This is a genomic window from Streptomyces sp. NPDC088910 (assembly GCF_044749865.1).
GTDB lineage: Bacteria > Actinomycetota > Actinomycetes > Streptomycetales > Streptomycetaceae > Actinacidiphila.
Map to the genome: position 1 here is coordinate 461,374 of NZ_JBIVIV010000004.1, position 57,671 is coordinate 519,044.

The 57,671-nt window shown below is 72.2% G+C and carries 45 protein-coding genes and 1 riboswitch; of the genes, 33 read left to right on the forward strand and 12 right to left on the reverse strand.

Annotation, left to right across the window (positions count from 1 at the left end):
* The first annotated feature begins 337 nt into the window (after nucleotides 1–337).
* The gene (locus tag ACIP4Z_RS12880; protein WP_355348830.1) at nucleotides 338–781 is read left to right on the forward strand and encodes a ribonuclease domain-containing protein; all 444 of its coding nucleotides are present in this window, start codon (nucleotides 338–340) and stop codon (nucleotides 779–781) included.
* Nucleotides 778–1,140, forward strand: coding sequence for a barstar family protein (locus tag ACIP4Z_RS12885; protein ID WP_355348833.1), 363 nt, complete (start codon nucleotides 778–780; stop codon nucleotides 1,138–1,140). Before ACIP4Z_RS12880 ends, ACIP4Z_RS12885 begins: the two co-directional genes overlap by 4 nt.
* Nucleotides 1,141–1,266: 126 nt before the next feature.
* Here the strand turns inward: ACIP4Z_RS12885 and ACIP4Z_RS12890 are convergent, their stop codons facing one another.
* Nucleotides 1,267–2,445: a lytic polysaccharide monooxygenase gene (locus tag ACIP4Z_RS12890; protein ID WP_401307306.1), complete on the reverse strand. Its 1,179-nt coding sequence runs from the start codon at nucleotides 2,443–2,445 to the stop codon at nucleotides 1,267–1,269.
* Nucleotides 2,446–2,753: 308 nt separating this feature from the next.
* On the opposite strand from ACIP4Z_RS12890, the gene ACIP4Z_RS12895 reads away from it, so the two are divergent.
* Entirely contained in the window at nucleotides 2,754–3,998 is a 1,245-nt protein-coding gene (locus ACIP4Z_RS12895) for a cellulose-binding domain-containing protein (protein WP_401307175.1), read from the forward strand.
* 94 nt (nucleotides 3,999–4,092) lie between these two features.
* On the opposite strand, the gene ACIP4Z_RS12900 is transcribed toward ACIP4Z_RS12895, so the two are convergent.
* Nucleotides 4,093–7,593: a ricin-type beta-trefoil lectin domain protein gene (locus ACIP4Z_RS12900; RefSeq protein ID WP_401307178.1), complete on the reverse strand. Its 3,501-nt coding sequence runs from the start codon at nucleotides 7,591–7,593 to the stop codon at nucleotides 4,093–4,095.
* A gap of 605 nt (nucleotides 7,594–8,198) precedes the next feature.
* On the opposite strand from ACIP4Z_RS12900, the gene ACIP4Z_RS12905 reads away from it, so the two are divergent.
* Nucleotides 8,199–8,369: a hydrophobic protein gene (locus ACIP4Z_RS12905; protein WP_355348845.1), complete on the forward strand. Its 171-nt coding sequence runs from the start codon at nucleotides 8,199–8,201 to the stop codon at nucleotides 8,367–8,369.
* Nucleotides 8,370–8,745: 376 nt separating this feature from the next.
* Here the strand turns inward: ACIP4Z_RS12905 and ACIP4Z_RS12910 are convergent, their stop codons facing one another.
* From ACIP4Z_RS12910 to ACIP4Z_RS12920, 3 genes are all read right to left on the reverse strand, one after another.
* Nucleotides 8,746–9,651 carry a neutral zinc metallopeptidase gene (locus ACIP4Z_RS12910; RefSeq protein ID WP_401307181.1) on the reverse strand — a complete coding sequence of 302 codons (906 nt, stop codon included), beginning with the start codon at nucleotides 9,649–9,651 and terminating at the stop codon, nucleotides 8,746–8,748.
* A 210-nt stretch (nucleotides 9,652–9,861) separates the two neighbouring features.
* Nucleotides 9,862–11,316, reverse strand: a complete 1,455-nt coding sequence (locus ACIP4Z_RS12915) for a hypothetical protein (protein ID WP_401307184.1) — start codon at nucleotides 11,314–11,316, stop codon at nucleotides 9,862–9,864.
* 255 nt (nucleotides 11,317–11,571) lie between these two features.
* Entirely contained in the window at nucleotides 11,572–12,483 is a 912-nt protein-coding gene (locus ACIP4Z_RS12920) for a MurR/RpiR family transcriptional regulator (protein ID WP_355347049.1), read from the reverse strand.
* A 362-nt stretch (nucleotides 12,484–12,845) separates the two neighbouring features.
* Here ACIP4Z_RS12920 and ACIP4Z_RS12925 point away from each other — a divergent pair, with 362 nt between their 5' ends.
* From ACIP4Z_RS12925 to ACIP4Z_RS12945, 5 genes are all read left to right on the forward strand, one after another.
* Nucleotides 12,846–14,285: a GuaB1 family IMP dehydrogenase-related protein gene (locus tag ACIP4Z_RS12925; protein ID WP_391050593.1), complete on the forward strand. Its 1,440-nt coding sequence runs from the start codon at nucleotides 12,846–12,848 to the stop codon at nucleotides 14,283–14,285.
* 169 nt (nucleotides 14,286–14,454) lie between these two features.
* The gene (locus ACIP4Z_RS12930; RefSeq protein WP_391160759.1) at nucleotides 14,455–14,913 is read left to right on the forward strand and encodes an AsnC family transcriptional regulator; all 459 of its coding nucleotides are present in this window, start codon (nucleotides 14,455–14,457) and stop codon (nucleotides 14,911–14,913) included.
* 132 nt (nucleotides 14,914–15,045) lie between these two features.
* Nucleotides 15,046–16,062 carry a PRC and DUF2382 domain-containing protein gene (locus tag ACIP4Z_RS12935; RefSeq protein WP_355347058.1) on the forward strand — a complete coding sequence of 339 codons (1,017 nt, stop codon included), beginning with the start codon at nucleotides 15,046–15,048 and terminating at the stop codon, nucleotides 16,060–16,062.
* Nucleotides 16,063–16,356: 294 nt separating this feature from the next.
* Nucleotides 16,357–17,157, forward strand: coding sequence for a carbon-nitrogen hydrolase family protein (locus tag ACIP4Z_RS12940; protein WP_401307189.1), 801 nt, complete (start codon nucleotides 16,357–16,359; stop codon nucleotides 17,155–17,157).
* A gap of 79 nt (nucleotides 17,158–17,236) precedes the next feature.
* Entirely contained in the window at nucleotides 17,237–18,949 is a 1,713-nt protein-coding gene (locus tag ACIP4Z_RS12945) for an NAD(P)/FAD-dependent oxidoreductase (RefSeq protein WP_355347064.1), read from the forward strand.
* Nucleotides 18,950–18,965: 16 nt separating this feature from the next.
* Here the strand turns inward: ACIP4Z_RS12945 and ACIP4Z_RS12950 are convergent, their stop codons facing one another.
* Both ACIP4Z_RS12950 and ACIP4Z_RS12955 read right to left on the reverse strand, forming a co-directional pair.
* On the reverse strand, nucleotides 18,966–19,640 hold the full coding sequence (locus ACIP4Z_RS12950; protein ID WP_355347067.1) for a DUF5995 family protein: 675 nt from the start codon (nucleotides 19,638–19,640) through the stop codon (nucleotides 18,966–18,968).
* Between the two features lie 128 nt (nucleotides 19,641–19,768).
* Nucleotides 19,769–20,632, reverse strand: a complete 864-nt coding sequence (locus ACIP4Z_RS12955; protein ID WP_391050601.1) for an NAD-dependent epimerase/dehydratase family protein — start codon at nucleotides 20,630–20,632, stop codon at nucleotides 19,769–19,771.
* Between the two features lie 153 nt (nucleotides 20,633–20,785).
* Between ACIP4Z_RS12955 and ACIP4Z_RS12960 the strand changes: the two genes are divergently transcribed.
* Nucleotides 20,786–21,628, forward strand: coding sequence for a helix-turn-helix transcriptional regulator (locus ACIP4Z_RS12960; RefSeq protein WP_355347073.1), 843 nt, complete (start codon nucleotides 20,786–20,788; stop codon nucleotides 21,626–21,628).
* Between the two features lie 378 nt (nucleotides 21,629–22,006).
* Here the strand turns inward: ACIP4Z_RS12960 and ACIP4Z_RS12965 are convergent, their stop codons facing one another.
* On the reverse strand, nucleotides 22,007–23,236 hold the full coding sequence (locus ACIP4Z_RS12965; RefSeq protein WP_391050604.1) for an MFS transporter: 1,230 nt from the start codon (nucleotides 23,234–23,236) through the stop codon (nucleotides 22,007–22,009).
* A gap of 184 nt (nucleotides 23,237–23,420) precedes the next feature.
* Here ACIP4Z_RS12965 and ACIP4Z_RS12970 point away from each other — a divergent pair, with 184 nt between their 5' ends.
* From ACIP4Z_RS12970 to ACIP4Z_RS13020, 11 genes are all read left to right on the forward strand, one after another.
* Entirely contained in the window at nucleotides 23,421–24,626 is a 1,206-nt protein-coding gene (locus ACIP4Z_RS12970; RefSeq protein WP_401307195.1) for an ROK family protein, read from the forward strand.
* Nucleotides 24,627–24,695: 69 nt separating this feature from the next.
* A riboswitch (FMN riboswitch) is annotated at nucleotides 24,696–24,826 on the forward strand.
* 149 nt (nucleotides 24,827–24,975) lie between these two features.
* Nucleotides 24,976–26,103 carry a bifunctional diaminohydroxyphosphoribosylaminopyrimidine deaminase/5-amino-6-(5-phosphoribosylamino)uracil reductase RibD gene (gene ribD / locus ACIP4Z_RS12975; protein WP_401307198.1) on the forward strand — a complete coding sequence of 376 codons (1,128 nt, stop codon included), beginning with the start codon at nucleotides 24,976–24,978 and terminating at the stop codon, nucleotides 26,101–26,103.
* 1 nt (nucleotide 26,104) lies between these two features.
* Nucleotides 26,105–26,737 (forward strand): riboflavin synthase, encoded by a 633-nt coding sequence (locus ACIP4Z_RS12980; RefSeq protein ID WP_355347085.1) that lies wholly within the window; start codon nucleotides 26,105–26,107, stop codon nucleotides 26,735–26,737.
* A complete protein-coding gene (locus ACIP4Z_RS12985; protein WP_188279813.1) occupies nucleotides 26,734–27,426 on the forward strand; it encodes a nicotinamide riboside transporter PnuC in 693 nt (230 codons plus the stop codon). The genes ACIP4Z_RS12980 and ACIP4Z_RS12985 overlap by 4 nt, the downstream gene beginning before the upstream one ends.
* Entirely contained in the window at nucleotides 27,423–28,715 is a 1,293-nt protein-coding gene (locus tag ACIP4Z_RS12990) for a bifunctional 3,4-dihydroxy-2-butanone-4-phosphate synthase/GTP cyclohydrolase II (RefSeq protein ID WP_391160747.1), read from the forward strand. The genes ACIP4Z_RS12985 and ACIP4Z_RS12990 overlap by 4 nt, the downstream gene beginning before the upstream one ends.
* Nucleotides 28,716–28,907: 192 nt before the next feature.
* The gene (ribH, locus tag ACIP4Z_RS12995; RefSeq protein WP_188279812.1) at nucleotides 28,908–29,393 is read left to right on the forward strand and encodes a 6,7-dimethyl-8-ribityllumazine synthase; all 486 of its coding nucleotides are present in this window, start codon (nucleotides 28,908–28,910) and stop codon (nucleotides 29,391–29,393) included.
* A 34-nt stretch (nucleotides 29,394–29,427) separates the two neighbouring features.
* Nucleotides 29,428–29,700 carry a phosphoribosyl-ATP diphosphatase gene (locus tag ACIP4Z_RS13000; protein ID WP_188279811.1) on the forward strand — a complete coding sequence of 91 codons (273 nt, stop codon included), beginning with the start codon at nucleotides 29,428–29,430 and terminating at the stop codon, nucleotides 29,698–29,700.
* Between the two features lie 130 nt (nucleotides 29,701–29,830).
* The gene (hisG, locus tag ACIP4Z_RS13005; protein WP_355347093.1) at nucleotides 29,831–30,679 is read left to right on the forward strand and encodes an ATP phosphoribosyltransferase; all 849 of its coding nucleotides are present in this window, start codon (nucleotides 29,831–29,833) and stop codon (nucleotides 30,677–30,679) included.
* Nucleotides 30,676–31,173, forward strand: a complete 498-nt coding sequence (locus tag ACIP4Z_RS13010) for a PH domain-containing protein (RefSeq protein WP_355347096.1) — start codon at nucleotides 30,676–30,678, stop codon at nucleotides 31,171–31,173. The genes hisG and ACIP4Z_RS13010 overlap by 4 nt, the downstream gene beginning before the upstream one ends.
* Before the next feature lie 325 nt (nucleotides 31,174–31,498).
* On the forward strand, nucleotides 31,499–32,830 hold the full coding sequence (locus ACIP4Z_RS13015) for a hemolysin family protein (protein ID WP_355347099.1): 1,332 nt from the start codon (nucleotides 31,499–31,501) through the stop codon (nucleotides 32,828–32,830).
* Nucleotides 32,830–33,921, forward strand: a complete 1,092-nt coding sequence (locus ACIP4Z_RS13020; RefSeq protein ID WP_355347102.1) for a hemolysin family protein — start codon at nucleotides 32,830–32,832, stop codon at nucleotides 33,919–33,921. Before ACIP4Z_RS13015 ends, ACIP4Z_RS13020 begins: the two co-directional genes overlap by 1 nt.
* 81 nt (nucleotides 33,922–34,002) lie before the next feature.
* Here the strand turns inward: ACIP4Z_RS13020 and ACIP4Z_RS13025 are convergent, their stop codons facing one another.
* A complete protein-coding gene (locus ACIP4Z_RS13025) occupies nucleotides 34,003–35,895 on the reverse strand; it encodes an AAA family ATPase (protein ID WP_391050616.1) in 1,893 nt (630 codons plus the stop codon).
* Nucleotides 35,896–36,342: 447 nt separating this feature from the next.
* Complete coding sequence (locus ACIP4Z_RS13030) at nucleotides 36,343–36,942, reverse strand: uridine kinase (RefSeq protein ID WP_401307206.1); 600 nt, start codon at nucleotides 36,940–36,942, stop codon at nucleotides 36,343–36,345.
* Between the two features lie 122 nt (nucleotides 36,943–37,064).
* Here ACIP4Z_RS13030 and ACIP4Z_RS13035 point away from each other — a divergent pair, with 122 nt between their 5' ends.
* The 6 genes from ACIP4Z_RS13035 to ACIP4Z_RS13060 all read left to right on the forward strand — a co-directional run bounded on the left by ACIP4Z_RS13035 (nucleotide 37,065) and on the right by ACIP4Z_RS13060 (nucleotide 46,050).
* On the forward strand, nucleotides 37,065–38,207 hold the full coding sequence (locus tag ACIP4Z_RS13035; RefSeq protein ID WP_355347111.1) for a Xaa-Pro peptidase family protein: 1,143 nt from the start codon (nucleotides 37,065–37,067) through the stop codon (nucleotides 38,205–38,207).
* A 147-nt stretch (nucleotides 38,208–38,354) separates the two neighbouring features.
* On the forward strand, nucleotides 38,355–39,764 hold the full coding sequence (locus ACIP4Z_RS13040) for a C39 family peptidase (RefSeq protein WP_391050620.1): 1,410 nt from the start codon (nucleotides 38,355–38,357) through the stop codon (nucleotides 39,762–39,764).
* Nucleotides 39,765–40,035: 271 nt separating this feature from the next.
* Nucleotides 40,036–41,286 carry a carbohydrate-binding protein gene (locus ACIP4Z_RS13045; protein WP_355347117.1) on the forward strand — a complete coding sequence of 417 codons (1,251 nt, stop codon included), beginning with the start codon at nucleotides 40,036–40,038 and terminating at the stop codon, nucleotides 41,284–41,286.
* A 353-nt stretch (nucleotides 41,287–41,639) separates the two neighbouring features.
* Nucleotides 41,640–42,455, forward strand: coding sequence for an SAM-dependent methyltransferase (locus tag ACIP4Z_RS13050; protein ID WP_391050623.1), 816 nt, complete (start codon nucleotides 41,640–41,642; stop codon nucleotides 42,453–42,455).
* Complete coding sequence (locus ACIP4Z_RS13055) at nucleotides 42,452–44,641, forward strand: EAL domain-containing protein (RefSeq protein WP_355347124.1); 2,190 nt, start codon at nucleotides 42,452–42,454, stop codon at nucleotides 44,639–44,641. The genes ACIP4Z_RS13050 and ACIP4Z_RS13055 overlap by 4 nt, the downstream gene beginning before the upstream one ends.
* A 104-nt stretch (nucleotides 44,642–44,745) precedes the next feature.
* Nucleotides 44,746–46,050 carry an SLC13 family permease gene (locus ACIP4Z_RS13060; protein WP_401307309.1) on the forward strand — a complete coding sequence of 435 codons (1,305 nt, stop codon included), beginning with the start codon at nucleotides 44,746–44,748 and terminating at the stop codon, nucleotides 46,048–46,050.
* Between the two features lie 15 nt (nucleotides 46,051–46,065).
* Here ACIP4Z_RS13060 and ACIP4Z_RS13065 read toward each other — a convergent pair whose 3' ends face one another.
* Nucleotides 46,066–47,739 (reverse strand): protein kinase, encoded by a 1,674-nt coding sequence (locus ACIP4Z_RS13065; protein ID WP_401307213.1) that lies wholly within the window; start codon nucleotides 47,737–47,739, stop codon nucleotides 46,066–46,068.
* 1,110 nt (nucleotides 47,740–48,849) lie between these two features.
* Between ACIP4Z_RS13065 and ACIP4Z_RS13070 the strand changes: the two genes are divergently transcribed.
* Complete coding sequence (locus ACIP4Z_RS13070) at nucleotides 48,850–50,076, forward strand: acyl-CoA dehydrogenase family protein (RefSeq protein ID WP_401307216.1); 1,227 nt, start codon at nucleotides 48,850–48,852, stop codon at nucleotides 50,074–50,076.
* A 51-nt stretch (nucleotides 50,077–50,127) separates the two neighbouring features.
* Here the strand turns inward: ACIP4Z_RS13070 and ACIP4Z_RS13075 are convergent, their stop codons facing one another.
* The gene (locus ACIP4Z_RS13075; protein WP_401307219.1) at nucleotides 50,128–50,580 is read right to left on the reverse strand and encodes a hypothetical protein; all 453 of its coding nucleotides are present in this window, start codon (nucleotides 50,578–50,580) and stop codon (nucleotides 50,128–50,130) included.
* Nucleotides 50,581–50,912: 332 nt separating this feature from the next.
* Between ACIP4Z_RS13075 and ACIP4Z_RS13080 the strand changes: the two genes are divergently transcribed.
* The 5 genes from ACIP4Z_RS13080 (at nucleotide 50,913) to ACIP4Z_RS13100 (ending at nucleotide 57,587) form a co-directional block, all read left to right on the forward strand.
* The gene (locus ACIP4Z_RS13080; RefSeq protein WP_401307222.1) at nucleotides 50,913–52,169 is read left to right on the forward strand and encodes an FAD-binding protein; all 1,257 of its coding nucleotides are present in this window, start codon (nucleotides 50,913–50,915) and stop codon (nucleotides 52,167–52,169) included.
* Nucleotides 52,170–52,259: 90 nt separating this feature from the next.
* Entirely contained in the window at nucleotides 52,260–52,700 is a 441-nt protein-coding gene (locus ACIP4Z_RS13085) for an Lrp/AsnC family transcriptional regulator (RefSeq protein WP_355347139.1), read from the forward strand.
* A 106-nt stretch (nucleotides 52,701–52,806) separates the two neighbouring features.
* Entirely contained in the window at nucleotides 52,807–54,462 is a 1,656-nt protein-coding gene (locus ACIP4Z_RS13090) for an amidohydrolase (RefSeq protein ID WP_401307226.1), read from the forward strand.
* 699 nt (nucleotides 54,463–55,161) lie between these two features.
* Nucleotides 55,162–56,823, forward strand: a complete 1,662-nt coding sequence (gene lnt, locus ACIP4Z_RS13095; RefSeq protein ID WP_401307229.1) for an apolipoprotein N-acyltransferase — start codon at nucleotides 55,162–55,164, stop codon at nucleotides 56,821–56,823.
* Complete coding sequence (locus tag ACIP4Z_RS13100) at nucleotides 56,823–57,587, forward strand: glycosyltransferase (protein ID WP_391050638.1); 765 nt, start codon at nucleotides 56,823–56,825, stop codon at nucleotides 57,585–57,587. The genes lnt and ACIP4Z_RS13100 overlap by 1 nt, the downstream gene beginning before the upstream one ends.
* The last annotated feature ends 84 nt before the right edge of the window (nucleotides 57,588–57,671 follow it).

Sequence of the window (57,671 nt, forward strand, 5' to 3'; positions counted from 1 at the left end):
CGACCGCACGGGACGGCCACCAGCCCGCCGAACGACCGGAGGGGACGGGCCGGGGTGCCCCCGCAGGAGTGCGTTGACAGCCGGGTGCCGAATTCCGTGTGACCAGGTGTGACGCATTCCGAGGAGGTGCCCCGGCCCGGCACCGACCCACGGTCAGCCGGCGCGGGCCGGCCCGGCACCGACCCACGGACAGCCGGCGCGGGCAACCGACCCCGACCCGACGGCAACCGGCACGGCCAACCGGCACCGACCCACGGTCAGCCGCGAGGCCCCCGGCTTGACCCGTGCGGAGTGCCGTTCCGCGCTGGAAGTGATCAAGTGTGGCAGCATCGGCGGCATGCTGCTGCGGTCCGTTCCACGCGCGGTCGCCCCCGTGCTCGCCACCTGCCTGCTCGCTCTGTTCGGGGTCCTCCTCGGCGGCTGCGCGACCCCCACCGTCGTCCCGGCCGCCCACAGCTCCGGGCGGGCCGCCCACGCCTCGTCCACCCCCGCCTGGGCCGACGGCCACCACGTCGTGCACCCCGCCGACCTGCCCCCCGAGGCCCGCACCACGCTGGCGCTGATCGACCGCGGCGGACCGTACCCGTACAGCAGGGACGGCATCGTCTTCGGCAACTACGAGAAGGAACTGCCCGCCCGGACGCGCGGCTACTACCACGAGTACACGGTGCCGACCCCGGACGCCCCGGACCGCGGCGCGCGGCGGATCGTGACCGGCCGCAACGGCGAGATCTTCTACACCTCCGACCACTACCAGAGCTTCGAGGCGGTGCTGCGATGACGGCCACCACACCGCCGGGCGACACCCTCGTACTGGATCTGACCGGGGTCGTCGACCGCCAGTCGTTCATGGACCGCTGCACCGAGCGGCTGCACCTGCCGGACTGGTTCGGCCGCAACTGGGACGCGCTCGCGGACTGCCTCACCGACCTGTCGTGGTGGCCGGTCGGCTCCGACGGGCGGCGGCTGCGGATCGAGGGCTGGCAGGAGTACGCGGCGGCCAAGCCGCGCGAGTGGCGGATCGTGAAGGACATCCTGCGCGACGCGGAGACCTTCTGGCGCGATACCGACACCGAGCTGACCGTGGCCTTGGAGGAAGACACGAACGGGGACGCCGAAGAGAGGGACGCTCGTCCGTAGGCGCACGACGCGTTCGCACGCGAATATGAAATGCGTGAACCGGTCGGCGTCCGGGGACGGCCGCCCCGCGCCCGTCGCCCCGCACGGCAGGAGGCCGTACGGGGCGCTGTCGGGCGCTTCAGCGCGCTAGGAGAACGTGCAAGTGATCGAGCCGATGGGCGTGTTGTTGCCGGTCGAGTTGGCCGTGAATCCGAACGTCGTGGAAGCGCCGTCCGGTGGGATCGTGCCGTTGTAGGCGGCGTTGGTGACGCTGATGCTGCCTCCGCTGACTGACTGGACTCCGTTCCACAGACTGGTGATCTGCGTGCCGGTGCCGAGCGTCCAGTTCACCTTCCAGTGACTCGACGGCGAGGCGCCGTGGTTCATCACGGTGACCTGCCCCTGGAACCCACCGCTCCAGGAGTTGGAGACCGCGTACATCGCCATGCAGGAGCCGGGGTCGGTCCCGCCTGTGCTGCCGCCGGTCGTGGTGCCGCTTGTGGTGCCAGTGGTCGTGCCGGTCGTAGTGCCAGTGGTCGTGCCGGTCGTCGTGCCGCTCGTGGTGCCAGTAGTCGTGCCGCTTGTGGTGCCGGTCGTCGTGCCAGTGGTCGTGCCGCTCGTGGTCGAACCGCCGTTGTGGATGCCACTGACCTCGCCGTGACCGCCGTCGAACGCGATGTCGGAGCAGGAGAAGAAGTTCTCATTGCTGTCCGAGCGGACCCACTGGATGAAGACCATCGCGTCACCCGTACGGTTCGAGGGCAGCGTCAGGTCCCAGTAGTAGTGGCCGCCGTCGGTTCCCGGCGACCCCACCGCGGGCGGGTTGGTGGTGCTTCCGATCGACTCCAGGTCGGCCCAGGCCAGCGGAGTGGTCGGGGACCAGCCCTGCTTGGTCACATAGACACGGAAGGTGCCCGGGTGCGCGGCCCAGTTGCTGTACTGCAACTGGATGGTGGAGCCCGACGTGAGGTGCGTTCTCGGCCAGTCGGCGCGGGCCGCGTTGTAGGCCGAGAAGTCGTACGGCGACTTGTTGCCGGCGCTGCACAGCGTTCCGTCCGGGACGTAACCCTCGCCGCGACCGCCCGCGTTGGAGTCGAGCACCGCGAACCAGTTGTACAGCGACGTCGTTCCGCTCTGGGCGACCGCCGCGGCGCAGGCCGGGTTGGTCGGCGTGAGGGCGCCGGTGGGGGTCAGGGCGTCCTCGTAGCACAGGTAGGTGCGCGAGCCCGGCATCATCGCCACGCCGTGCGCCTGCGCGGAGCCCTGGCTGAGCAGGACCGCGCCGAAAGCCGAGAGCAGAAGGGCGAAGACACCGAATAACGACAGTTGCCAGCTTCTTTTTCGCTTCAAGATCATGACCTTTCCGGGAGCTTTCCCGGGGCCGCGGCGCACCGCGGCCGGGCCACCGGGACAGCGTGGGGGGAGGGAACGGGTCTGCGAGTGGGAGCGCTCCCATTTGTGAAGCTAACAGTGGATCAAGAATTCGTAAACACCTGCGGACGAGACCGGCCCGAGTCGCGCCGTGCTTGGGTCGGGCCGCATCCGTTGACAGTGTGCAGCCAGGGCGCTGTGATGGATGGGAGCGCTCCCATATGTTGTGCTCCCCCCACGCAAGCACCCCGAAAGAGGCACCTATGCCCGCTCGCACTCTCCGGTTACCACCCAGGTTGTGGACGGCGGTCGCCGCCGCCATAGCGCTGGCCGTCTCGCTCCTGATCTCGGTGCCGACCAGCGGATTCGGCGCGTCGGCGTCCGGATGCCGGGCCGAGTACACGCTCAATGAATGGCCCGGTGGCTACACCGCGCAGGTGCACGTCACCAACCTCGGCGCGGCGCTGAGCGGTTGGCGGCTGACGTGGACGTATGCCGGTGATCAGAGGATCACTTCGGCCTGGAACGCGACCGTCACCCAGAACGGACACTCCGTCACCGCCGTCAACGCGTCCTACAACGGCGTCGTGGCAGCAGGAGGCACGGTCGACTTCGGCGTGCAGGGAACGGCTGGGTCCGCGGGCTCGCAACCCGCTGACTTCGCCCTCAACGACCTGCCCTGTGGAGCCGTCAGCACCACCCCGCCGACCACGCCCCCGACCACGCCCCCGACTACCCCGCCGACCACGCCCCCGACCACCCCGCCCACCACCCCGCCGACGACGCCCCCGACCACGCCGCCGCCCACTTCGCCCCCCGCGGGATGCGACTCCGCGACGATATGCACGGGCTTTGAGGACCAGAGCGGTGCCGGTCCCGCCGGGGACTGGCGTTTCACCGCGCCCGACTGCCAAGGCACGGGGACGGCCGCCATCGACACGGCAGTCGCGCACAGCGGCTCGAAGTCCCTGCGGGTGGACGGAAAGGCGGGCTACTGCAACCACGCCTTCGTCGCCTCCACCGCTGATCTGTCGTCGGTCGGCCCGGTGGTCTACATCCGCATGTGGGTGCGGCACACCACGGCGCTCCCGACCTCGCACGTCGCCTTCGTCTCCATGCCGGACTCCTCCCAGGGCGGCCGGGCGCTGCGGATCGGCGGCCAGAACGGCGCCCTGCAGTGGAACCGGGAGAGTGACGACGCCACCCTCCCGGCGCAGAGTCCGGCCGGGGTCTCGCTGAGCAGTCCGCTGCCGACCCTCACCTGGCAGTGTCTGCGCTTCGCGGTCGACACCACGGCGCCGAAGCTCGACACCTGGCTCAATGACACGCAGATACCCGGATTGCACGCCGACGGCGTGCCGACCCAGGACATCGACCAGCAGTGGCTCTCGCGCACCACGCCGCCCAGGCCGACCGCCCTGCGACTCGGCTGGGAGAGCTACGCCACGGGCGACGACACCTTGTGGTTCGACGACGTGGCCGTCGGTTCCGCGCCGCTCGGCTGCTGACGAGAGCGTCGCGGAGGTCCGTCGCGGACACGGTCCGGCAGCCGGCCTGACCGTGGCCGCGACGGGGTGGGTCACAGCGGACGGGACGTGCCGGTCAGCCGAGGCGGAAGCGCTGTGCCGCCGTCCCGTTGCAGTCCCACAACTGCACGGGATCCCCGGCCTGCTGGCCGTTGTCCTTGTCGTCGAGGCAGCGGCCCGACTGCGGATTGAACAAGGTGCCGTCGGCCCGGCTCTCCCACACCTGGGCGCCCGTGCCGTTGCAGTCCCACAGTTGGGTCCGTGTGCCGTTGCCGGTGTTGCCGCCCACCGCGTCGAGGCACTTGCCGAAGGTCCGCAGCGTGCGGTCGCCGGGCGCGGACCAGCGCTGCGCGTCGGAGCCGTTGCAGCCGGACAACTGCACGGGCGTGGCGGAGGCCGGATCGGCGTTGGTCACGTCCACGCACAGGGCAGCGGGGCCGGAGACCGCACCGGGCGGCAGCTTCCACGACTGCGCGGTCACACCGGCGCAGTCGTAGAGCTGGAGCTGTACGGCGCCGGGTGTGGTGTTGCCGTCCGGCACGTCGAGGCAGCGTCCCGAGGCCGGATTGAGCAGGCTGCCGTCGGAGCGGTGCGTCCAGGTCTGCGAGGCGGCACCCGAGCAGCCCGCGACGCTCACCGGCGTACGGTTCGCCGTCCCGCCGCCCGTGGCCGTCAGGCACTTGCCGAGGACCCGGACGGTACTGTCGGCCTGGTACGCGAGCTGCTGGGCCGCGCTGTGGTTGCAGCCCCACAGCTGTACGGCCGTCCCGTCGTCGGCCACCCCGCCGCGCACGTCGAGGCACAGGCCGCCCGCGCCGATCACCTCGCCGGACGCCGGGTTCGCGGACGCGCTGCCTGACAGCGTCACGGTGTGCGAGGAGCCGAGCGGGAGCGCGCCCGTCGTCACCGTCACCGTCCTGCGGTTGACGTTCCACGACCACGCGGTCTCCGGGACCTGCGCCCCGTCGACCGAAACGGCGGTCGGCGCCTGCGAGTTGGACAGCCGCAGGGTGTAGGCCCGGGAGGTCGGCGCGCCGCTGAAGGAACCGGTCTGCGCGCCGATCGTCAGTGTGCGAGCCGCCTCACTCCACGACAGGGGAGCCTCGGTCGCCTGGCCGCTGCGATAGCCCGTGCCCTCGCCGGCGTCGGAGTAGACCGAGAAGGCCCCGTCGGCACCCGCGGCGACATTCACCGTCACCTGCGTCAACGGCCGCTGCCCCTGGTTGTCGACGTAGTCGGTGCGGGTGGGGAGGATGCCGCCGGCCTTGATCAGCACCGGCATCCGGGACAGCGGACCGGTGATGGTGACGGTGGCGGGCCCGGTGTAGGTGCGGCCGGTGAAGTAGTCCGTCCAGCTCCCCGGCGGCACCCACACCGACGCGGAGCCGTTGCCGCTGGAGTCGTTGGGCGAGGTGATCGGCGCGACCAGGACGTCGTCGCCGTACAGGTACTCGCCGGTGGCGCTGTAGGCGGCGTCCTGGGACGGGTAGTCGAGATACAGCGGCCGGACGATGGGCACACCGGTCGCGTTCGCCTGCTGTGCGAGCGTGTACGTGTACGGGACGAGCGCCTCCCGTAGCCGCAGGAAGGACTCGGCGCTCGCCGCGGCAGCGCCGCTGTAGTTCCACGGCAGCCGGTCGCCGTGGTCGGAGTGCAGCCGGTCCACCGGCTGGAAGGTGCCGAATTGCACCCAGCGGGCGTACAGATCGTCGGCGAGATGACCGCCGTGGAAGCTGCCGATGTCATGGCTGACATTGGAGATTCCCGCGGCGGCCTCGGCGGCGGTGAACTTCGCCTCGAAGGCGAGCATGTCCCACGTCGCGGGCGTGTCGCCGGTGAACTGCATCGAGTTGCGCCGCTCGGACCAGGGCCCGACCGGGTAGTTGCTGTTGTCGCCGCCCTCCTCCGAGCCGCCGATCCGTGCGAAGGAGAAGCCGCGCAGCCCCTTGGCCGCCGCGTCGTCCGCATAGGCCTGGTTGATCAGATTGTCCGGCCCCACATGCGGATCTGACGCGGTCGAGGCACCGCAGTTGGTGCAGTAGTCCAGCCACCACTCCCGCACGCCCTGTTGCTCGAAGGGCTGGTGCAGATCGAGATAGGCGGCCAGATGCGCCGGGTTGGACCAGTCGAAGGCGTACGTACTGCCGCCGTCGGGCAGGAGGCCGCCCGCGCGGGAGTTGGCCGCGGCGAATTTGGGGTCGCCGCTGTCGATGGTCGGGTGGATGTTCATCGACACCGCGAGACCCTGCTGCTTGGTCCAGTCGAGGAATGCCCGCGGATCGGGGAAGAGCGAACTGTTCCAGTTCCAGCCGTTCCACTGCGTCGGCGACTTCCAGTCGGTGTCCACCACCAGCCAGTCGATCGGCGTGTTCGTGCTGCGGAAGGTGGGCAGCAGCGAATTCTCGTAGTCGGCCGTCGAGTAGCCGTAGTACCGCGAGTACCACACGCCGTAGGCCGACTCCGGTAGCAGATTGGCGCCGCCGGTCAGGGAGTTGAGGTCGGCGAGGCCCTGCTTGTAGTTCTGGCCGTAGCCGAAGAAGTAGCCGTCCTGGTACGGCTGGGCGCCGTGCGAGGGCCGGTCGGTCACCGCGTGCGCGCCCGACAGCAGAGCCGTCCGGGTGTCGTCGAGCAGGTACCAGCCGTCGCGATCCAGGATCCCCGGGTGCTCGGGCACCGGCACGGCCGCCGGATTGTCCAGCGTCCGGGACCAGCCGCCGAGGGTGTTCGTCGGCCCCGCGCCGTAGCCGGTCGTGGTGAGCGCCGTCGACGCGGCCGGGTACGCCGTGGTGCCGACCGGGGTGACCGCCAGGCTGTCGATGTTGACCCGGCCGGTGTCACCCGCGTTCTGCACGATGCTCAGGGTGTTGGTGCCGGCGGTCAGGTGCACCGTGGCGGACGCGGTCGACCAGGCGTTCCACGACGAGGTGGCGGGCAGGCTGAGCGCCGGGCCCGCGGTCGAGCCGACCCGGGTGGACAGGGTGCCCGTGCCGCCCGCCGCGTTGGAGTAGCGCACCCACAGCCGGTAGTCGCCGGTCGACGGCACCGCGGAGACGTCCTGGGTGAGGCCGCTGCCCGTGTGCTCGTATCCGGCGACGAAGCCGGAGCCGGTGTGCCCGGTGTGGTCGTAGGCGGCGACGCCGTAGCCGCTGAGCAGCGAATTCTCAGCCTCGCAGGCGGAGTTGACCGGGCAGTAGGAAGGAAACGCCGGTTTGGCGGTCACTCCCGTGCCCGCCATCGTCACCGTGAGGTTGGCCGCCGTGAAAGGGCCGCTGCCCCGCTTGTAGCGCAACGTCAGCCCGGACGTCGTGATCTCGCGGTATCCGTCCGCGGTGACGTCCGTGGTGACGTCGGATACGGGGAAGGACCGGTTGACGGCGTTGAACGTCGTCCCGTCCTGGAAGACGGCGTCGCCCGCGTACTCCAGCCGCACCAGGGTCGGACTGAGCACCTCGAAGCGGGCGTTCCCGTCGGTGACGACGGAACTCGACGCCGCGGCCCGCGCCGGCGGGGCGGCCTGCCGCGCCACCGCGCTGTCGACGGCGGTGACCGACAGCAGCGCCAGGCATGAACTCAGCACGAGCGCCCGGCTCCTGCGGGGCGAGAGAGGTGATCCGACGCGGCGTGGGCGCATGGGCATGCCTTCCGTAGTCCTCGACAGAGCCTGACATCGTTGTCCATGGTCCAATTCGCCGTGCGGGAAGCGGAGTTGAGTTGACCGGCGCGACGAGGCGAGAGAGCGCTCTCTGAAGCTAGCCATTGGTCGTGTATGCGTCAATACGCCGCACGGGCCGCACACGGCGGTCGGCGGTGTGTCACTCCGGTCGACGCGCCTCGACGGCCCCGCCCCGTCCCGTCACCGCGCTGACGCAGCGCGAGACACCACCGGTCGCACCAGAAGTCGGAAACAGCCCGGATCCCCGCGGCGGTGTCCGCGACACAGTCCGCAGCGTCCGGTCGTCATGGTGAGGACAAGGAATTGCGGAGCGGTAGGGGGTGATACGGGTCTGGCGCGCACTCGGAATCGAGTGCGCCTGTCGTCGAGGCACGGTGACTATGGCGCCCGACCGCCTGTCCCGCTCATCGCCAGGACACCTGTCACCAGCTGATGGATACCGTTCCGTGACATTATCCGCGCATGTCAGTGTGGGCGTGGGGCAAGCGCGCGAGTGGGAGGTACAAACTATGGGACCGCTTCTGCTCGTTCTTCTGCTCGCGTTGATTCTCTTCGGCGCCGGGTTCGCCCTCAAGATTCTGTGGTGGGTGGCGATCGTCGTCCTGGTGGTCTGGCTGCTGGGATTCGTTGTCCGCTCGACGAATTCCGGTGGCAGCCGTGGCCGTTGGTACCGCTGGTAGCGACGCACTTCGACCTGCCACTGAGCGGTGTCTGCCCCTCGCGGGGCGGACACCGCTCAGTCGTATTGCGACAACGTTCTCCGATGACGGGTACACCGGATATTTCGGGACAGGATGACAATGCTGGGGCGCCGCCCGCATCACCAGCGGTTCCACCTCCAGCGGGCAGCGCTCCAGTGCCCGCGACCGGGCCGGGGCGACCCCGGCACTGGCATTCAGGGGCAGTGGCATTCAGCGGCATTGACATCATTTGACATTCAGCGTTCAGGAACGCGGCGCTCATTCCGCGCCGCGCACGGCGTTGTCCGCGCGCGGTATCGGGCGTTCGGCATGTCCCGTCCGCGCTCACCGCGGACGGGCCGGACGAGCTGACCTCTCAGGCGAAGGTGTCGCAGGCCGAGACGGCTCCGGAGGTGTAGCCCTTGGTGAACCACTGCTGGCGCTGCGCCGACGAGCCGTGGGTCCAAGTGTCCGGCGTGACCTTGCCCTGGTACTTCTGCTGGATACGGTCGTCGCCGACAGCGGCCGCCGCGTCCAGGCCCACAGTGATGTCGGCCCGCGTCAGGTCGGTGATCAGCGGCTTTCCGCTCGCGGGGTCCGGGGTGGTCGTGGCGTGGTGGGTCCACACTCCGGCGTAGCAGTCGGCTTGGAGTTCGAGTTTCACCGAGCCGCTGTTCTCGCCCTGGCCGCTGCCGCGCGAGATGGTGCCGCTGAGGTCCTGAATGTGGTGTCCGTATTCGTGCGCGATGACGTATGCCTCGGCGAACGGGCCTCCCTTGGCGCCGAACTTGCCTGTGAGCTCGTCGAAGAACCCGAGGTCGAGGTAGACCTTGTCGTCGGCGGAGCAGTAGAAGGGGCCGACCTCCGACGTCGCCTCGCCGCAGCCGGTGTTGACCCTGTCGGTGAACAGCAGGGTCGGCGCCTGGGTGTAGGACTTTCCTGCGGCTGTCTCCGTCTGCTTCCAGAATGCCTGGACGCTGTCGACCACGGCCACGATCCGGCAGTCGTCCTTCTTGTTGGCGTCCGCCCCGGTCCGGCAGTTCGCCGCGAGATCGCCGGGCGCGACGCCCTGGGAGCCGCCGGATCGCGCGGCGCTGTCAGAGGTGCCGCCCGAGCTGAGCAGACCCGGGTCCACCCCGAACACCACAGAGGCGATCACGACCAGCAGCCCTACCACCCCACCGCCCACGGTCTTTCCGCCACCGGGAATCCCGCCCCGTGCGCCGCCTCGGTTGTCCTGCACCTCGGAGGTGTCCAGGGCGGCATCGTCGTCGAACTGCATCAGCTGACTCTCCCTCACAACACGCCGGTACGCCGTGTCTCACCGGGGGCGTCTACCCAGCCGAACAGACCTCATCTGGATATGCCCGGACCGTGTTCCGAGGGGTCGCCGTCCGCAGGAAGCCCTCCCGGCGGACAGCCACCTGGATCACCGACCCAGGAGAGTCGACCGGGCGGGCCGGGGCCGCCCAGTGTCGCTCAGCCTCCGGACTCAGCGCGGCGACAGGCGGTAGAGCGCCGCCGCGCCCGCTTTGAGGTGGACCTTCAGCGTGCCGTGCTGGGCCGCTCCGCGGTAGCGGCCGGTGGCCGGCTCGAAGGTCGCCACGCTTCCGACGTGCGCCTGGTTGACGCCGAGCCGCACCGAGGCGGGGGCGTCGGGGTTGCGGTTGGCCACGAGCAGGTAGCGAGTGCCGTCGTCCTGCGTGTTCCTGAAGAGACCGATGACGGCGGCGTCCCCGGTGGCCGAGGTCAGGTGGTCGCCCGGGGTGAAGGCCACCGCGCTCGGCGGCAGCGGGTCGTCGTTGGCGTGTTGGACCGACTCCGAGCGGAGCGGCTTGAGTTGGCGGCCGACCGGCTGGAGCCAGGTGCGGTTCAGCCTGCGGGCCGCGCCGTACAGCGGGGTCTGCTTGCCGTCGGCGGTGATCAGCGCCTTGGTGAAACCCTCGCCACGGGCGGGGTCCGGCGTCCAGTAGGTGAAGTACTGGATGCCCTTGCAGCCGTACGCCAGGCTGATATTGGTCTGCCAGGCCAACTGCGAGGCGGTGGGCACCCGGTGGTTGTTGTAGCCGACCGACTGGATGAACGTCCACGCCGGCAGCCCGGACTTCAGCGACGCCTCGCGGTAGATCGCCCAGTTGTCGAAGTAGTTGAGGTCTATGCCGTCGGTGAGGATCGGGTACCGGTCGAACGAGATCAGCGGCGGCTTGACGGTGTCGATGTACGCCTGCACGAAGGCCGCGTAGTCCGGGCCGTTACCCGGCACGAGGTTGGAGTACGGCAGCAGCCCCGGTGCGACGTCACGCACGATGCCGGTGAGCGCCCCGACCGTGGGGAATCTGGACTGGGCCGGTTCGTCGAAGACGTTGAACCCGGCGAGCGAGGGGTGGTTCGCATAACTGGCCAGTGCCGCACGCACCCATGACGTCGCGTCAGCGGTGGTGAGCGAGGACGGCACGCTCCGGTCATCGGTGACCGACAGGTACTGCGCGATCGCCTGGATCCGGGGGTCGCCCGAGATCAGCACCTTCAGGCCCACCTGGTCGGCCATCTGCAAGGCGTAGCCGCCGCTTTGCGGATCGAATTGGTAGTTGCCCGTGATCAAGAAGGTGAACCCGGCGTCCTTGATCTCCTGGTAGCGGTCGAGCGTGGTCTCGTACGGGTGCGGCGGCCAGAACAGCCCGATCGGGAAGTCCGGCCCTCCGGTGAGCGGAAGATCCACACTCGCGGCGGAAGAGTCCGCCGCGTCGGCGGCGTGCGTGCCGTCTCCGGAATCCACCGAACTCAGCGCCCCGGCGGTCGGATCGCCGGGCCCCGGTGCGGCCGCCGCCCGGTTGGCGGCCAGCCCGCCCGCGGCCAGGACGCCGGCGCCCAGGCCCGCGGCCTGTAGCAGCGTCCGGCGGTGCATCGGCTGTGAAGCGCTGGAGAGGGAGGAGTTCTGTTCTGGCATGGCCTACTCCGATCGTTAGAACGCGGGAACGGGGAGGGGGCTGAAGGTCCCAACGGTGCACCGGCGACCGTGGCGGACGCACACATGCTGGCAGACGGTGGTGGTTCAATCAACCACGATGCGCAGAAATGATGAATGAATCATGCAGGACGCGGCGTGCACCGCCGCGCCCGCGCCCCGGTATCGGCAGACGGACTCGGCGCACTGAACTCGGCGCACTGAAACTCGGGCGCACTGAACTCAGCGCGCTGAAACTCAGCGCCCGCGGCGCCCCTTCACCATGTGGTCGCCCGGGATGTGCCCGGTGAGCGCCATGGACGCGCTGGCCCGGCCGTACGACAGCTGCGCCACGCGCACGTACAAGCAGTCGATCAGCACCAGCACCGAGTGCCGGGCTCCGATGCTGCCGGCGCGGAAGGAGGTCTCGGCGGTTGCGGAGATCAGCCGGACCTCAGCGGCCCGCGCCAGCGGTGACCTGTGGTCGGCGGTGATCGCCACTGTGGTGGCGCCCCGCGCGCGGGCGAGTTCGAACGGCTCGATCGTCTCCCGGGTCGATCCGGAGTGAGAGATGCCGATGGCGACATCGGCCGGGGTGAGCAGGGCCGCCGACGTCGTGGCGGCGTGCACTTCGTTCCACCCGCGCACCGCGCATCCGATCCCGAAGAGCCGCAGCTCGGTCTCCACCGCCACCGCGCCGCTGCCGCCGACGCCGTACACGTCGATCCGCCGCGCTCGGGCGACCGCCTGGGCCGCGCGCTCAAGCGACGCCAGGTCGATGGTGTCCAACGTCCGCTGCACCGCGCCGAGATCTGCCTGGCCGACGACGGTGACCACCCGCCGCAAGTCGTCGTCGGGGGAGATGTCCGGCCCGATCTCCGAGGTGCCCCAGGCGGGCTCGTCGCCGCGCGCGCTCTCACGGACCAGTTCGATCAGCAGATGCTGGTACGACTCCAGGCCCACCGCACGGCAGAACCGCGTCACCGTCGGCTGGGACGTGCCGGTGCGCCGCCCCAGCTCGGCGGCCGAGCAGCCGATCACGGAGTTGGGGTCGGCGAGCACCAGCTCGGCCACTTTCCGCAGTGAGCCCGTCAGATGCGGCAGCTCGGCTCGGATCAGCGCTGTGACATCAATGCGCGCTCCCGCGTGGCCGTAGCCCTTGGCCTCCATACGGGTCCCCGATCGCTCACACCTGCCGGCCGTCCGAAAGGCCATGATGCCATGCGATTATGTCAATCATCGTGTATCGACCACGCAGACTGAAAGATTCAGCCTGCTTGCTCCGGTACGCCGCGGACCTCCTCCGCCAGGTCCAGGCGCGGCGGCCCCGACGGGGTGTCCCTCCTGGAGGTCTCCCGCTGGTCGGGGCGCTTTACAATTCAGATAACCGCGGACATCTATGGTCACCTGACCCCGGGCTCGGACGACAAGCTGAAGCGTGTGATGGACGAGGTACTGACCAGTGCCACCGTGCTGGTTCCGTGCTGACTTCGGCTCGCCTGCAAGGCAAAGCCGCAGGTGGGAGCAACAGCGTGAAATTCCTCAACGATATTCGGCCGCCGTACGACCTGACGTACGACGACGTCTTCATGGTGCCGAGCCGCAGCGCGGTCGGTTCCCGCCAGGGCGTGGACCTCAGGTCCCCTGACGGGACGGGCACCACCATCCCCCTGGTCGTGGCCAATATGACGGCCATCGCGGGCCGCCGGATGGCCGAGACCGTGGCCAGGCGCGGCGGCCTCGTCGTCATCCCGCAGGACATCCCCCACGACGTCGTCGCCGATGTCGTGGCCTACGTCAAGCAGCGCCATCTGGTGCTGGACACCCCGATCACGCTCGCCCCCTCCCAGACCGTCGCCGACGCGCTGTCCCTGCTGCCCAAGCGGGCGCACGGCGCGGGCGTGGTGGTCGAGGACGGGCGGCCGGTCGGCGTCGTCACCGAGTCCGACCTCAGCGGCGTGGACCGCTTCACGCAGCTCTCCGAGGTCATGTCCAGGGACCTGCTGCTGCTCGACGCGGACATCGACCCGCGCGAGGCGTTCAACCGGCTGGAGGACGCGCACCGCAAGCTGGCCCCGGCTGTGGACGCCGAGGGCCTGCTCGTCGGCATCCTGACCCGCAAGGCCGCGCTGCGCGCCACGCTGTACGAGCCCGCCGTCGACGCGAACGGGCGGCTGCGGATCGCCGCGGCCGTGGGCATCAACGGCGACGTGGCGGGCAAGGCCAAGCAGCTCCTGGACGCCGGGGTGGACACCCTGGTCGTCGACACCGCGCACGGCCACCAGGAGTCGATGCTCGCGGCGGTTCGCGCCGTGCGCGCGCTCGACCCGCGGGTGCCGATCGTGGCGGGCAACATCGTGGCCGCCGAGGGCGTCCGCGACCTGATCGAGGCGGGCGCCGACATCATCAAGGTCGGCGTCGGACCCGGCGCCATGTGCACCACCCGCATGATGACCGGCGTCGGCCGCCCGCAGTTCTCCGCCGTCATGGAGTGCGCCGCGGAGGCGCGCAAGCACGGCAAGCACGTCTGGGCCGACGGCGGCGTCCGGCACCCGCGCGATGTCGCCATGGCGCTGGCGGCGGGCGCGTCCAACGTGATGATCGGCTCCTGGTTCGCCGGTACGTACGAGTCGCCGGGCGACCTCCAGCAGGCCGCCGACGGGCGGCTGTACAAGGAGTCCTTCGGCATGGCCTCGGCGCGCGCGGTCCGCAACCGTACGAGCGAGGAGTCGGCGTACGACCGGGCGCGCAAGGCGCTGTTCGAGGAGGGCATCTCCACCTCGCGGATGTTCCTCGACCCGGCCCGGCCGGGCGTCGAGGACCTGATCGACTCGGTCATCGCCGGGGTGCGCAGCTCCTGCACGTACGCCGGGGCCGCCTCGCTCGACGAGTTCGCGGAGAAGGCGATCGTCGGCATCCAGAGCGCGGCGGGCTACGCGGAGGGCAAGCCGCTGCACGCGAGCTGGAACTGACGCGCGGTCGGGCGCCGGTGCCTTCGCCGGTGCCCGTGGCCGCGCCGGTACCGGTGCCTTCGCCGGTGCCCGTGCCCGTGCCCGCGCCGGTGCCCTCGCCGGTGCCCGTCCCGGTGTCGCCAGGGGGCCTTGGTCCCGAGTCGTCGGAGATGTCTCTATCCTGCGAGCTGTGAAGCCGCTCAACGATCTCGACGAACGCATCGTGCACGCCCTGGCCGAGGACGCCCGGCGGTCCTACGCGGACATCGGCGCCCAAGTGGGCCTGTCGGCGCCCGCCGTCAAACGCCGGGTGGACCGGCTGCTGGCGGCGGGCGCGATCACCGGTTTCACCGTACGGGTCGACCCCGCCGCGCTCGGCTGGCAGACCGAGGCGCTGGTGGAGCTGTACTGCCGCCACAACACCTCGCCCGGCGACATCAGGCGCGGCCTCGCCCGCTACCCGGAAGTCGCGTCCGCCTCCACCGTCACCGGTGAGGCGGACGCCGTGGTCCAGGTCTTCGCCTCCGACGTACGGCACTTCGAGCAGGTGCTGGAGAAGATCGCGGGGGAGCCGTTCGTGACCCGCACTAAATCCGTGCTGATCCTCTCCCCGCTGCTGCGCCGCTACGGCGCAGGCGCCCCGGAGTGAGGGCGCGGAGTGCGCCTGCCGAGGCATAAGTTGGGTAATGTCGCAAATCATGCGAATTGTGGCTGAAGTCACCCGATCGGGGTACAACGGGTACTGAGGCCAGATCGGCCCCGGCAGCACGAAGGAGGCGACATGATCACGCGTGAGCAGATTCCCAAGGTCATGGGCCATGCGGTGCATGACGCTCAGGGGAAGAAGATCGGCGAAGCCGCCCACCTGTACCTGGACGACGCCACGGGCGAAGTCGAGTGGGTCGCGGTGAAGACCGGTTTCTTCGGCAACAACGAGACATTCGTGCCGACGCGTGCCGCCCGCCTGGTCGAGGACCATCTTGAGGTTCCGTACGAGAAGGACCAGGTCAAGGGCGCGCCCAATGTGGACGTGGACTCGGGCGGACACCTCTCGGCGTCGGAGGAGCAGAACCTCTACCGCTACTACGGCATGGAAGCCAGGTCCGGCGGGTCCGTGGGCCGCGCCGCGAACGGGCAGGGCGCCGGGACCGGCGACGCGAAGGCCGGAGCCGCCGCCGGTACGGCCGGTGCCGCCGGAGTGGCCGCGGGCACCGCCGCGGGCCGTCACGCGCGGACCGCGGACACCGGAGCGCCGAGCACCGACAAGACCGCCGCGGCCCGCGCGGGCGCGCCGGTCGCCTCCACCGGCAAGGACACGCCCGCCATGGCCTCGGGCGCACCGCAGCGCCTCGCCGCGGACGGTCTCGACCCCGAGAGCGAGACCATGATCCGCTCCGAGGAGGAGATGCACGTCCGGGTCGAGCGGGAGACCATCGGCCAGGCGCGGCTCCACAAGGTCGTGGACGTCGAGGAAGTCGAGCAGACGGTGCCGATCCGGCACGAAGAGGTCCACCTCGTCCGTGAGCCCATCGACCCGAAGACCGCCGCGGGCCGTACGGGCGACATCAGCGAGGCCGAACAGGTCGTCACCCTCCACGAGGACAAGGCGATCATCGAGACCGAGGTCGTGCCGAAGGAGCGCGTCCGCATGCGCGTCGACGAGCACGTCGAGCAGAAGACCGTGCACGGCCGGGTCCGCAAGGAGCGGATCGAGACCGACACGAGCCCCGCGACCACCGAGGAGACCAGCGGCTACGAGGGTGAGCAGGGCCGCAAGGACCGCCGCTTCGGTAGCTGAACCGACCTGACGGCCGGTCGAACGGCCTCACCGCACCACGCGAGCGGGCCCCCACCCCTGAATCCCGGGGTGAGGGCCCGCTTCCGTGCCCCCAGGACGCGCCCCGCGAGCCCCTCAGTTCGCGCCGCGCGAGCCCCTCAGCGGCGACCCGGCGCAACGAATCGCCGGTAGTGCCGGAGAAGACGCAACGAACAGCGGCAGCAGCCGCAATGATCGCGTCTTGCCGCCGCCGCGCACGGAACCGTACTGTCGAAGGAGTCCCGTACACCCCCTCTGAACAGGCGAAAGAGACTCATGGCACCGTTGCGCGCTGCGCTGTATCAGGGGCCGGGCGGCGTACCCGAGTCGGTGGACGCGGCGCTCGCCGGATTCGAGGAGGCGGCTCGACGGGCCGCCGAGGGGGGAGCGCGGCTGCTGGTGACGGCCGAGCTGTCGCTGACCGGCTACGCGGTCGGCGACCGCCTCGCGGCGCTGGCCGAGGAGGCCGACGGACCGTCGGCGCGGCGGGTGGCGGAGATCGCCGCCCGGTACGGGATCGCCATCGTCTACGGCTACCCCGAGCGGGACGGTACGGCCGTGCACAACGCGGCGCGGCTGATCGGCCCGGACGGCGCCCCGCTCGCCAACTACCGCAAGACGCACCTGTTCGGGGACTTCGAGCGGTCCGCCTTCACCGCCGGTGACACACCCGTCGTACAGGCCGACGTCGACGGCGTACGGATCGGGCTGCTGATCTGCTACGACGTGGAATTCCCCGAGGCGGTACGGGCGCACGCGCTCGGCGGCACCCAACTCCTCGTCGTGCCGACCGCGTTGATGCGGCCGTACGAATTCGTGCCGCGCACCCTCGTCCCGGCCCGCGCGTACGAGAGCCAGCTGCACCTGGCGTACGCCAACCGCTGCGGGGCCGAGGGCGATTACCACTTCGCGGGGCTGAGCTGCCTCGTCGGACCGGACGGCGCGGTGCGCGCGCGGGCCGGGACCGGCGAGGAACTGGTCTTCGCCGATGTGGACCCGGCGCTGATCGACGCCGCCCGCGCGGAGACGCCGTATCTGGCCGACCGCCGCCCGGAGTTGTACCGCGCGCTCGGCTGAGCCCGCGCGCCGTAGTGTCCCGCGAGCGCCCGTAACCCCCCCTTTTCCCGCACGCCAGTTCAGCCAGGAGAGCCGCCCCATGACGTCCGTGCCCACCGCGGTCCACGACGAGCAGCACGCCGAAGCCCAGGAGCAGCCGCCCGTCACCATGTTCGGGCCTGACTTCCCCTACGCCTACGACGACTTCCTGGCGCACCCCGCTGGCCTCGGCGCGGTGCCGCCCACCGAGCACGGCACGGAGGTCGCGGTGATCGGCGGCGGCCTGTCCGGCATCGTCACCGCGTACGAACTGATGAAGATGGGCCTCAAGCCCGTCGTCTACGAGGCGGACCAGATCGGCGGGCGGCTGCGCACGGTCGGCTTCGACGGCTGCGACCCCGGCCTCACCGCGGAGTTGGGCGCGATGCGCTTCCCGCCCTCGTCCACCGCCTTCCAGCACTACGTGGACCTGGTGGGCCTGGAGACCAAGCCGTTCCCCAACCCGCTCGCGCCCGGCACGCCTTCGACCGTCGTGGACCTCAAGGGCGAGTCGCACTACGCCACCTCGGTGGACGACCTTCCCGAGGTCTACCACCAGGTGATGCACGCCTGGAACGCGTGCCTGGAGGACGGCGCCGACTTCTCCGCGATGCAACGGGCCCTGCGCGAGCGGGACATCCCCGTGATCCGGGAGATCTGGTCGGCGCTGGTCGAGAAGCTGGACAACCAGACCTTCTACGGCTTCCTGTGCGACTCCCCGGCCTTCGCGTCCTTCCGGCACCGGGAGATCTTCGGGCAGGTCGGCTTCGGCACCGGCGGCTGGGACACCGACTTCCCCAACTCGATCCTGGAGATCCTGCGGGTCGTCTACACCGGCGCGGACGACGACCACCGCGGGATCGTCGGCGGCTCGCAGCAGCTCCCGCTGCGACTGTGGGAACGCGAGCCCGACAAGGCCGTGCACTGGCCGAAGGGCACCTCGCTGCGCTCGCTGCACGCCGCCCGCGACGGCCGGCCGCGCCCGGCCGTGACCGGGCTGCACCGCACCGCGGGCAACCGGATCACCGTCACCGACGCGTCGGGGGACATCCGTACGTACCGCGCCGCCGTCTTCACCGCGCAGAGCTGGCTGCTGCTGTCCAAGATCGCCTGCGACGACTCGCTCTTCCCGATCGACCACTGGACGGCGATGGAGCGCACCCACTACATGGAGTCCAGCAAGCTCTTCGTGCCGGTGGACCGGCCGTTCTGGCTGGACAAGGACCCGCGGACCGGCCGCGACCTGATGTCGATGACGCTCACCGACCGGATGACCCGCGGCACGTACCTGCTGGACGACGGACCCGACCGGCCCGCCGCGATCTGCCTGTCGTACACCTGGTGCGACGACAGCCTCAAGTGGCTGCCGCTCAGCGCCCACGAGCGCATGGAGGTCATGCTGAAGTCGCTCGGCGAGATCTACCCGGGCGTCGACATCAGGAGGCACATCATCGGCAATCCGGTGACGGTCTCCTGGGAGAACGAGCCGTACTTCATGGGCGCGTTCAAGGCCAACCTGCCCGGCCACTACCGGTACCAGCGGCGGCTGTTCACCCACTTCATGCAGGACCGGCTGCCCGCCGACAAGCGCGGCATCTTCCTCGCGGGCGACGACATCTCCTGGACCGCGGGCTGGGCCGAGGGCGCCGTGCAGACCGCGCTCAACGCGGTGTGGGGTGTCATGCGGCACCTCGGCGGCGCGACCGACCCGCTGAATCCCGGTCCCGGCGACCGCTACGACGAGATCGCGCCGGTGCTGCTGCCGGAGGACTGAGCACGGGGCCCGTACGTCAGCTGCGACGGCCCACCGGCGTGAGCAGGCAGCGGCCGATCAGGCCGACGCCCGCGTCCAGGCGGCGCACGCACTCCTCGTACGCGTCCGGCCGGTCGCGCAGCGCCCACAGCAGCCGGGCCGCCGCCCAGGCCGCGTCCCGCGCCCGGTCCAGGCTCCACGAACCCACCACGTGGGTCAGCGGATCGGCGAGTTCGAGCAGGTCGGGGCCGGGCATCAGCTCTTCGCGCACGCGCTCCTCGACGGCGGTCAGGATCTCGCCGACGCGGTCGAAGTCGGCGGCCAGGGCGGGGGGTTCACAGCCGGTGGCGCGGCAGGTGTCGACCACCGCCAGGGGAAGGTCGTGGCCGACATGGGCGTTGACGCCCGCCAGCGCGAACTGGAGCGGGTGGATGTCGCGGTGGGCGCGCATACGGAGCAGGGGCCGCCAGGACGCCGGCGCTTGCCTTCCCCCGGCGTCGTCCTCGACGGCCTTGAGGTAGCGGTTCGCGAACCGCACCGCCAACCGGGCCGCCGTCTCGGCGTCCTCGAAACCGTTCGCGGCCAACTGCCGCCCCACCGCGCGTGTCACCTCCACGTACACGGCGTTGAACACGCCCAGTCCGTCGCGGCGGCCCCCCACCCGCCGCATCCGCCCCACCACCGAGGCGACATCCTCGTCCGTCGTCCGCATCCCCCCACCCTCCCGGCCCGCTCCACCCCCGCGCCCGCGGCGCGACCGGTTTCGCCGCCCGCACCACCCGTGCGGATCAGAGTTCGCCGGCGGGCGCGCCTGTGCGGGTGCGGCGCCGGACGCGCCGCTTAGAGGGCGCCCGCCGCGGCGGCGGACCAGACGGTGGGGTGGAGGGGGCGGAAGCCCAGCTCGTGGTGGATGCGGAGGGGGGAGGAGATGCCCTCCCAGGGGTCGGCGAGGGGGCGGTCGGCCATACCGGCAGGCACCTCGGCCCCGTTGATCCAGTGGATGTCGAGGGCGGTGACCGGCGCGTCGTCGGTGATGTTGTAGATCCGCCCGGCCACACCGGGGGCGTACAGGACGCGCAGGAGACCCTGGGCGACGTCGGCGTGGTGGACCATGGACATCCGGCGGTGGGCGGGCCAGTCCTGGGCCCACCGCAGCGCCTGCGGCAGGTGCGGATCGCCCTCGCCGTAGACGAAGGAGAGACGCCCGACGCGCACGTCGACCCCGCTGTCGCGGCCGAGGGCGAGCAGCCCGACCTCGGCCTCGCGCTTGGCGGCGGGATAGGCGCCCCACAGGGAGGCGCCGGGCAGCGTCTCGTCGTCCTCGACGGCCGGTCGGCCACGGCCAGCGCCGTACACCAAGGTGGTGCTGACCTGCACGAAACGGCCCACGCCCGCGTCGGCGGCGGCGCGGCCGAGGTCGAGCGCGGCGTCGCGGTTGACGGCCCACGCCTCCTCGTCGGGGACACCGCGGAAGGCGGCGGCGATGTTGAGCACGGCGTCGGCGCCCGACACGGCCTCGCGGACGTCGTCGGCGTCACGCAGCTCGCCGACCACCGCCTCCGCGCCGAGCCGGGTGAAGGGCTCCGCGCGCGCCTCGTCGCGTACCAGGACGCGTACGGTGTCGGCGGTCCCCGCCCGTTGCAGCAGGCGGGGTACGAACCGGCGTCCGACCTGTCCCGTCGCGCCGGTGACCAGGATCTTCATGGGGTGCTCCTCGTGGTGCGGACCTGCGGCGGGACCCGGTGTTCCGCCGCTGTCTCCCACCCTGCGCGGCCCGGAGCGCGGGCGGCAGAGACCTCTCTATCCGGGGAGTGGCACTCCCTGGATAGCCGCGCCGCGCGGACGCATGCTGGAAGGGTGAACCGACCCGAGCTCGCCGACTTCCTGCGCCGCTGCCGCACCCGCCTCGCCCCCGCCGACGTGGGCCTGGCCGAGGGGGTCAGGCGCCGCACGCCGGGGCTGCGCCGCGAGGAGGTCGCCCAGCTCGCCGGGATGTCGGCGGACTACTACACGCGGCTCGAACAGTCCCGCGGCCCGCGCCCCTCGCGCCAGATGCTCACCGCACTGGCCCGCGCGCTGCGGCTGACCGCGGACGAGCGGGACCACCTGTTCCACCTGTCGGGGGAGGAGCCGCCGCGCGAGGCGGGCGGCAGCGGGCACGTCAGGCCGGGGCTGCTGCTGGTCCTCGACCGGCTGCACGACACGCCCGCCCAGGTGGTGAGCGACTTCGGCGACGTCCTCGCGCAGAACGCGATGGCCGCGGCCCTGCTCGGCGACGTGTCGGCGCGGCCGCCCGCGCTGCGCAATGTCGTACGGCGGATGTTCACCGACCCCTCCGCCCGCGCGCTGTTCCCCGAGGAGGACCACGAGACGCTGGCCCGTCACCATGTGGCGAATCTGCGCGCCGTGCTCGCGGCCCGCCCCGACGACCCGCGCCCGGCCGCGCTCGTCGCCGAACTGCGGGCGCAGAGCCCGCAGTTCGCCCGGATGTGGGACGACCACGAGGTCGCGGTGCGCCGCTCGGACACCAAGCGCTTCCGCCATCCGGTCGTCGGGGAGCTGGAGTTGGACTGCGAGGTGCTGCTCAGCCCCGAGCACGACCAGCGGCTGATCGTCTACACCGCGCGCCCCGGCAGCGCCGCGTACGAGCGGCTGCGGCTGCTCAAGGTGGTCGGCCTCCAGGATCTGGCCGTCGGCTGAAACGGTCCCCGGACCGTCGTCCCCGGCGCGCCGCGGAATGTGACTGTCACGGCCCAACTCCCTTCGTACGTACGGGCGATGGCGCCTACGTAAGGGGTATGGAGGCGCGCCTGTGCCATGGCGTATTCCCGCGGCATGATTTGCCCCCGGGTATGCCCAACAGTGAGTGAAGGGCCGCTAACGTGAAGACACGGTCCGGCGGGCACGAATCCCCCGTGCGTGCCCGCCGGACCTTCGATTCCCCGGGATTCCCAGGGGTTTCCCGGATCTTCCGGACCGTGCCGCCGCCCCGCGTGCCGAGTGCCCCGCCGAGGTGTTCGCCGTAAGGGGAGGGCCGGGCGGGACCGTACGGCCTCGCCCGGCCGTCCCCTTACCGGATCAGTCGGCCGCGGCGGCGACCCCCGGCGCGGGCGCGGGGGAGGAGCCGGTGACCGTCTTGCCCGCGGCCGGGCGGACGACGCCCGCGCCCACCACCAGGCCGAGGGTGAGGACGGTGACCAGCGTGAAGGAGACCGTCAGCGAGGTGGCCCCGGCGATACCGCCGATCGCGGCCGGGGCGACCAGGCCCGAGGTGTACGTGACGGTGGCGACGCCCGCGATGGCCTGGCTCGGATTGGGGCCGCTGCGCCCGGCGGCGGCGAAGCACAGCGGCACGACCACGGATATCCCGATGCCGAGCAGCGCGAAGCCCGCGATGGCGGGCAGCGGCGAGTGCGAGAGCACCACCAGCAGACCGCCGAGGGTGGCGAGCACCCCGCCCGACCGCAGCGTCCGTACCGCGCCCAGCCGCCGTACCGCGAAGTCGCCGAAGAGCCGGGTGACCGCCATCGTGCAGGAGAACGCGGTGTACGCGACCGCCGCGATGCCGGGTGAGGCCCCGGCGACATCGCGCAGGTAGACCGCGCACCAGTCGGAGCTGCCGCCCTCCGCGAACACCCCGCAGAAGCCGATCGCCCCGATCACGAGCGCCGTGCGCGGCGGCAGGGCGAAGCGCGGCGGCGCGGCCTCCTCCGCGTCCGGCCGGATGTCGGGCACCCCGGCGCAGATCAGGTAACTCGTCACCAGCAGCGCCGCGGCCATCGCGCCCAGATGGATCCTGCCGTCGAGCCCCGCGTGCGCCGCGGGCACGCCGATCGCCGCGCCCACCAGCGTGCCGACGCTCCACATGCCGTGCAGCCCCGACATGATCGACTTGCCCTTGCGGTGCTCCACCTCGATGCCGATCGCGTTCATGACGACATCCGCCATGCCCGCGCTGGCCCCGAAGGCGAGCAGCGCCAGGCACAGCCACGGCAGGCCCGGCATGACCGCGGGCAGCGCCAGTACGGCCGTCCACATCCCGAGCAGGACGCGCAGCGCGGTACGGGAGCCGAGGCGGTGCATCAGCCGCCCCGCCAGCGGCATCATCAGCGACGAGCCGATCGCGGGACAGGCCAGCGCCAGACCGAGAGCGCCGGGGCTCAGGGACAGATGGTCCTTGATCCACGGGATACGGGTGGCGAAGGTGCCGCTCGCCGCGCCGTGGACGGCGAACGCGATGGCGATGGCCATATGGGCCCGGCGGATCCGGGACGGAGCCGTCTTGTCGTCGGCGGCGGCGGTTTTCATGCGGCGTAAACTATCAGGAAGGCTCCCTGAAAGTTAAGGGGTCATCGGCCGCCAGGAGACCGGGTTGCCGGGCCGACGGCTCTACGGGTTCACGGACTCGATCAGTCCGTGCTCCCGTCGGGCACCCGCTCCGGGAAGCCGTACGGCGTACGGGCCCACCGGCCCGGTCTGGAAGGATCCCCGCATGACCGTCACCCGCGCGCTTCCGGGCCGCAACGCGTCACCGCGCACCGCCCGCGCCATCAACGACCGCCTCGCCCTGCGCCTCCTCCAGCAGGAAGGCCCGCTCACCGCGGGTCAGTTGAAGGAACTCACCGGAATGTCCCGGCCGAGCGTCGCCGACCTCGTCGAGCGGCTCCAGGACTCCGGACTGATCGAGGTGGTCGGCGAGGCGGGCGAGGACAGACGCGGGCCCAACGCGCGGGTGTACGGCATCGTCGCCGACCGGGCGTACGTCGCCGGACTCGACATCCGCGTCGAGAGCATCGGCGTGGAGATCGCCGACCTCCTCGGCCGCACCGTCGCCCGCGCCGACCTGCACGTGCCGGACGGGGCCGACCCGGCCGGGACCGTGGCCGAGGGCGTGGCCCTGCTGCGCCGCGCCATCCGCACCGCGGGCGCCACCGAACTCCACACCGTCGCCTGCGGCGCGCCCGGCCTCGTCGACCCGGAGACCGGACGGCTGCGCGCCGCCAACGCGCTGCGCTCCTGGCACGCGGACCTGGTCGACGAGATCCGCTCCCGGCTCGGCGTGCCCGTGCTGCTGGAGAACGAGGTCAACCTCGCCGCCGTCGCGGAACAGCGCGTGGGAGCCGCGCGGAACGACGACACCTTCGTCCTGCTCTGGATCGGCGGGGGAGTCGGCGCCGCCGTCGTCCTCGACGGCAAACTGCGCCGCGGCGCGTCGGGCGGAGCCGGCGAGGTCGGCTTCCTCCCGCTGCTCGGCACCCCCGAACTGCCGACCGCCACCGACTGCGACAACGGCTACCACGGGCTGGTCGGCAGCCGCGCCGTCTGCGCGCTCGCCCGCGAGCACGGAATCCCCGTCGGGGGCGCCGACGAGGCCGAGGGGGCCGCGGCGGCCGTCACCGCCGCGCTCGCCGGAGGCGCCGCCACCGAAGGCTTCCTCGCCGAGCTGTCCACGCGGATCGCCGTCGGGGCCGCCGCCATCTGCGCCGTGCTCGACCCCGGACGGGTCGTCCTCGCCGGTGAGGTCGCCCAGGCCGGAGGGGCCGCCCTGGCCGAACGCGTCGCCGAGTGCCTCGGACGCATCTCGCCGCTGCCGACTGTCGTACGGGCCAGCGCCGTGCACGGCGGCGCCGTCCTGCGCGGGGCCGTGGTCACCGCCACCGACGCGGCCCAGGAGGAGCTGTTCGCCCCCGTGGTGTGAGGCAGGGCACACGGACGCCCTGGAGGCCGCGGGGGTGTGCGTGGCACACTGGTGCCGTACCAGTGACGTTTGCGCACTCCGGGGTCGGTGTAATTCCGAACCGGCGGTTACAGTCCGCGACCCGTCCGCAGCCAGCGGCCGGTTGACCAGGTGAAATTCCTGGACCGACGGTGAAAGTCCGGATGGGAGGCAGTGCGCGGCGGGCGTTCACTCGGGTACGCCGCCGTCAGCGGCCCCGCGCGCACAGCGCGAGCGGTCCGCGGCCGTCACCGGCGTACGCGATGGTTCGGTTTCCCCGCTCAGCATCCCAACGCCCCGGAGTCCGTGCCCGAAGAGGCAGGAGGACCCGGTGGCCACCGCCACGGAAACCGACGCGATGCGACGCGCTGTCGCGCTGTCGGCCCGCGCGCTCGGAGACACCGCCCCCAACCCGGTCGTCGGCTGCGTGATCCTCGACGCCGAGGGCGCCCGGGTCGGCGAGGGCTGGCACCAGCGGGCCGGCGGCCCGCACGCGGAAGTGCACGCGCTGTTCGCGGCCGGTGAGCGGGCCAGGGGCGGCACCGCCCTGGTGACGCTCGAACCCTGTAACCACACCGGCCGTACCGGCCCCTGCGCCCAGGCGCTCATCGAGGCCGGGATCGTCCGCGTGGTCTACGCGGTCGCCGACCCCAACCCGTCGGCCTCCGGCGGCGCCGCCACCCTGCGCGCGGCGGGCGTCGAGGTCGAGAGCGGACTCCTGCGGGACGAGGCGGAGGCGGTCAACGTCGCCTGGCTCACCTCGGTCCGCCTCGGCCGCCCGTACGTGCGCTGGAAGTACGCCGCCACCCTCGACGGCCGGATCGCCGCGGCCGACGGTTCGAGCCGCTGGATCAGCTCCGCCGAGTCCCGCGCCGACGTGCACCGGCTGCGCGCGGAGTCCGACGCCGTCGTGGTCGGCTCCGGCACCCTGCGGGCCGACGACCCCCATCTGGCCGTACGCGGTATCGACGGGGTGACCCAGCCGCTGCGCGTCGTGGTCGACACCCGGGCCCGTACCACCGCCGACGCCCGCGTGCTGGACGACGCGGCGCTGACCCTCATCGCCGTCGGCGAGGACGCCGACACCTCCCACCTGCCGGGCGTCGACACCGTACGCCTGCCGTACGCCAGGACCGAGGACGGTACGGAGGGCGGCGGCGTCGACGTGGCCGCGCTCCTGGCCGCACTGCACACGCGCGGGGTGCGCTCGGTACTGCTGGAGGGCGGGCCGACGCTGGCCGGGGCGTTCGTCGCCGCCGGAGCCGTCGACGCGGTCACCGCGTACCTGGCGCCCGCGCTGCTCGGCGCCGGGCCCAACGCGCTCGGCGACGCAGGAATCACCACCATCGCGCAGACGTTGCGGCTCGACGTGACCGATGTCGCCCGCCTCGGGCCCGACGTGCGCGTCACGGCCGTACCGGCCGTGTCCCACTCCTCCCACTCTCCTCAGGAGCGCTGAAGTGTTCACCGGAATCGTCGAAGAACTGGGTGAGATCACCGGCGTCGAGGACCTGGGCGACGCCAGCCGCTTCCGGGTCCGCGGACCCGTCGTGACCGAAGGCGCCAAACACGGCGACTCCATCGCCGTCAACGGCGTCTGCCTGACCGTGGTCGACTTCGGCGAGGACGACTTCACCGCCGACGTGATGGCCGAGACGCTGAACCGCTCCAGCCTCGGCGCGCTCGGCCCCGGCTCGCGGGTCAACCTGGAGCGCCCGATGGCACTGGGCGGGCGGCTCGGCGGCCACCTCGTCCAGGGCCATGTGGACGGCACCGGCGAGGTCGTCGAGCGCAAGCCCGCCGAGCACTGGGAGATCGTCAAGATCTCGCTCCCCGACGACCTGTCCCGCTATGTGGTCGAGAAGGGCTCCATCACCGTCGACGGCATCAGCCTGACCGTGGTGGAGGCGGGCGCCGACTTCTTCACCGTCAGCCTCATCCCGACCACCCTCGCGCTGACCACGCTCGGCCTCAAGCAGCCCGGCGACCCGGTCAACCTCGAAGTGGACGTCATCGCCAAGTACGTCGAGCGGATGCTGGGCGAGCGCGCGGCCGTCACCGGGCAGGATCCGGAACCGGAGGCCGTGAAGTGAGCGCCCTGCACTGGCTGAACAGCGAGGCGTTCACCGCCTTCGACCAGCACGTGATGTGGTCGGACATGATCGGCAATCTGCTCGGTCTCGGCGCGCTGGCGCTGGGCTGGCGGCGCGCGATGCTCACCTGGCCGGTCCAACTGCTCTCCGGTGCCGTGCTGGTGGCCGCCTTCTGGGCCGCGCACCTCGGCGGCGGCGTCGGCAAGCAGTTCGTGGTGATCACCGTCGCCGTGTGGGGCTGGTACCAGTGGCGGCGCGGCCGGGACGGCAGCGGACGGCTCGCGGTCCGCTTCGCCACCTGGCGCGAGCGCGCGGTGCTCGTCGTCGCCACCGGGCTCGGCACCGTGGCCGTCGCCTCGCTCTTCCTCGCCTACCCGTCGCTGTCCTGGAACCCGTGGCCCGACGCGTACATCTTCGTCGGGACGCTGGCGGCGATGGTCGCCCAGGCGCGCGGCTGGGTCGAGTTCTGGTTCGCCTGGCTGGCGGTCGACGCCGTCGGCGTACCGCTCAACTTCCACAGCGGGCTGCCGTTCTCGGGCCTGGTCTACATCATCTACTTCTTCCTGGTGATCGTCGGGATGTACGCCTGGTGGCAGCAGACCAGGGCCGCCGCGGCCACCACCGCTTCCGACGCAGCCGCTTCCGACTCCACCTCGCAGAACACCGTTCCGGAGGGAGTGACGGCATGAACGCCGTGACCGCACTGCACAACGACTGGTACGAGGACGGTGACCTGGTGCTCGACCCGGTCGAACAGGCCATCGCCGACATCGCCGCGGGCCGCCCGGTCGTGGTGGTGGACGACGAGGACCGGGAGAACGAGGGCGACCTCGTCGTGGCCGCGCAGAAGGTCACGCCCGAGATCGTCGCCTTCATGATGACCGAGTGCCGCGGGCTGATCTGCGTACCGCTGGAGGCCCCCGACCTCGACCGGCTCGACCTGCCGCAGATGGTCGACGCCAACACCGAGTCGATGCGCACCGCCTTCACCGTCACGGTCGACGCGAGCGCCGAGCACGGCGTCACTACCGGCATCTCGGCCGCCGACCGGGCCGCCACGATACGGCTGCTGGCCGACCCCGCCTCGCGGGCCACCGACTTCGTCCGGCCGGGACACGTCTTCCCGCTGCGCGCCAGGCCCGGCGGCGTCCTGGTCCGCAACGGCCACACCGAGGCGGGCGTGGACCTGGCCCGGCTCGCCGGACTGCACCCGGCCGCCGCCATCGTGGAGATCGCCCGCGAGGACGGCACGATGGCCCGGCTGCCCGAACTGGTGCCCTTCGCCCGCAAGCACGGCCTGTCGATCATCTCCATCGAGGACCTGATCGCGTACCGCCGCTCGTCGGAGCCCACCGTCCGCCGCGAGGCCGAGACCACGCTGCCCACCGCCTTCGGCGACTTCCGTGCCTTCGGCTACCGCTCCACCACCGACGGCGTCGAGCACATCGCGCTGGTCGCGGGCGACATCGGCGACGGCACCGACGTCCTGGTCCGGGTGCACTCCGAGTGCCTGACCGGTGACGTCTTCGGCTCGCAGCGCTGCGACTGCGGCCCGCAGCTCCAGACCGCGCTGCGCAAGGTCGCCGAGGAGGGCCGGGGCGTGGTGCTGTACCTGCGCGGCCACGAGGGCCGGGGCATCGGCCTGATGTCCAAGCTGCGCGCGTACGAACTCCAGGAGCGCGGCCGGGACACCCTGGACGCCAACCTCGAACTCGGCCTGCCCGCCGACGCACGCGACTACGGCGCCGCCGCGCAGATCCTCACCGACCTCGGGGTCGGCTCGCTGCGGCTGATGACCAACAACCCTGCCAAGACCGGCGCGTTGGTCCGGCACGGCCTCGACGTCCTCGGCAGGGAACCCATGCCGGTCGCCGCCGGGGAGCACAATCTGCGCTATCTGCGGACCAAGCGGGACCGGATGGGTCACGACCTGCCGTGGCTCGACGCGGGCCAGAGCACCACCTGCGCCAACCAGTAGCCCGGCCGGGCCGGCGGGACCGCGCGTCCGAAGCGCGTCCCGAACGCGTCCCGACTATGTTCCGAGCACGTCCTGAGCATGTCCTGACCGCGTCCTGATACGGACGATTGCCATGAGACACCTGATGGCCTTGAGACGGGCGATCAGCTTGATACAACCGGCACGACAGCACATCGAGCACCGAGGAGAGAAGTGAGCGGTAAGGGCGCCCCCGAGCTGACCGTGAAGAACTGCGGCGACCTGCGTGTGGCCGTGATCGCGGCGCAGTGGCACACCCAGGTGATGGACGGCCTGGTCGACGGGGCGATGCGCGCCCTGCACGACCTCGGCATCGACGAGCCGACGCTGCTGCGCGTGCCCGGCAGCTTCGAACTGCCCGTGGTCGCCAAGGTGCTGGCCGGCCGCGGCTACGACGCGATCGTGGCGCTCGGCGTCATCATCCGCGGCGGAACCCCGCACTTCGAGTACGTCTCCCACGGCGTCACCGCCGGGCTGACCCAGGTCGCCGTGGACAGCGGCGTGCCCGTCGGCTTCGGCGTCCTCACCTGCGACACCGAGGAGCAGGCGCTGGACCGCGCCGGACTGCCGGGCTCGAATGAGGACAAGGGGCACGAAGCGGTCACCGCGGCCGTCGCCACGGCCACCATCCTGCGCTCGGTCTCCGAACCCTGGCGCTGAGCAGGCGGCGGTTCCCCGTAGGCTAGGGCCCACCATGGCCAACAAGACATTCGAGCAGCTCTTCACCGAGTTGCGGCACAAGGCCGCCACCGGCGACCCCAGCACGTCCCGCACCGCCGAGCTGGTGGGCAAGGGCGTGCACGCGATCGGCAAGAAGGTGGTCGAAGAGGCCGCCGAGGTGTGGATGGCCGCCGAGTACGAGGGCGCCGACGCCACCGCCGAGGAAATCTCCCAACTGCTGTACCACGTTCAGGTGATGATGGTCGCCCGGGGTATCTCCCTCGACGACGTCTACGCCCATCTCTGAGCGCGTACGCGACCCGTACGCGCTCAGAGACAGCCGGCCACCACCCCTGCCACCCGTACCGCTGCCACCCGTACCGCTCCACAGCCCTGCCCACGAGCCGAGACTCTCTTCAGAGAAGGAAACCGTCCTCATGCTGCGCATCGCCGTCCCCAACAAGGGCTCATTGTCCGGACCCGCGGCGGCCATGCTCCATGAGGCCGGTTACCGGCAGCGCAAGGAGTCCAAGGAGCTCGTGCTGGTCGACCGGGACAACGAGGTGGAGTTCTTCTACCTGCGCCCGCGCGACATCGCGATCTACGTCAGCACCGGCCGCCTCGACATCGGCATCACCGGCCGGGACCTGCTGCTGGACTCCGGCGCGGTCGCCGAGGAGATCCTCCAGCTCGGCTTCGCCCGCTCCACCTTCCGCTACGCCGCCGAGCCCGGCACCGCCGACACCGTCCAGGACCTCAACGGCAAGACGGTGGCGACCTCGTACGAGGTCGTCGTCGAGAAGCACCTCGCGGACAACGGCATCGAGGCGTCCGTCGTCCACCTCGACGGCGCCGTCGAGACCGCCATCCAGCTCGGTGTCGCGCACGCCATCGCCGACGTGGTGGAGACCGGCACCTCGCTGCGGAACGCCGGGCTCGAAGCCTTCGGCGAACCCATCATGGAGTCCGAGGCCGTGGTGATCCGGCGCACCGGGGCCGACCCGGACGAGCCCAAGGTCCGGCAGTTCCTGCGCCGCCTCCAGGGCGTCCTGGTCGCCAGGCGCTACGTGATGATGGACTACGACATCCGCGTCGAGCAGGTCGAGAAGGCCGTCGCCCTCACCCCGGGCCTGGAGTCGCCGACCGTCTCCCCGCTGCACCACGAGGGCTGGGTCGCGGTCCGCGCCATGGTCCCGACCAGCGACGCCCAGCGGATCATGGACGAGCTGTACGACCTGGGCGCCCGCGCGATCCTGACCACCGGCATCCACGCCGCGCGGCTGTGACCGGCGCCGAGGACCGTACGCGGGCGGCGCTCGACGGGCTGCCGCGTACCTTCCGCCCCGTCGTCACCCGCGTGGTGCTGCTGTCCCTGGGCGCCGCGCTGGTGGTGGCGCTCACCGTCGTCGCGCTGATGATGCCGCACGACGGCGCCGGGCCCTGGAGCACCGGCGACCGGATCACCGTGATCATGATGGGCGTGCTGATCGCCGCGGTGCTCGCGCTGCTCAGCCGCCCCAAGGTGACGGTGACGGCCGACGGCGTGACCGTGGTGAATCTCACGGTGAAGCGGCGGCTGGCGTGGGCCGAGGTGGTGCGGGTCAATCTGCGGCCGGGCGACGCCTGGGTCCACCTCGACCTCGCCGACGGCACGACGTTGCCCGTGATGGGCATCCAGCCCGGTATCGCCAAGGAGCAGGCGCTGCACGACGCCAGGCTGCTGCGCTCGCTGGTGGAGACGCTGGGCGAGGCGCAGGGCACGACGTCCGCCGGCCACTGAGCGCGCGGCGGTGCGCGCCGCGCCACGCGTCCGCGGGCGCTCCGTCCACGGACCGGGCCGCGAAGCGGCCCGCGCTCCGTCCGTGACCTTTCCGCGAACCCGTCCGCGAACCCTTCCGTGAACCCGGCCCCCGCCGTCCTTCGCGGGCGCGGCACCAATGGCTACTCTGGGGGACGAACGGCGCCCACCGCGCTTGCCCCGCACCCCTGGAGCACCGCCCGCGGGGCCCCGACCAACCAAGGAGTGACACTCACACCCCGATGGACGAACCGTCCGGTAGTACCTGCGCCGCCCCTCCCTCCCGGGAATCCGGAGCGGCGGCCTCATGAGCACCTCACTGCTGCTGCTCGCGGCAGCCCTCGTCCTGATCCTTGCCAACGGCTTCTTCGTCGCCGCCGAATTCGGCCTGGTGACCGTGGAGCGCCCCGCGGCCGAACGCGCCGCCGCGGCCGGTGACCGCCGGGCCCGCAGTGTCGTGGCCGCCCTGCGCAAACTCTCCTTCCAGCTCTCCGGCACCCAGCTCGGCATCACCATCACCTCGCTGGTCGTCGGCATGCTGGCGGAACCCGCACTCGCCGACCTGCTGACCGGCCCGCTGACCTCGGCCGGCGTCCCGGACGGCGCCGCCCCCGGCGTCGCCGTCGTCGTCGGCATGATGGTCGCCTCCGCCGTCCAGATGGTGATCGGCGAACTCGTCCCCAAGAACTGGGCGGTCTCCCGCCCGCTGGCTGTCGCCCGTGTGGTGGCCGGACCGCAGCGCGCCTTCTCGCGGGTCTTCCGGCCCGTCATCGAGGTGCTGAACACCGCCGCCAACCGGCTGGTGCGGCTGGTCGGCGTCGAGCCCGCCGACGAGCTGGCGTCCGCCCGCACCCCCACGGAACTGGTCTCCCTGGCCCGGCACTCGGCGCTCGCCGGGACGCTGGAGCAGGACACCGCCGACCTCTTCGTGCGCACCCTGTCGCTCGGCGACCTCATCGCGGAGAACGTGATGACGCCCCGCGTCCGGGTCAGCGCGCTGGAGGACACCGCCACCGCCGCCGACGTGCTCAATCTGACCAGGGCCACCGGCCTGTCCCGCTTCCCGGTCTACCGGGAGCGGCTGGACGACATTATCGGCATGGTCCACCTCAAGGACGCCCTCGCCGTCCCCGCCGAGCGGCGCGACCGCGTCCCCGCGGGGACCATCGCGGTCGCCCCGCTGCTCGTCCCGGAGACCCTGCCGGGCCAGCAGCTCCTGGAGCTGCTGCGCAGCCAGCAGCCGATCGCCGTGGTCGTCGACGAGTACGGCGGCACCGCCGGGGTCGTCACGCTGGAGGACATCGTCGAGGAACTGGTCGGCGAGGTGCGCGACGAGCACGACGCCGCCGACCTGCCCGAACTGGCGCAGGTCCCGGCCGCCGAGGCCGACGGTCCCGCCTGGGACGCCGACGGAAGCTGCCGGATCGACACCCTGGCCAGAATCGGCCTGCTCGCCCCCGAGGGACCCTACGAGACGGTCGCCGGCCTCGTCGCCGACCTGCTCACCCGGATCCCCGAACCGGGCGACGAGGCCGAACTGCCCGGCTGGCGGCTGCTGGTCCGCGAGGTCACCCACCACCGGGCCGAACGCGTACGGATCGTGCGTACGGATCGCGTGGCGGGGGAGGCGACCTCGTGATGAGCGCTCTCCAACTCCTGTTCGCCGTCCTGCTGGTGCTCGGCAACGGCTTCTTCGTCGGCGCGGAATTCGCCCTGGTCTCGGTCCGCCGCAGCCAGATCGAACCGCTCGCCGCCGAACAGCGCAGGGCCCGTACCGTGCTGTACGGCCTCGAACACCTCCCGCAGATGATGGCCGCCGCCCAGTTCGGCATCACCGTCTGCTCGTTGACCCTCGGCGCGGTCGCGGAACCGACCGTCGCGCACCTGCTGGAACCGATCTTCGAGGCGGTGCGCGTCCCCGAGGACTTCGTGCACCCGATCGGATACGTCCTGGCGCTGGCCGTCGTGGTCTTCCTGCACCTGGTGATCGGCGAGATGGTGCCGAAGAACCTGGCGATGGCCGCGCCGGAGAAGACCGCGCTGTGGCTGAGTCCGGGTCTGGTCGGCTTCGCCAGGGTGTTCCGCCCGGTGATCTCGGTGCTCGGCACCTGCTCCCGGCTGATCCTGCGGGCCTTCGGCGTGGAGCCCAAGGACGAGGTCGACTCCGTGTTCACCAGCGCGCAGCTGACCGTGCTGGTCGAGGACGCCCGGCAGGCCGGGCTGCTCGACATCGACGAGCAGGAACGCCTGGAGGACGCGTTGGAGCTGGGCACCCGCCCGGTCACCGAAGTGCTGCTCACCCCGGCGGAGTTGATCACCCTCGACCCGGCCGCCACCCCGCGGCAGGTCGAGGAGCTGACGGTGCGCACCGGGTACTCGCGGTTCCCGATCGCGGGCGCGGGCGCGGACTTCCTCGGCTACCTCCACGTCAAGGACGTCCTCGACGTGGACGACCTCGACCGGCCCGTGCCGCAGCGGCTCTGGCGGCCGATCACCACCCTGCGGGCCGACCTGCCGCTGGACGACGCGCTCACCGCGATGCGGCGCGCCGCCTCGCACCTGGCCGCCGTCGCCGACGCCTCGGGGCGGGTCCTCGGCCTGGTCGCGCTGGAGGACGTCCTCGAAATGCTCGTCGGCGAGGTGAAGGACCCCGCCCACCGCGCGCCTTCCCCCGCCCGGGAGGTGCCCGTCCCGCACGCCGCGGAGGATTCCGGCGAACTGGTCCGTTAGGCGGTGCCCGGAAGGGGCGTGCGAAGCCGCTGAACACGCGGTCCGCACGCCCCTTCCGGATCTCGTCCCGGCGGCCCGGTGCTACTCGACCGGGTCGGTCGGGGTCGCTCCGGGCCCGCGCCCGGAGAGGACTTCGCCGTACGCCTGCATGAGATCGGGCAGGCGCAGGGTGGACAATTCGTCGCGGCTCGGTGAGGCCGGGTACTCGGACAGCCGCAGGTCCCGGTAGGCGCAGCTCTTCTCGTACAGGGTGCGCAGCAGCCGTCCGTTGCCCAACTCGTCGATCCAGCCCTGGTCCACCACGTGGCCCGCGATGGCCTTCAGCTCCTCCAGCGCCTCCTCGTCCCAGCGGTCGCCGTTCTCCGCGGCGAGGACTTCACCGATCCGGGTGAGTTCCAGCGGCCGGTAGCTGGGGAAGTCGACGCGGGTGGTGAAGCGGGAGCTGAGTCCGGGGTTGGCGGCCAGCAGCCGGTCCATCCCCTCGGGGTAACCCGCGAGGATGACCACGAGCCGGTCGCGGTTGTCCTCGGCGCGCTTGAGCAGCACCTGAAGCGCCTCGTCGCCGTACGCGTCGCCCTTGCTGTAGCCGGAGTTGGACAGCGCGTACGCCTCGTCCACGAAGAGCACGCCGCCGAGCGCGGAGTCGATCAGCTCATTGGCCTTCACCGCGGTCTGGCCGAGGAATTCGCCGACCAGATCGGAGCGTTGGGCCTCCACCAGGTGGTCGCCGCCGAGCAGTCCGAGCGCGTAGAAGACCCGGCCGAGGATGCGGGCGACGGTGGTCTTGCCGGTGCCGGAGGGCCCGGAGAAGACGAAGTGCCGTTTCGGCGGCTGCACCGGCAGGCCCTGCCCGGCCCGCAGCCGGGCCATCCGCAACTGCGCGGACAGCGCCTTGACCTGGCGCTTGACCGGCTCCAGACCGACCATCCTGTCCAGTTCCGCCAGCGCCTGGGTGAGCAGCACCGGGTCGGAGCCGCCCATCGGGACCTGCACCGGCAGCGACCCGCCGAGCGGGGCGGCGGACCGGTCGCGTACGTCGTCGTCCAGCGGGCCCGCGGACAGCAGCGACTCGTCGGGCTCCGGCCCCGGACCGCGGCCCTCGCCGGGGTCGGCCAGCAGCGCGGACTCCATGTCGGCGCCGCCCTCCGGCATCGCCTGCCCGGTCCCGGCCAGCGACACGGCCGCCAGCCCCACGCCCTCGTCGAGGCCGTCGTCGGTCTCGTGGATCGCGGCCAGCCGGGCGGAGGTGTCCATGAAGGCGGGGTCGACGCGGTGCACCGCCCGGTAGAGCGGCACGGCCGCCGCCGTACGCCCGGTGCCCTCGTACGCGCGGGCCAGCCAGTAGCGCAGCTCCTTGCGCTGCGGCTGCTCGCTGCGGCAGCGCATCAAGGCGGCGGCCAGCAGCGGCTCGGCCTGGCCGCACATCTCCAGCCTGACCCTGGCCATGCCGCCGAACAGCCCGGCCTCGATGCCGAGTACGGGATCGCCCAGCAGCGGCTCGGTGTGCCGGACCAGCCGCTCCCAGTCCTTGACGAGATAGGCGCGGCAGGCGTGCAGGAAGCGGACCTGCGGGTCGGTGTCGACCGGCGGGCAGTCCGCCAGGGCCCGGTCCAGCTCGGCGACATGGCGGCCGTCCAGCCAGTGCGAGGCGTGCGCCAGCAGCAGGTCACGGCTGGTCTCCAGCACCGGCTGCACCCACCAGCCCAGCCAGTACCAGGAGTTGAGGGTCCTGCGGTGGGCGGCCCGCTGCTCGCCGAAGCGGTCGCGGTGCCGGTACATCTGGAGCAGCGCGGTGGCGGTGTCGGCGCGCAGCGCGTGCAGCCCGAGCCAGGCGTCCGCCATGCCGGGGTCGATCCGGACCGCGGTCCTGAACTCCTCCTCGGCCTGGACGTAGGCGCCCATCGTGTACGCGTCGACGCCGCGCAGCCAGGCGAGATCGGCCGGGGCGCCCGGACGCTCGGTGCCGAAGTCCATCAAGTCCCCACCAATCGTTCCCCCGCGCCGCACTGTCGCCCGCTGTCCCAACCCGTGCGCACCGGGCGGGAGTTGGGACAGGCGACAGTCCACCCCCGGCTGCCGGTCCGCCCTTTTCGCATCGTACCCGCGATGTCCCGCGGGCCGTAGGGTGCCGTGACCTGCGGGACAGCGGGAATCCGCGCGAGCGCGGGGAACTCGGCCCCGACGTACGGCCGTCGGGCGGTGACCGTGAGTGAGAAAAACCGGCTCTCGACGGGCCGATTCCGGCCCGGAGACAGGGCAGAGCCCCCGGTCACGGGGGAACAACCGGGGGCTCCGCGTCTTGTCAACGGCCGTCTCCGGCCGCTTGTTGAAAACGTAAGTGCTGGATACCCGGCCGGTCAAGCGGTGTTGACGGACGTGTGCCCGGCGGCGGGGGAGTGGCGGCGGGCTGCCGCCGAGCCGTCACTCCCGGTGATCACGGGCGGGGTTCGGGACGGCCCGGCAGCCGTCGGCGTCGTCGGTCTGGCGCACCAGAAGGTCGGCGAAGGGGCGGGACGGATCGGCGGCGAAATGCGCGTCCTCCGCGCGAGTCCAGCCGGTCCAAAAATGCGCCAGTTCCGGTCCGTCGCGCAGCAGTCCGCGCTGCCGCGCGGTCGCCGGGGGCACCTCCAGCCACAACAGCAACGCCAGATACGGGCGCAGCGCTTGCCGCCCGCTGCCGACGCCGTCCAGCAGCACGACCGGCGCGGCCGGGATCTCCCGCTCGCCCGCGAAACGGCGCGCCGTCCAGTCGTACACCTGGTGCCGGGCGGCCCTTCCCTCGCTCAGTGGCGTCAGCACCTGTTCGACCAGGCGGCCGGTCCACTCGAACGGCTCCTCGTGCGTGGCCAGGTCGTCCAGATGGACGACGGGCGCGCAGCCCAGCTCCGCCGCCAGCCGCCCGGCCAGCGTGCTCTTGCCCGAGCCCGCGTGCCCGTCCACGGCGATCAGCCGCGTCCGCCCGCAGGACGGCTCCGCCCCGTCGAGCAGCCGCCCCAGCTCCCGTACCGTCAGTCCGTTCACCCCCCGACCTTACGGCGGGCCCCGCCCGGCGGCCCGCGCGCCGTCGCGTGGCCGGGGGGCTCGGGGCCGCTGACCCGCCACCGCTGCACGCGCCGCCGGGGGCGCCCCGGTACGGTGCGAAGGTGACCCACTCCGAGAGCGGCGGCGCAGCCGCATCCGTGCTGTACACCTCCGAGCGCCTGGCGAGGGCGCGTGCCGAGGCCGAAACGGCGGGCGTCCAGGCCCTGCTGGTGGCGCCCGGCGCGGACCTGCGCTACCTCACCGGGTATCAGGCGCTGCCGCTGGAGCGGCTGACGTGCCTGGTGGTGCCGGTGGAGGGTGAGCCCTTCCTGGTGGTGCCGCGGCTGGAGAAGCCCGCCGCGCAGGCGTCGCCCGCCGGCGGGCTCGGCATCGAGATCGTCGGCTTCGACGAGACCGACGACGCGTACGCGCTGATCGCCCGGCGGCTGCCCGCCGCGGTGGCCCGCTTCGCCGTCGACAACCACATGTGGGCGGAGAAGCTGCTCGCCTTCCGGGCCGCGCTCCCGGACGCCGAGGCCGTCCTCGCCGGTGACGTGCTGGCGGAGCTGCGGATGCGCAAGACCCCGGCGGAGATCGCGGCGCTGCGCCGCGCGGGCGCGGCGATCGACCGGGTGCACCGCAGGATCGGCGAGTGGCTGGTGCCCGGCCGCACCGAGCGCGAGGTCGCCAAGGACATCGCGGACGCCATCATCGAGGCGGGCCACGAGCGGGTCGACTTCGTGATCGTCGGCTCGGGGCCGAACGGCGCGAGCCCGCACCACGAGGTGTCGGACCGGGTGATCAGGGCGGGCGACCCGGTGGTGATCGACATCGGCGGCACCACCGCGGAGGGCTACTGCTCGGACTCCACCCGCACCTACGCCGTGGGAGAGCCGCCCGCCGCCTTCCGTGAGCTGTACGACGTGCTGCTGCGCGCCCAGACCGCGCAGACCGCGGCGGTACGGCCCGGTGTCACCGCGGAGGAACTGGACGCCGTCGGCCGGGACATCATCACCGACGCGGGCTACGGCGAGCACTTCATCCACCGCACAGGACACGGCATCGGCCTGGACACCCACGAGGAGCCGTACATCGTGGCGGGCAGCAAACGCCCCCTGGAGCCGGGAATGGCGTTCTCCGTGGAACCGGGCATCTATCTGCCCGACACCTTCGGCGCCCGCATCGAGGATATTGCCGTCTGTACGGAAAGCGGTGGCGAGCGGCTCAATCTGACAGGGCGTGACCTGGTGGTTCTTCCCTGTTGAGCGCCAGTGGTCCAGTCCAATATTGTTCCCGGCGCGCGGCCGGAAACCCTGGTGGAAACGGCCGGTGAACGACGATAGTTGGGGCCACCTGTCATGCACTCGTAGGAGCGGGCAGGAATTCCCGATCACATCGAGGGGAACACCGCCATGACCAGACCCGCGCCCCGGCGTGCCGTACTGACCGCCGCGCTCGCGGCGGCCGCGGCCACCGCGACCGCGTCCGCGCAGTCCGCCTCCGCCGCCCCGGCCACCGCCTCCGGCGCGGCCGTTCCCGACGCCGCGCGACACCAGGCAGGCGGCGGCACGCCCGACGCCGCCCCCGTCGACTACCACGGCTGGACCTCGCTGCCCGACTGGCTGTTCGGCACCCACCGCGGCACGCTGCCGCTGCCGGGCCGCCGGCCCGGCGTGGTCATCGGCCGCGCCACCGGCACGCTCGACTACACCGACCCGCACACCGGCACCACCGCGACGTGGGAGTCGGCCACCTGGACCTCGCCGGTCCGCCGGGTGCCGCACCCCGCGAGCGAGCTGATCGCGTCCTGGAACGCGCACACCCCCGCGGGCACCTGGATCCAGATCGAACTGCTCGGCACCTACACCGACGGCACCGCGACCCCGGCGTACGTCATGGGCCGGTGGACCGCGGGCGACGGCCCCGAGGACATCCGCCGCACCTCGGTGGACGACCAGACCGACGGCAAGAGCAGCATCTGGACCGACACCTTCTCCATCGACGACACCACCGCCGGGCCGCTGCTGGCCTCGTACCGGCTGCGGCTGACGCTCTTCCGCAAGCCCGGCAGCCGCGCCACGCCCACCGTGTGGCGGCTCGGCGCGATGGCGTCCAACATCCCGGACCGCTTCACCGTCCCGGCGTCGGTGCCGGGCGTGGCCAAGGGCGTCGAACTCCCGGTGCCGCGCTACTCGCAGAACATCCACAAGGGCGAGTACCCGGAGTACGACAACGGCGGCGAGGCCTGGTGCAGCCCGACCTCCTCGACGATGGTCATCGAGTACTGGGGCCGCGGCCCCACGGCCGCGGACCTGGCCTGGGTGAACCCCGCCTACGCCGACCCCCAGGTCGACCAGGGCGCCCGCTACACGTACGACTACCAGTACGAGGGCTGCGGCAACTGGCCCTTCAACGCGGCCTACGCGGCCACGTACAAGGACCTCCAGGGCGTCATCACCCGGCTGCGCTCGCTCGACGACATCGAGCGGCTGATCAAGGCCGGTATCCCCGTCATCACCTCGCAGTCCTTCCTCGCCACCGAACTGGACGGCGCGGGATACGGCACCTCGGGCCACCTGATGTGCATCGCGGGCTTCACCGCGGACGGCGACGTCGTCGCCAACGACCCGGCCAGTTCCAGCGACGACGCGGTGCGCAACATCTACAAGCGCGCCCAGTTCGAAACCATCTGGCTCAGGACCAAGCGGATCAACGCCACCGGCGGCGTCAGCGGCGGCACCGGCGGTGTCGCCTACGTCTACTTCCCGGCGCAGCCGAGCCCCGGTCAGCGCCGCGCGCTGGCGGCGGTCGGCATCGTCTGACATCCGTCCGTCCAGCCGACTCCGGTCGTCTCCGGTCGTCTGTCCGACCGGCCGACCGGCCGTTTCCGGCCCGGCCCCGCTCCTCGTACGCGAGGGGCGGGGCCGGGTGCGTGCGGGGTGCGTGCGGGCGGACAGGCCGTCGCACGTGGGGAATTGGACTCGAAGTGGTAGAGACCAATTCGTGGTTTAGTCCAAAGGTCTGGACCAACTATTGACGGGTTCGCGTCACCGCAGGATTCTGTCTGCCACGTTCCCCCACAGGAGGCTAGACGTGAACCGTCTCAAAGCAATCGGCTCGGGCGTGGCCGCCGTCGCCCTGGCCGTGGCCGGGCTCGGTACCGTTGCCGCTCTCGGCCCAAGTCAGGCCAGCGGAGCCACGGTCTCGACGAACGCCCTGACCAACAACTGGTACGCCGCCGCCCCGTATCTGATGCCCAACGACAACAACCCGCCGAGCGCGACCGCCATCATGGACGCGACCGGCCTGAAGGCGTTCCAGCTCGCCTTCATCCTCGCCCCCAACGGCGGTGGGTGCAGCCCCACATGGGACGGGACCAGTGCGGTGTCCTCCGACACCGCGGTGGCGAACGTGATCTCCGCGATCCGGGCCAAGGGCGGAGACGTGTCCGTCTCCATCGGCGGCTACGGCGGCACCAAGCTCGGCCAGGCGTGTTCCGACGCCGCGTCCACGGCCGCCGCGTACCAGCAGGTCATCACCAAGTACCAGCTCAAGGCGATGGACTTCGACCTGGAGGAGCCGGAGTACGAGAACACCGCGGCCGTGGCGCGCGAGATCGGCGCGGCCAAGATCCTCCAGCAGAACAACCCCGGCCTGTTCATCTCGGTGACCACGGCGGGCACCGCGGCGGGCACCGGCTGGTTCGGCCAGCAGATGCTCAACGAGGCCAAGTCGCAGGGCTTCACCCCCAACAACTTCTCGATCATGCCCTTCGACGGCGGCTTCAACGGGGCGGCGTCGCAGACCAGCGCGCTCACCGCCTTCAACGGCCTGCTGAAGACCACCTTCGGCTGGGACACCGCCACCGCGTACGCCCACGAGGGCTTCTCCGGCATGAACGGCCGCAGCGACACCGGCGAGTTCTTCTACCAGGCCGACTTCCAGACCGTGCTGGACTACGCGACCAGCCACGGCATGGGCCGCTTCACCTTCTGGTCGCTCAACCGCGACCGCCAGTGCAGCCCGCCGGACAACAACGGCAGCACCTCGGGCACGTGCAGCAGCGTGGCGCAGAACTCCTGGGACTTCGCCAAGTACTCGGTGAAGTTCGCGGGCGCCACGCCTCCCACCAACCCGCCCACGACGCCGCCGACCACGCCGCCGACCACCCCGCCCGGCGGCGGCACCTGCACGGTCGCCCAGTGGGCCGCCTCCGCCGTCTACGTCGGCGGCAACGAGGTGGCGCACAACGGGCACAAGTGGAAGGCCAAGTGGTGGACCACCAACGAGGAGCCCGGCACCACCGGTGAGTGGGGCGTGTGGCAGGACGAGGGCACCTGCTGACCGGCCGCCGACCGCGACCGTCCGACGTTCCGGGGCGGCGACCGCACAGGCCGCCGAACCGCTGTCGGTCGAACTGGTCTGAACTGGTCTGATGCTGTCCGAAAATCTATCGCGGGTCCGCGGCCGTCACCGGCAGCGGACCCGCGCTGGTGTGTGCGCGAGTCCGCATCTGCGCGTTTTCGCATATGCACATGCTGGTGGTTGTTGACCAAAAACGGACCCTGGATCTCCGGTCGCGTGTTTCACTCCGAACACGTGATCAGTAGCCTCACAGGGTAGACAGGTGCGCGCCCGTCGGCCGAACCACCGTGTGCGACGCGCCCGTTGAGCCCGATGACCTGGAGACAGCAACCGTGACCGACCGTCCTTCCTGGGCCCCGCAGGGCATCGACCTGACGGTGCCCAGCGTGTCCCGGATCTACGACTACTTCCTCGGTGGCTCGCACAACTTCGAGGTGGACCGGGAGGCGGCGCGGCTGGCCATGCGGGCCATGCCGGGGGCGCCCAAGATCGGCCAGGCCAACCGGGCGGTCATGCACCGCGCCGTGCGCTTCGCGATGGACCGCGGCATCGACCAGTTCCTCGACATCGGCTCCGGCATTCCCACCTTCGGCAATGTGCACGAGGTGGTGCAGCGGGCCAACCCCGACGCCCACGTGGTGTACGTCGACAACGACCCGGTCGCCGTCGCCCACAGCCGCGCCGTCCTGGAGGGCAACGACAAGGCGACCATCGCCGCCGCCGACCTCCGCGACCCCGGCTCGGTGCTGGACAACCCCGAGACCAAGCGGCTGCTGGACTTCGACCGCCCCATGGGCCTGCTGCTCGTCGCCGTCCTGCACTTCCTGTCCGACGCCGACCATCCGAACGAGGTCGTCGCCGCGCTGCGCGACGCGCTGGCCCCCGGCAGCGTCCTGGTCGTCACCCACGCCACCCTCCAGTTCGGCCCCGTCCCCTCCGGACAGCGCGGCGTCCAGGCCGTCTACCAGCGCACCGCCACCCCGCTGATCATGCGCACCAAAGAAGAGGTGGAACGCTTCTTCGACGGCTTCGAACTCGTCGAGCCCGGCGTCGTCCCGCTGCCGCACTGGCGCCCCGAGGCCCCGCTCAGCGACGACGACGACCCCGCCGTACTCCACGGTCTCGCCGGTGTGGGGCTGAAAGCGTGACCGCGCTCCCGGCCGCGGCCGGAAACGAGGGCGCGCACGCGCCCGACGCACGCCCCGGCGACAATCTGCGCAGATTCGCCGCCATTTGGGCACGCGCCATCTACCCGGTGACGGTCACCTCGATGACCCGCGCCGAGTTCGAGGACCACCTGGTGCCGCTCACCCGTGTGCTGAGCGACACCCTCAGGGGCCGCCCGTTCGACCCCCGCCCGGCCGCCGAGGTCGGCACCGCCCTGGTCGCCGCGCACTGCACCGACCCCGAGGCGCTGCCCAGCATCCTCGGCGTCATCGACGCCTACCTCGTCCTGTACTGCCCGCCGGGCCCCGGCCTCGACACCGACGACTGCCGGGCCCGCTGCTCACGCCTCCAGCACGCGGTCGCCGTCGGCTTCTCGCGGGCCCTGCGCGAACGCACCCTGCGCGAGCAGGAGTCCATCATCCGCGCCGCCCTGGACGCTCAGCGCGACGCCGAAGGCGCCCTGGCCGCCAGCGAGGCCCGCTTCCGCGCCGTCTTCGAGGGCGCCGCCCTCGGCATCGGCATCGCCGACCTCGACGGGGAAGTCCTCGAGGTCAACGACGCGATGACCCGGATGTTCGGCAGCGAATCCCTGACCATGCGCCGCAATGTCACCGAGTGGGTCCACAAGGACGACGGCACCGGCACCGGCACCCGCCGGCTCAACGGCGAACTGGTACGCGGCGAACGCGACACGTACGACGTCGAGCGCGCCTACCAGCGGGTCGACGGCACCATCTTGTGGGCCAACGTCCGGGCGTCCCTGCTGCGCGACGCCACCGGCCGCCCGCAGTACCAGCTCGCGCTCGTCGAGGACGTCACGGAACGGCGCGGACTGCTGCGCCGACTGCGCCACCAGGCGACCCACGACGCGCTCACCGGACTGCCCAACCGCGCCCTGTTCTTCGAACGCCTCGACGCCGCGCTCGACGCCGACCCCGCCAACGGCACCAGCCGCATCGGCGTCTGCTACCTCGACCTCGACGGGTTCAAGGCCGTCAACGACAGCCTCGGCCACGCGGTGGGCGACCAGCTCCTCGTCGCCGTCGCCGAACGCCTCCAGTCCTGCGTCACCTCGCCCGACCAGCTCGTCGCCAGGATCGGCGGCGACGAATTCGTCGCCCTCTACACCGACCCGCCGAGCCTCGCCGCCGTCACCGCGCTCGCCGAACGCATCCTGGACGCGCTGTCCGCCCCCGTCCTGCTCGACGGCCGCGAACTGCCCGTCCACGGCAGCATCGGCATCGTCCACGGCCCCGTCGAGTCCCGGATCGCCGCCGACGTCCTGCGCAGCGCCGACATCACGATGTACCGCGCCAAGGAACAGGGCGGCAACCGGTACGAGGTCGCCGACCCGGTCGCCGACGCCCGCGCCATCACCCGGCACGGCCTGACCAACCAGCTCCCGAGCGCCCTGGAACACGACGAGTTCTTCATCGAGTACCAGCCCCTCGTCGGCCTCGACGACGGCGCCGTGCACGGCGCCGAAGCGCTGGTGCGCTGGTGCCACCCCACCCACGGCATACTCGGGCCCGACCAGTTCATCCCGCTCGCCGAAAGCACGGGACACATCGTCGGCCTCGGCCGCTGGGTCCTGGAGCGGGCCGCCCGCCAGGCGTACGCCTGGCAGAGCGAGCACATCGGCGGCGGTCCGCCGCCACGGGTCAACGTCAACCTCTCACCGATCCAGCTGCACCACCCCGAGCTGGTCCAGGAGGTCTCCCGCGTCCTGGAGGACACCGGCCTCGACCCCGCCTCGCTCTGCCTTGAGGTCACAGAGAGCGCTCTGATCGGCGCCGACGAGGACACCCTCAAGCCCCTGCGGCAGATAGTCGACCTCGGCGTCTCCATCGCCCTCGACGACTTCGGCACCGGCTACTCCAACCTGTCCTCCCTGCGCTGGCTCCCCGTCAGCGTCCTCAAGCTCGACCGCTCCTTCACCCGCGGCATGCGCGGCCACGCCGCCGACCCCGTCGACCTCAAGATCGTCGGCGGCATCGTCTCCCTCGCCCACGCCCTCAACCTGACCGTCACCGTCGAAGGCGTCGAGACCCGCACCCAGGCCGACCATCTGCGCGCCCTCGGCTGCGACACCGGCCAGGGCTGGTACTACGCCCGCCCCGGCCCGCCGGAACGGCTCCACACCCTGTCGCTGGCCGACGCCAGCTAGCCGCCTGGTCCGCCGTCACGGCTCCGCCAGCGCGCGGGGCCGTGAGAAACGACGCACTTGAGTGCGTCGGGCGGGCGTCGGGGCGGAGCCGCGCGGCCCACGTGGTGGAATCAGGCGGTACGCGAGCCCGTGGTCCGTCCGAGGAGAGCCCCCTGAACACCGCCGTCGCGGAGACGATCTCCGCCCTCGCTCTCCTGCTGGTCCTCGGCTTCGCCGTCCTGCGCCCGCGCGGCTGGCCCGAGGCGGTGGCCGCGGTGCCCGCCGCGGGACTGCTCATCGGCATCGGGGCGGTGACGCCGTCCGCCGCCTGGCACGAGACCAGGGAACTGCTGCCGGTCGTCGGCTTCCTGGCGGCCGTGCTCGTCCTGGCGGAACTGTGCGCCGACGACGGTCTGTTCACAGCGGCGGGCGACGCGGTCGCGCGGGCCTGCCGGGGCGAGCCCAAGCGGCTGCTGGCCGGGGTGTTCGTCGTGGCCGCGCTGGTCACGGCGGTGCTCAGCCTGGACGCGACCGTCGTCCTGCTCACCCCGGTGATCATCGCGACGGCCGCGCGGGCGGGCGCCAAGGCGCGCCCGCACCTGTACGCGACCGCGCACCTGGCCAACTCCGCCTCCCTGCTCCTGCCGGTCTCCAACCTCACCAATCTGCTGGCCTTCACGGCCGCCGGCGTGTCCTTCACCCGCTTCGCGCTCCTGATGACCCTGCCGTGGCTGCTGTCCGTCGGCATCGAATACGCCGTCTTCCGCCGCTACTTCGCCGCCGACCTCGCCGTCCGCGAGCACCCGCCGGAGCAGGGCGAGCCGCCGGCCGTACCGGTGTTCACGCTGGTCGTCCTCGGCCTGACCCTGGCCGGCTTCGCGGTCACCTCGCTCGGCGGCCTCAACCCCGCCTGGGCGGCGCTCGCGGGCGCGCTGGTCCTGGGCGTACGGGCGCTGCGCCGCCGCCGGGCGACGGTCCGCGGCCTGGTCGCCGCGGCCGGGCCGCTGTTCTGCCTGTTCGTGCTCGCCCTCGGCGTCGTGGTGAAGGCCGTGGTCGACAACGGCCTGTCCGACGCCGCCGACCGGGTGCTGCCGCACGGCAGCGGCCTGCTCGCGCTGCTCGGGACCGCCGCGTTCGCCGCCGTCCTGGCCAATCTGATCAACAACCTGCCCGCCGTGCTCGCACTGCTCCCGCTGGCCGCCGCGGGCGGCCCCGGCCCCGTGCTCGCCGTGCTCATCGGCGTCAACCTCGGCCCCAACCTCACCTACGCGGGCTCGCTCGCCACCCTGCTGTGGCGGCGCGTGCTGCGCGACCACGGCACCGACTCCGACCTGCGCACCTTCACCCGGCTCGGGCTGCTCACGGTGCCGCCGACGCTCATCGCCTCCACGGTCGCGCTCTGGGCGGGCCTGCGGCTCACCGGAACCTGACCGGCGCCTTCCCCGTCAGCTCCGCTTGGTGAGCGTGCTCGGGGCGCCCTCGGCCTGCGGCCCCGCCTCGATCCGCAGGGTGCGCGCGTCCGTCATGGAGACGGAGTACTCATGCCCTGTCAGACAGGTCAGCGACGAGTCGGGGTCCGTGGGCTCGGCGGCGGTGACCCGCAAGGTCATGGTGTTCCCCCGGACCTGCGCCAGCGACAGCGCCTCCGTACAGCCCCGCTCCGCCCCCGTGCCCGCCTCGGGGATGTTGCTGACGTCCTGGCCGACGGCCTCGCCGCGCGCCCCCGCGTGCAGGGTGAGCGTGACGGTGAACCGGTCGCTGCGCGGCTGGCCCCCGCTGCCGCTCGGATTACCGGGCCCCGTACCGACCCAGGTGCCGACCCACGAAGCGGGCAGCGCGTCGGCGGGCGCGGAGGTGTGGGTGCTCGTACTCGGGCCGGGACTCCCGTTGTTGTCGTCGCCGGAGCCGCGCTGCTGGTCGAGGATCACGCCGACCACCACGCACAGGGCCAGCACGCCCGCGACGACCAGTCCGACGCGGGCACCGCGGCCCATCCCCGGCGCGCGGCGCGCGGCACCCCACGGCGCGGGCTGCGGCCCGGAGTACGGCCCGGTGGGCCGGACGGGGCCCGGCAGGGGCGACGGTGTACGCGGCGGCGCGTACGCGGCGTGCGGGGGAGCGGGGGTCTGGCCTCCGGAGCCGGGGCCGCGGCCGGGCGCGGTCAGCGGCGCCGTGGGGGAGTACGGCGACGGCCCCACGGCGGCCGTCGGGTCCGCCAGCAGCGTGCGGACCCGCGCTTCTCGGCCGCGCAGCTCGTCGGTGAGGCCGGGCGGCGGGACCTCGTGCCACACGCCCGTACGGTGCCCCGCCTCCCGCAGCAGCGCCAGCGCCTCCTCGGCGGTCGGCCGGTCGGCCGGTTCCTTGGCGAGGCACGCGTGGACCAGCGGCGCCACCGCGTCGGGCAGCCCGGTGAGGTCGCCGTCCTCGTGCACGATCCGGTACATCAGCGCGGGCGTCGACGGCTCTTCGCCCGGCCGGTTGAACGGGCCGTGCCCGGTCCCCGCGTAGACGAGTACGGCCGCCAGCGCGAACAGGTCGCCGGGCTCGGCGGACGCGCCCGCGGTCGCCTGCTCGGGCGCCATGTAGCCGGGGGAGCCGATCACCCCGCCGGTCCTGGTGTGCCGGGAGTCCTCCGCGGCCCGCGCGATGCCGAAGTCGATCAGCAGCGGCCGGTCAGGGCCGAGCAGTACGTTCGACGGCTTCACGTCGCGGTGCGCGAGACCCACCGCGTGCACCGACCGCAGCGCCTCGCAGAGTTCGGCGGCCAGCGACGCCAGGGCCGGTTCCGGCAGCGGGCCGTGCGCCGAGACCCACTCGGCCAGTGAGGGCGCCGCCACGTACTCCGTCGCCAGCCACGGGGGGCGGGTGCCGGGCGGGCTGTAGTCCACCACCGCCACCGTCCACGGCGAACGCACGCGGTCCGCGTGGCGGATCTCCCGCGCGAACCGCTCCCCGAAGCCGGGGTCGAGCCCGAACTCGGACCGTACTGTCTTCAGCGCCAGTGCCCTCCCGGCGGGGGTGCGCGCCAGATAGACCTGTCCCATGCCGCCCGCGCCGAGCCGCGCGAACAGCGGGTATCCGCCGACTGTGCGCGGATCCGTGGCGTCCAAGCTCTCCATGGGCAGCAGCGTAGGGCCGCTCGCGGCCCCGTGGGAGCGTGATCGTACTCATCCGCCTCCGTCGCCGTACTCACCTGTCACTCCAGTCGTGTCTTGCTTCTTTTCCCGCCCGCCCGCCCGCCCACCCGTGCGGGTGTTTTGTCGTCTGCGGGTGCCGCTTGTGCCTGGGTCGGTGCCGGTCCGGGGCACCTCCTCGAAATGCGGCTACCTGGTACCTGTGTATCCGGTGCCCTTCTTGTCACCGCATTTCTGCGGGGGCACCCCGGCCCGTCCCCTCCCGGTACGTCGGCGTCCGCCTGCCGGTGGGGGTGGCCGGGAGAGGGGGGTGGGTGGGCTCGGGTACGTCGGCATCCGACGGTCCGCCTGGGGCGGATGGGACGGGGTGGGTGGGGGCTCGGCCCCCTGTGCGACCGACCGTCCAGCCGGGGCGGACGAGAAGGGGTGGGTGGGCTCGGGTCTGTCGGCGTCCGCCTGTCCGGTGGGGGGCCGGGGTGGGTGTCCGAGATTGTGAGGGTGCCCCGGGTGTCTTCCGCCCTGAGGGGGCGCTCTCCGTCGATCCCACGGTGGAGGAACGGCCGGGCGCCGTCGCCGGTCTTTGGGACTTTCCTCAGCCACAGTGGACCGTCGGACGCCGATGTGCCCGAGCCCATCCATCCCCCTCCCGCCTACGCGGCCGGGTCGGGGGGCGCAGGGGCCGAGCCCCCACCCACCCCCCTCCCCCGGCCACCCCCACCGGCAGGCGGACGCCGACGGGCGAGGAGGGGACGGGGCGGGGTGCCCCCGCAGAAATGCGGTGACAAGAAGGGTGCCGAATGAGCAAGGCCAGGTAGCCGCATTTCGAGGAGGTGCCCCGGACCGGCACCGACCAGGCACAGGCGGCACCCGCAGACGAAGAAAGCACCCGCACGGGTGGGCGGGCGGGAAAGACAAGACACACTCGCGCCCGTGACGTGGCGCGTCCGATCAGGCATACTCCAACGCGCCAGAACCGCTGATCACCGCGTGCCGCGACCCGGCAGGGGACCATCGGTTCATGGGCACTGCCCACCGACGGCGCCGCCACACCCAGGGCGTGCCGCCGACGCCCCCGACAGGGAGGAGCGTGCCGCGATGTCGCAGCACGGCCCGCAGCCGGTTGTCCGCCACCTGCCCACCGAGGAGGCGCGGGATCTGCTCGCGCTCACCCGGGACCTGGCCCAGCGGGAGATCGCGCCCGCGGCCGCCGCGGAGGAGGACGCGGGCCACTTCCCGCGTGAGACCTTCGCGCTGATCGGGGAGACCGGACTGCTCGGCCTGCCGTACGCGGAGGAGCACGGCGGCGGGGGCCAGCCGTACGAGGTCTATCTCCAGGTGCTGGAGGAACTGGCCGCGGCCCGCCTCACCATCGGCCTCGGCGTCAGCGTCCACACCCTCGCCTGCCACGCCCTCGCGCACTTCGGCGCCAAGGAACAGCGCGCCGAGCACCTGCCCGCCATGCTGGGCGGCAGCCTCCTCGGCGCCTACTGCCTCTCCGAGCCCGCCGCGGGCTCCGACGCGGCCAGCCTGCAGACGCGCGCCGTACGTACCGGCGGCGGCGCGGACGGCGGCGGCGCGGACGACGACGGCGCGGACGACGACGGCGGGAACTGGACGATCGACGGCACCAAGGCGTGGATCACCCACGGCGGGGTCGCCGACTTCTACACCGTCCTGGCCCGCAGCGGCGGCGACGGCGCGCGCGGCATCTCCGCGTATCTGGTGCCGGGCGACGCGCCGGGCCTGAGCGCCGCCGCGCCCGAGCGGAAGATGGGCATGAAGGGCTCGCCCACCGCGCAGGTGCACTTCGACGGCGTGACCGTCCCCGACAGCCGCCGCATCGGCGAGGAGGGCCAGGGGTTCGCCATCGCGCTGGCCGCGCTGGACGCCGGGCGGCTCGGCATCGCCGCCTGCGCCGTCGGCCTGGCCCAGGCCGCGCTGGACGCCGGTCTCGCGTACGTCAAGGAGCGGCGCCAATTCGCCCGGCCCCTGGCCGACTTCCAGGGGCTGCGCTTCATGATCGCCGACATGGCCACCAAGATCGAGGCGGGCCGCGCCCTGTACCTGGCCGCGGCCAGGACCCGCGACGCCGGTCTCGACTTCTCCCGGCAGGCCGCCATGGCCAAGCTCTTCTGCACCGACGCGGCGATGCAGGTGACGACGGACGCCGTCCAGCTCCTGGGCGGCTACGGCTACACGGCCGACTTCCCCGTGGAGCGGTACATGCGCGAGGCCAAGGTGCTGCAGATCGTCGAGGGCACCAACCAGATCCAGCGCATGGTGATCGCCCGCCACGTGGCGGGCCCCGAGTCGCGGAGCTGAGCGGTCGCCCGGCGGCGGGCGGTACCCCGGCGCCCCGGTCGGGGCGCCGGATCAGGCCGCGCGGGGCGCCGGTACCCGGAAGGGGCGCGAGCCGGGGCCGCCCACGTGCGAGAAGGGCTGGGTGCGCCAGTCCAGGGTGTCGGGCAGGACCAAGAGGGTGCCGAGGTCGAGGTCGTGGACCTCGCCGGGCAGGGAGCCGTCGAGGGGGCGGGCCTCCTCGACGGGGCGGCCCGAGCCGGAGCAGACGGTGAGGCCGAAGGGGTTCCACGGCGTGGGGCACAGGGCGTGCTCCGGAAGCCGGTCCTCGTCGGCGAAGACCGCGATCGGCCGCGCGCACTCCGGGCAGTCCACCCGGACCAGGTCGAGATCGTCCTCGAACGAGTCATCCGTGTCGTCGGCGTCCGGCAGTCCCGGCAGCAGCGCGAGCGCGAATTCGCGTTCGTGCCCCTCCTCGGGCGCCGGCTGGGTCCGCTCACTGCGGTTGTGGCGCACATGGTTACGCATATTCGCGTCTCCCCCATCGGACGGATGTGCCCTCCATCGGGCCGGCCCGGCGTCAATCCCGCGGCCATAGCGAGCACTTCCCGCCGCGCTACGCGGGTAATCACGCCATCGACCTCATAGGGATGCATGGGGTGTGGCCTTCGTCACATCCCGCCTTTTGGCCGGTCCATGCGCCCTCGCCATGCCTCCGCGCACCCCTCGTGCCCCCGCGCGGCATCTTGCGGGAGTGCCGGATAAGGTGCGAGCGGGCGTGGCCGGGCAGGGCCCCGCCGACCGGTGGAAGCGGCTCGGCAGAATGCGTGGCGACGTGATGCGTGACGGGTGGCGGCGTAATGCGTGACGGTGGGATGCGGACCAACTGGGCCGGGAACATCACCTTCTCGGCGGAACGGGTGCACCGCCCGGAGTCGACCGGCGCCCTGCGCTCCCTGGTCGCCGCGAGCCGCCGCGTGCGGGTGCTGGGCAGCGGCCACTCCTTCAACGACATCGCCGACACCGACGGCGCCCTCGTCGAACTCTCCGGCCTGCCACCGGAGATCGACATCGACACGGCCGCGGCCACCGTCCGCGTCGCCGCGGGCGTCCGCTACGCCGAACTCGCCCAGCGGCTGCACGAGTCCGGCTTCGCGCTGCCCAACATGGCGTCGCTGCCGCACATTTCGGTGGCGGGCAGCGTCGCCACCGGCACCCACGGCTCCGGCAACGCCAACGGCGGCCTCGGCACCTCCGTCAGCGCCCTCGAACTCGTCACCGCGGACGGCGAAGTCGCCGTGCTCAGCCGGGACAAGGACGGCGACCGCTTCGACGGCGCCGTGGTCTCGCTCGGCGCACTCGGCGTCGTCACCGCCCTCACCCTCGACCTGGTCCCCGACTTCGCCCTCCGCCAGCACGTCTTCACCGGACTCGAACTGGCCGACCTGGACGGCCACTTCGACGCGATCACCGGGGCCGCGTACAGCGTCAGCATGTTCACCGACTGGCGCGCGCCGCGCTTCGGGCAGGTCTGGCTCAAGCAGCTCGCCGCCGCGCCCGCGCCCGAATTCCCCTGGGCCGCGCCCGCCACCGGGCCGATGCACCCCGTCCCCGGCGCCGACCCGGTGAACTGCACCGCGCAGCAGGGCGTGGCCGGCCCCTGGCACGAGCGACTGCCGCACTTCAGGCCGGGATTCACCCCCAGCAGCGGCGCCGAGTTGCAGTCCGAATACCTGCTGCCCCGCGAACACGCCCTGCCCGCGCTCCACGCCCTCGCCGGGCTCGGCGCCGACATCGCGCCGCTGCTCCAGATCTGCGAAGTGCGGACCGTCGCCGCCGACCGGCTCTGGCTCAGCCCCGCCTACGGGCACGACTGCGTCGCCTTCCACTTCACCTGGGTGCCGGACACCGCCGCCGTCCTCCCGGTCCTCGCCCGCCTCGAACAGCGCCTCGCGCCGTACGCGCCGCGCCCGCACTGGGGCAAGGTCTACGTCGCCGACGCCGCCGAGGTCAGGTCCCGCTACCCCCGTATGGCGGACTTCCGGGCGCTGGCCGCCGAGCTGGATCCGGGCCGCACCTTCAGCAACGCCCACCTGGACCGGCTGCTGCCCGCGTGAGCGCGCCGGCGACACCCGGCGCGGGATGTGACCGAACCGTGCGCATGCATACGTAACGCGGCGCTGTGCCTATGGGTAAGGTCATCCGCTATGGAGGAGTTGGACCGGCACATCGTGGAACTTCTCGTCGCCGACGGGCGCATGAGCTACACCGACCTGGGCAAGGCCACCGGCCTGTCCACCTCGGCGGTGCACCAGCGTGTGCGCAGGCTCGAACAGCGCGGCGTGATCCGCGGCTACGCGGCCATCGTCGACCCCGAGGCGGTCGGCCTGTCCCTGACGGCCTTCATCTCCGTCAAACCGTTCGACCCCAGCGCCCCCGACGACATCGCGGACCGCCTCGCCGAGGTCCCCGAGATCGAGGCGTGCCACAGCGTCGCGGGCGACGAGAACTACATCCTCAAGGTGCGGGTCTCCGCCCCCATCGAGCTGGAACACCTCCTGACCCGGATCCGCACCCTCGCGGGCGTCTCCACCCGCACCACGGTCGTCCTGTCCACGGCGTACGAGGCCAGGCCGCCGCGCGTCTGAGCCGTGAGTCCGGCCGCCGCCGACCCGCCGTCACGGGAGGCGCGCAGGCGCCGGGGGCGCCACCCCGGAGTCCGGCGCGCGCCCCGACCGGGGGAGACTTGTGCCCATGCACCGCACCTCCTCTCCGCAGCCCCCCGCCACCCCCGCGCCGACCGGAACCGTCCTGCTCCGCGGCGGCGCCGTCTACAGCCCCGCCGACCCCTTCGCGACCGCGATGGTCGTGGACGGCGGCACTGTCGCGTGGGTCGGTTCCGAAGGGGCCGCGGACTCCTTCGCGGACGGCGTGGACCGTGTCGTCCAGCTCGAAGGGGCGCTGGTCACCCCGGCCTTCACCGACGCGCACGTGCACACCACCGCCACCGGCTTCGCCCTCACCGGCCTCGACCTGTCCGGCGCCGCGTCGCTGTCCGACGCGCTGACCCGTACGGCCGCGTACGCCGCCGAGCGGCCCGTCGACCGCGTGCTGCTCGGCCACGGCTGGGACGAGAGCCGGTGGCCCGAGCGGCGCACACCGACCCGCGCGGAGCTGGACGAGGCGGTCGGCGGACGACCCCTCTACCTGACCCGTACGGACGTCCACTCGGCCGCCGTCAGCACCGCGCTGCTCGACCTGGTGCCCGGCGTCCGGGACGAGCCCGGCTTCGACCCGCAGGCGCCGCTGACCCGCGACGCGCACCACGCGGTACGCCGCGCCGCGTACGCCGCCGTCACCCCCGCCCAGCGCGCCGCCGCCCAGCGCGCCGCGCTGCTGCACGCCGCGGAACAGGGCATCGGCGCGCTGCACGAGTGCGCGGGCCCCGACATCTCCTCCGAGGACGACCTCACCGGCCTCCTCGCGCTGGCCGCCGCCGACGCCGGGCCGCGGGTCTTCGGCTACTGGGCGCAGGCCGCGTCCGACCCCGCCGACCTCGACCGGGTCAGGGACCTCGGCGCGATCGGCGCGGGCGGCGACCTCTTCGTGGACGGCTCGATCGGCTCCCACACCGCCTGCCTGCACGCCCCGTACGCCGACGCGCCGCACACCGGCGTCAGCTACCTGGACGCCGAGACCATCGCCCGCCACCTCACGCTCTGCACGGAAGCGGGCCTCCAGGCCGGTTTCCACGCCATCGGGGACGCGGCGATCGGCGCGGTCGTCGACGGCGTACGGGCCGCCGCCGCGGCCGTCGGCCTGGAACGCGTCAGGGCACTGCGGCACCGCGTGGAGCACGCCGAACTGATGACCCCCGACACCATCGCGGCCTTCGCCGAATTCGGCCTCGTGGCCTCCGTGCAGCCCGCCTTCGACGCGGCCTGGGGCGGCGAGGACGGCATGTACGCCGACCGGCTCGGCGCCGACCGGGCCCGCGACCTCAACCCCTTCGCCGCCATGACCCGTGCCGGGGTGCCGCTGGTCCTCGGCTCCGACAGCCCCGTCACCCCGCTCGACCCCTGGGGCGCCGTCCGCGCCGCCGCCTTCCACCGCACCCCCGAGCACCGCGTCTCGGCTCGCGCCGCCTTCAACGCCCACACCCGTGGCGGCTGGCGCGCCATCGGGCGCGACGACACCGGCGTCCTGGTCCCCGGCGCCCCCGCCGACTACGCCGTCTGGGACAGCGGCGACCTCGTCGTCCAGGCCCCCGACGAGCGCGTCGCCAACTGGTCCACCGACCCGCGCTCCGGCACCCCGGGCCTGCCCGATCTCACCCCCGGACGCCCGCTTCCGTCCGCCCTGCGCACCGTCGTCGGCGGCCGTACCGTCTTCGAGCGGCCGAACGGGTGACCATCGCTCGGCACATGCGGCCGAACGGTGTGCCCTCGGCCTGTCGCGGCGTGTCGCAGGGCCCCGCACTGACCTGCTGATTTGGCGAAACCCCGCAGGTCAAGGGGGTGTTGACAGCCGATGGTCGGAGGCGAGTAGGTTCGGCCAAGTCCACCACAGGACGTCGGACCGGGGGCCCTCCGCGGTTCTGTCGACCGCCGCTGGGCCATGGGGCGCCGCGCCGCACGTGCACGCCGCCACTGGCAGCCAGGTCCAGCGTCAGCGGCGCCGGAACGCGTACGCGCCCCGGTCGGCAGGTGTGACCCGGGAAGGGCCCGGACGCCCAGTAGACAACGGCCTTGGTACTGACCCGCAGCCAGCGGGTCCCAGGTCGGCCCGAAGGGCGTCCGGGCCCGTTCCGTTGCCCTTCCGCAGTCTGGGGGTCCCCCCGGACGGAGTCTGGGGGAGGGTCCCGCGTTGGCCCGAAGGGCGTCCGGGCCCGTTCCGTTGCCTTCCCGCAGTCTGGGGGTCCCCCCCCCGGACGGAGTCTGGGGGAGGGTCCCGCGTCGGCCCGATGGGCGCCTGGGCCCGTTCCGCTGCCCTTCCGCTCCCTGTTCCGCGGCCTGGGGGTCCCCAGACTTCGTCCGGGGGTGCCCCCAGGCGGGTGGGGCGGGGTACCGTCGCCTTCATCACCACTTCACCTGCAAGAAAGGCCGCGACGTGCGCCCGCGACCCGACACCGTTTCCGCGGCGACCGCGGTTGAGCCGTTGACGGAGCCGTCAGCGGCGCCAGGGGTTGGGGCGGAGGGGAAGGCGTCGCGCCGCGAGCGGTTCGCGGCGGCGGCGCGGGCGGCCGCGCCCAGGTCGGCTGTGGCCGCGGTGAGCGGCTGCGCGCTGGCGCTGGCGTTTCCGCCGTACGGGGTGTGGCCGCTGTCGGTGGTGGCGGTGGCGGCCCTGGCACTGGTGCTCGAGGGCAGGACGGTGCGCCAGGCGGCCTGGCTGGGCTTCGCCTTCGCGTTCCCCTTCTTCCTGTGGCTCCTGGTGTGGCTGCGCTCGGTGATCTGGCTGGCCGTACCGCTGCTGTCGGCGGTCGAGGCGGCGTACCTCGTGCTGATGGCCGCGCTGATCGTGCTCGCCCGGCGGCTGCCCGGCTGGCCGCTGTGGACCGCGTGCCTGTGGGTCGCACAGGAGCTGGTACGCGACCGGCTGCCGTTCGGCGGCTTCCCGTGGGGGCGCCTGGCGTTCGCCAACACCGCCTCCCCGTACACCCCGCTCGCCGCGCTCGGCGGCGCCCCGCTGGTGACCTTCGCGGTGGCGCTCAGCGGCACGCTGCTGGCCGCGGCGGCCCTGGCCGGGTACCGGGCGTACAAAGCCCGCCGCGCCGCCGTTCTGCCGGGCGTGACCGCCCTGGCCCTGTCGGTGGCCGTCCTGCTGTCCGGCCTGCTCGTGCCGGTGCACACCAATGCCGTCGGCCACGTGCGCGTCGCCGTCGTCCAGGGCAATGTGCAGCAGCCCGGCATGCACTTCCTCGGCCGACCGATGCAGATCCTCAACAACCACGTACAGGCCACCCTCAAGCTCGCCGCCGACATCGAGGCGGGCAAGGTGCCCAAGCCCGACATCGTGCTGTGGCCGGAGAACTCCTCCGACCTGGACCCCTTCACGTACCCGGAGGCGTACGACAAGATCACCGAGGCCGTGAAGGCGGTGGGTGTGCCGGTGCTGGTCGGCGCCCTGGTCGACGGCCCGGACGAGGACCACGTGCAGAACGAGGGCATCGTGTGGGACCCGGTCACCGGCCCCGGCGCCCACTACACCAAGCAGCACCCGGTGCCGTTCGGCGAGTACGTGCCCTTCCGCAAGGCGCTGACCAAGGTCGTCCCGATGCTCAACCAGATCCCGCGGGACTTCTACCCCGGCAAGGGCACCGGCGTGATGCGGATCGGCCCGGCCGAACTCGGCGACGTGATCTGCTTCGAGGTCGCCTACGACGGCATCGTGCGCGACACGGTGAAAGCCGGGGCGCGGGCCCTGGTCGTCCAGACCAACAACGCCACCTACGGCCGCACCGGCCAGCCCGAACAGCAGCTCGCCATGTCCCGGCTGCGCGCCGTCGAGCACGGCCGCGCCATCGTCACCGCCGCGACCAGCGGAATCAGTGCGATCGTCGCTCCTGATGGCAAGATCGAACAGCAGAGCGCGGAGTTCACCCAGCAGGTGCTGAGTGCCGACATCCCGCTGCGCGACGAGATCACTCTCGCCGACCGCGTCGGTACGTTTCCTGAGTGGTCACTCGCTATTGTTGGGCTCCTGTCCTGTGCGGTCGCCTTCGCGCTCGGCAGGCGCGACCGCACACGCATGGGCATGGCAAAGGGGCAGTAGTGAACGACGGCGAGCAGCGGAGCTTCGGGCCGCTCGGCAAGGTTCTGGTCATCATCCCGACCTACAACGAGGCCGAGAACATCAAGCCGATCGTGCAGCGGGTGCGCACGTCGGTACCCGACGCCCACATCCTCGTCGCCGACGACAACAGCCCGGACGGCACCGGGAAGCTCGCCGACGAGCTGGCGGGCGCCGACGAGCAGGTCCACGTCCTGCACCGGCAGGGCAAGGAGGGCCTGGGCGCGGCGTACCTCGCCGGCTTCCAGTGGGGCATCGACCACGGCTACGGCGTCCTGGTCGAGATGGACGCGGACGGCTCCCACCAGCCGGAGGAACTGCCCCGGCTGCTGACCGCGCTCAAGAGCGCGGACCTGGTGCTCGGTTCGCGCTGGATCCCGGGCGGACGGGTCGTCAACTGGCCGAAGTCCCGCGAGTATCTGTCGCGCGGCGGCAGCACCTACTCCCGGCTCCTGCTGGACGTCCCGATCCGTGACGTGACCGGCGGCTACCGCGCCTTCCGCAAGGAGACCCTGGAAGGTCTCGGCATGGCCGAGATCGCCTCGGCCGGCTACTGCTTCCAGGTGGACCTCGCCTGGCGCGCGGTCAAGGGCGGCTTCCACGTGGTCGAGGTGCCGATCACCTTCGTCGAACGCGAGCGCGGCGACAGCAAGATGAGCCGCAACATCGTGGTCGAGGCGCTGTGGCGGGTCACCGCGTGGGGCGTGGGCTCCCGGGCGGGCAAGATCGTCGGCCGCAAGCCGTAAGGCCGCTCACGGCCCCCTGAGCCCCTTCGTGGGGCATGCGGGGGCGGGACGCGCGGACGTGCGCACGGGCGTCCGCGGGAATCC

Coding starts and splice junctions, on each gene's coding strand:
- ACIP4Z_RS12880 (WP_355348830.1), top strand. CDS start 338: ATGCTGCTGCGGTCCGTTCCACGCGCGGTCGCCCCCGTGCTCGCCACC.
- ACIP4Z_RS12885 (WP_355348833.1), top strand. CDS start 778: ATGACGGCCACCACACCGCCGGGCGACACCCTCGTACTGGATCTGACC.
- ACIP4Z_RS12895 (WP_401307175.1), top strand. CDS start 2,754: ATGCCCGCTCGCACTCTCCGGTTACCACCCAGGTTGTGGACGGCGGTC.
- ACIP4Z_RS12905 (WP_355348845.1), top strand. CDS start 8,199: ATGGGACCGCTTCTGCTCGTTCTTCTGCTCGCGTTGATTCTCTTCGGC.
- ACIP4Z_RS12910 (WP_401307181.1), bottom strand. CDS start 9,651: ATGCAGTTCGACGACGATGCCGCCCTGGACACCTCCGAGGTGCAGGAC.
- ACIP4Z_RS12915 (WP_401307184.1), bottom strand. CDS start 11,316: ATGCCAGAACAGAACTCCTCCCTCTCCAGCGCTTCACAGCCGATGCAC.
- ACIP4Z_RS12920 (WP_355347049.1), bottom strand. CDS start 12,483: ATGGAGGCCAAGGGCTACGGCCACGCGGGAGCGCGCATTGATGTCACA.
- ACIP4Z_RS12935 (WP_355347058.1), top strand. CDS start 15,046: ATGATCACGCGTGAGCAGATTCCCAAGGTCATGGGCCATGCGGTGCAT.
- ACIP4Z_RS12940 (WP_401307189.1), top strand. CDS start 16,357: ATGGCACCGTTGCGCGCTGCGCTGTATCAGGGGCCGGGCGGCGTACCC.
- ACIP4Z_RS12945 (WP_355347064.1), top strand. CDS start 17,237: ATGACGTCCGTGCCCACCGCGGTCCACGACGAGCAGCACGCCGAAGCC.
- ACIP4Z_RS12950 (WP_355347067.1), bottom strand. CDS start 19,640: ATGCGGACGACGGACGAGGATGTCGCCTCGGTGGTGGGGCGGATGCGG.
- ACIP4Z_RS12955 (WP_391050601.1), bottom strand. CDS start 20,632: ATGAAGATCCTGGTCACCGGCGCGACGGGACAGGTCGGACGCCGGTTC.
- ACIP4Z_RS12965 (WP_391050604.1), bottom strand. CDS start 23,236: ATGAAAACCGCCGCCGCCGACGACAAGACGGCTCCGTCCCGGATCCGC.
- ACIP4Z_RS12970 (WP_401307195.1), top strand. CDS start 23,421: ATGACCGTCACCCGCGCGCTTCCGGGCCGCAACGCGTCACCGCGCACC.
- ACIP4Z_RS12990 (WP_391160747.1), top strand. CDS start 27,423: ATGAACGCCGTGACCGCACTGCACAACGACTGGTACGAGGACGGTGAC.
- ACIP4Z_RS13000 (WP_188279811.1), top strand. CDS start 29,428: ATGGCCAACAAGACATTCGAGCAGCTCTTCACCGAGTTGCGGCACAAG.
- hisG (WP_355347093.1), top strand. CDS start 29,831: ATGCTGCGCATCGCCGTCCCCAACAAGGGCTCATTGTCCGGACCCGCG.
- ACIP4Z_RS13015 (WP_355347099.1), top strand. CDS start 31,499: ATGAGCACCTCACTGCTGCTGCTCGCGGCAGCCCTCGTCCTGATCCTT.
- ACIP4Z_RS13020 (WP_355347102.1), top strand. CDS start 32,830: ATGAGCGCTCTCCAACTCCTGTTCGCCGTCCTGCTGGTGCTCGGCAAC.
- ACIP4Z_RS13025 (WP_391050616.1), bottom strand. CDS start 35,895: ATGGACTTCGGCACCGAGCGTCCGGGCGCCCCGGCCGATCTCGCCTGG.
- ACIP4Z_RS13040 (WP_391050620.1), top strand. CDS start 38,355: ATGACCAGACCCGCGCCCCGGCGTGCCGTACTGACCGCCGCGCTCGCG.
- ACIP4Z_RS13065 (WP_401307213.1), bottom strand. CDS start 47,739: ATGGAGAGCTTGGACGCCACGGATCCGCGCACAGTCGGCGGATACCCG.
- ACIP4Z_RS13070 (WP_401307216.1), top strand. CDS start 48,850: ATGTCGCAGCACGGCCCGCAGCCGGTTGTCCGCCACCTGCCCACCGAG.
- ACIP4Z_RS13075 (WP_401307219.1), bottom strand. CDS start 50,580: ATGCGTAACCATGTGCGCCACAACCGCAGTGAGCGGACCCAGCCGGCG.
- ACIP4Z_RS13080 (WP_401307222.1), top strand. CDS start 50,913: ATGCGTGACGGTGGGATGCGGACCAACTGGGCCGGGAACATCACCTTC.
- ACIP4Z_RS13085 (WP_355347139.1), top strand. CDS start 52,260: ATGGAGGAGTTGGACCGGCACATCGTGGAACTTCTCGTCGCCGACGGG.
- ACIP4Z_RS13090 (WP_401307226.1), top strand. CDS start 52,807: ATGCACCGCACCTCCTCTCCGCAGCCCCCCGCCACCCCCGCGCCGACC.